The sequence below is a fragment of the Pseudomonadota bacterium genome (assembly GCA_026390555.1).
In the GTDB taxonomy this organism is placed as follows: domain Bacteria; phylum Bdellovibrionota_C; class UBA2361; order UBA2361; family OMII01; genus OMII01.
The window spans coordinates 1-57,671 of sequence record JAPLFS010000037.1 but is presented as its reverse complement, the minus strand read 5'-3'; the positions used below and the strand labels follow the sequence as shown (position 1 = coordinate 57,671).

Sequence of the window (57,671 nt, the reverse complement as noted above, 5' to 3'; positions counted from 1 at the left end):
CGATTCCAGGCAGGGAGCGCTGGGCTCGCTTTATGACCTAAGCTTGGATGAGCGTCTTGGTCCCGCTCCTAGAGTGATACGCAACGTCCGTGCAGAGGAATGTACGCAGCTACTTCAACGATTTTTTCAGAAGCTCAGAACATGAAGCGCCTCATTACCCTCAGTCACCCTATGGTTGACATCCTGGTGCGCTGCGAGCATGCGCTGCTTAGTAAATTTAACCTTACGCCAGGCACCTACGGCATGCTCGATAGAGCTGGGCAGGACACCCTTATAGCCGCCTGTGACCTAAGTATGCTAACGATTACGAGTGGCGGCTCAGCAGCTAATTCGGCTGCCTGTGCGGGATTATTGGGCGTTCCGACTACGTTCATGGGGCTTGCCGGCGAGGATCGCTACGGTCAACTCTTCCATGCAGAGTTCGAGAAGATCGGCGTCACCATATCAAATGCTCCAGTCGCCCAGGGCCGCACAGGTACCTGCGTCTCCCTTATCACCCCCGATAGTGAACGCACGATGCGAACGCACCTCGGTATTGGCAGTCAGTTCTCGCCGCAAGATCTCGACAACGAGGCGATCGCTCAGAGCGAGTGGCTACTCCTTGAGGGCTACTTTTTGACCGGTAGTGAGGAGAATCGCTTAGCGCTTCATAGGGCAATTGAAATAGCCCGAACAACTTCAACAAAGATCGCCCTGAGCGCCTCGGCTGAGTTTGTAATTAGCGCAAAAAAACAGGAGCTACTAGAGGAGATCCTGCCAAAGATAGATCTACTTTTTGCAAATGAGCGCGAAGCGCTGCTAATCACGGACAGCTCCAGCTCAGATAGCGCCTTTTTAAAGCTCTCGCAGCTAGTCTCTGGTCTTGTTATGACGGTCGGTCAAAGGGGTGCTGTGGTGACATTTCAGGGTGAGCGCTTTCATCAACCGGCCTTCGTCTCTGAAATTACAGCGATCGATTCAACCGGTGCGGGGGATGCCTTTGCGGGTGCGTTTCTGGCGGGGCTGGCGCAGGATTTACCAGCCAAAGCCGCTGCGCGTGGTGCTGCAAGGCTAGCTGCTGCGGTGGTATCGCAATTAAATTCACGCGTGCCGCATAATGCCAAAGAGCTGTTCATTGAAGCTGTTAAAGGTATCTAAGGGGCGCAGACTAAATAACGCCTAACCGTGCGCTCTCTTTTAGCCCATGCCTCCGCATCAACTCCCACTTGAGCTTTGGATCTCGCATCCGCTCCTGTATCTCCGGAGTGAATAGATTAAAAGCCAAATTAGGCGCTGCAAGGACGAGCTGCGCCTGAATCTTAGAGATATGCACATCATTATCCGATGATTCGAGCTGGCTCTCGATCGATCTTCGTAATTCTTCTATGGCTTTTTCCGGAAGAACAGATCTGGCGAACACGTGCCGATCGTAGCTGTCGAGGCACCCTTTCTTAAGGTACGCGCGGTCTCGACAGAACTGCTCAACCAGCTTCTGGGCGTAGCCCAACTTGATCGGACGCCCCTCTTCATCTATGGCGCGCGCCGCAACGATAACCTTAATCGCCTTGTAAGAAGATTGAACCACGAGGAAGGTCCTCTTGCCATAAGTACCGTCGGACTCACTCGTATTATAATGCAGGTCCTTCTCGAAATCGTTGGTAATAACTACTAATAGCTCAGCGGTTGATTTGCGTTCTCGCATGTACGTCAGCAGTTCATGCTCAAAAATCGTCATGTCGCTACGAGCAGCTCCAGAAATATTCAAGGCCTGTTCTCGTGAGACATGAGTCAATTTAGTTAGATCACTAAAATCCTCCTTGGTGATCGTTACAAGGGGCGCGTCCACATCATCTACGGCAAGCAGCGAATCATCCTGTGTGGCAACTGTTAGCTGCTGTAAGGCGTCACGGCCAAAAGCCTCTTCGTATCGCCCATGCAGGATATGATTTCTGAAGTTCTCATACGTTGCTACATCGATCCGAGTAGTTGAAAATCCGTTGTTCGGCTGCCTTGCGCAGGCCTGAAACAAGGAGACATCGACGTGACAACTCGCCGCATTTGCGGCAATAATTTCACGAAAAAACTGTCTGCACGACAGGTAATCATTGAGATCTGACTCGCTAATCCAACTTGCCCTATGCTCCTCTGAAGGTACACCCTTATAAACACGAACTCGCAGCGTTCCATCGCGGATCTCTAAGGCGTTTTCGAACTTGCTAATGAGCTCGTGCACCTGCTTGACATATCCGCCAGCGAGCCCCCCACGCATGTAGTCGAGTTCGAGACATGAGTTTCTATCTAGCACCTTGTCAACCAGCTCAGCTAGTAACGCTAGGCGAGCTTCACTGAGTGTCGGCTCGAACTTTCCAAAGTCCTTCTCGAACGATTCCGACAACTTCGCGGAGCCTTCCCCATTCTCATTTTTGCAATTTCTTCTATTATCGGAGTGACACAACACGGCAAGCACGTTTGCGTGTAGAGGACCAAGCGCGGTTATCAACTCTGGATACGTTGCGACCATCTTTGCGGTATGAAACTCGTGAAATTCGCGTCCCCACCCATACGCCTGAATGTCCGGCGCTGCTGGGTGCGCGGCAAAAACCCGATCAAGTGCATGCGAACCCAGGCGATGCCCCAAATCATGGAGCAACGCGGCCATCTCAAGCACCGACAGCTCCTCGTTGGACAGATTGCTCGCTACATCAGAGCTCAGATCACGAACCTTCGCAGCCGCATGAATGCTATGGTCGTAACGACTGAGATCGACGTGCGAGAGGAATCGCGTCATCGCGGCAGCGCTGTTCGGCACCTCCTTAAGCATCTGTATCACTTTAAGCTGTGCCAATTCCTGGGCCCTTGGGCTCAGTCTTGAGAAGCAGGTGCTCATAAGGGCATCGAACTCTTCCCGATGCGGCGCTGCTGGGTGATCGCCGTTGTGACGCTTAATGAAACCTTCACAAGATACACACGGTAATGTTCTGGAAGACAATTCGCTCGACGTTGCTATATAGTCGCTATGACTATCTGCTCCTACTACCGAGAGAGGCTGGTTGTTTGATTTTGTTGACGAGGTAGCCGCGGACGCATGGGTCCTGACATCGGGGAAGGTTTTGGCCTCGATTCCTTTAGGCATTTTTAGCACCGCTAGACAATTAAGAGTCAACGGAGGCGGGAATTAATATAGTCAGAACAATTAAGACCGACACTCCCCGTACCTAATCTACCGCTAGTTGATTGCAGAATCCCCCGGCGATTCGGTTGAATCGCTTAAATCCCACAAGACTATCGCTTAGAGTGACTAATTATTACAAAATGCCTCTCTCTTAGTCAACTACTTTAAACCTGTTAAACGTAACAATTCGCCCCCAGTATAAGTTTATTGCTGGTTAATACGAACTAGTCAGATCGGATAGAAGTGATCCAAGCTGCCATAGAGGCAGTCCAAGCTATACTGACCACAGGGCAGTTCAAGCTATAGTTCGGAGGGGCTCGGAGAGGAAGGGATTCGAACCCCCGCTACCGTTTCCAGTAGACCTGATTTCGAATCAGGCGCCTTCAGCCACTCGGCCACCTCTCCAGAGGGTGCAGGCTATTGAAATACCTGCGCTTAAAATTTATCGCCATCTTGATCCCTGCTTCAAACTAAGTCGTAGGGTTCAAATAGGGTGTATTTGGACAGGGGTATAAGTAGCTCAAGGGGTGCTGATTGTCCACCAGGGGGCAGAATCGCGGCACTCAAAAGACCATACCTAGCCCTACTCTACTACCAAGTCGCTCTGCCGCTCTGTCTGTGATTGATTCGATACTGCGACCGTAGTTGGTTGCATAGTCGGTTGCGTCGAAATGGGGCTATCTATAATCGGCGCCCTGTACACCACAGGGGACTCCTGAGCAGGCTTTTTGCGACGCTGCTTAAAATCTACTGACTCGAAGCCAACGTACTCATTAAGCCGCACCTTGTTGCGCCGCCACTGGTTCTCAAAAAGGCACATCCGCTCAACATCTACGTACTCGCCGTTTCTGAAGTATTCCTTTCTAAGGCGACACTCCTTTTTAAAGCCGGCAAACTTATAGATATTAAGCCCAGGTATATTATCCGGAAGGATCACCAGATAGATCTTATATAGGTTTAGAATATCAAAGGCGTACTTAATACCGAGCACGAACCCCTGTTTGCCAAGGCCTTTTCCCTGACTCTTCTCATCGATGATGATATCGATCTCACACTTGCGATTAATTTCGTCGATCTCTATTAGACTCAAGACTCCTATGCTGGCCCCCGTTGCTATCTCCTCAATAACGAAGCGCCGTTCAGTCGTGCTATGCACGTACTTCTCATACAGATCCTCTAGCTCCCGCAGGGTCTCGAAGGGCTCCTCGAAGAAGTAGTTCATGGTCTTGTAGTTGTTGTGCAAGCGATGCAGAAATATTAGATCTGCCTTCTCCAGCGCGCGCAGTTGAAGTGAGTGTCCCCTAATCATACGATGAATCTCTTGAAGATTGTTTTTACCCGGTATGGGTAGATTTGTTGCTGTAGTAGATCAACTCCAAGGATTATAGCTCATCTAATGACAAGGGGGCGGTTCTGGCGTCTCAAAACACGCTCAAGTATTTGTTTATACTAGGTTTTATTTTTATTTATGCTATCCGTGCGACATTTGTAAGGGTGCTACACCACGTTAAGCCGTATATTATCGGCTCTCAGCTGCCTCCGGCGTAATCTTAGAGATCTTCTCATGTCGTAGCTCGGGCGCTACGAACTTTTTGGGGCAACTTCTTAATAAATTATACTTTACGATCGCGTAGATCGCTCGGACCCCATCGCGCCATCCGATCTTCTTGCCCTCGTCGTACGTGCGCCCGTAATAAGAGATACCCACTTCGTAGATCCGACACCCCATCGCCGCCACCTTGGCGGTAATTTCAGGCTCGAAGCCGAAACGGGACTCCTCAATCTCAATGGATTGGATAACCTCGCGCCGAAAAAGCTTATAGCAGGTCTCCATATCGGTCAGGTTTAAATTGGTGCACATGTTCGAAAGTAGGGTCAGGAAGCGATTGCCCATCATGTGCCAAAAGTATACCACGCGGTGCGGCTGTGCTCCGATAAAACGGGAGCCAAAAACCACATCCGCGCGCCCCTTTTCAATCGGCTCCATAAGCATCGGGTACTCCTGTGGGTCGTACTCCATATCGGCGTCCTGGACTATCACAACATCGCCAGTAACGTGCTTGAATCCGGTACGCAGCGCCGCGCCCTTGCCCTGATTAACCTCGTGGAAAAGGATCTTATCAACCTGCGAGATGATCACGGTCCTTAAGATCTCTTGGGTACCATCGGTCGAGCAGTCGTCAACTATAACGATCTCCTTGTCCCTTACCGGTGAGCTCTTAACCGCATCTACGATCTGCTGAATCGTGGCGCACTCGTTGTAGCATGGAATGACTATCGAAAGTTTCATGGAAAGGCCTAGGGAATTATTATTCAAGCAATATTGGCTGGTATAGCAGGTTTTTTACAGTCCGCACAGTCACACAAGGCAGCCCCATTCAGAGCCTTTAATGAGCCGGCAAAACAGAGCAATTTTATGGTGTTTCCGGCCTTATAGACCCTTGAACTACCGCCCCCCATCACATATCCTTACGGGATGGAAAATCACTCACTTATTAGCCCCATAACGATTGAATCCGAGATGCGTCAGTCCTACCTGGACTACGCCATGAGCGTTATCGTCGGACGCGCCCTGCCAGACGTACGTGATGGCCTTAAGCCGGTACAACGGCGCGTGCTGTATGCGATGCTAAAAGAGGGCCTCGTCTCTAACCGCAAGCACTCAAAGTGCGCGGGAGTTGTGGGTGAGGTGCTCAAGCGCTATCACCCACACGGAGATATGCCCGTATACGAGGCGCTCGTTCGCCTAGCCCAGCGCTGGAACCTGCGCTATCCCCTGATCGATGGGCAGGGCAATTTCGGATCCGTCGATGGCGACCCACCTGCCGCCTACCGTTATACTGAGTGCCGCATGACCGCACTTGCAGAGCGCCTGCTTGAGGACATAGAGAAGGAGACGGTCGACTTTACACCCAACTTCGATGACTCTGTTATGGAGCCATCGGTCCTGCCCTCTGTCATTCCAAACCTACTCGTTAACGGCGCAAACGGTATCGCCGTTGGTATGGCGACCCATATTCCGCCACACAACCTCTCTGAGGTTATCGACGGGGCGCTGGCGTTCATACATAACCCGAACATCTCTCTGCAAGAGCTGCTGCAACTTATCCCTGGGCCAGACTTCCCGACCGGCGGATCGATCTACGGTCGTGGCCCTATCGTCAGCGCATACGCAACCGGTCGAGGCATTATTCAGGTTCGTGCCAAGGCACACTTTGAGAAGATCAAAACCAAGTCACGCGAAGCCGACATCATAGTAGTCACAGAGATTCCATACCAACTCAACAAGTCTCGCCTAATCGAGAAGATCGCAGAGCTGGTCAATGAGAAGCAGATTGAGGGGATCTCTAAGCTGCGCGACGAGAGCGACCGCTCAGGCATGCGCATCGTGATGGAGATTAAACGCGACGCAACCCCAGAGGTGGTGCTGAACCAGCTCTACAAGTTGACACAGATGCAGTCGAGCTTCGGCATCGTAAGCCTAGCGATCGTAGACGGAAAGCCGGTCGTATGTTCATTGGCCGATTTTCTGTTCCACTTTCTCAACCACCGCCGAGACGTTGTTACCCGCCGTACAGAGTTCGATCTCAAGAAGGCGCGTGAAAGGATGCACCTCTTAGATGGATTCCGCATAGCGCTCCTAAATCTCGATGAAGTTATTAAACTTATTCGAGCCGCCAGCACCCCGAAGGATGCGCGCGATGAGCTTATCAGTCGCTACAGGCTTTCAACGACTCAAGCCCAGGCGATCCTCGATCTAAGGCTCCAGAAGCTCACCGGCATGGAGCGCTTGTCTATCGAGCAGGAGCACGAAGCGCTTGCTCAGTTGATCGGAGAGCTACTTGCTATCCTGGCTGACGCAAAGATAGTTGATTCTATCATCGTTGCTGAACTGACCGAGATAAAAGAAAAGTTCGGCGATGCCCGCCGCACAGAGATCGTCGATGATGGTGGCGAGATCAACATGCACGAGCTGATCGAGGACGAAGAGATGGTCGTCACCGTCAGCCATAACGGCTACATCAAGCGCACATCCGTATCCGAGTACCGCGAGCAACGTCGTGGTGGTAAGGGCGTTATAGGCACCGCCGGCGATGGAGATGACTTTACACAGAATTTATTCGTTAGCTCAACGCTCGCGGATCTACTCGTCTTTACAAACCTCGGTCGGGTATATTGGCTCAAGGTTTGGGGAATTCCGGAGTCGGGACGCACCGCGCGTGGTAGAGCGTTAGTTAACCTGCTTGACCTCAAGGAGGACGAAAAGCTCTGCGCAATACTGCCGATCCGCGAATGGCGCGAAAATAGCTATGTTGTGCTCGCAACTCGTGGTGGTGTTATTAAGAAAACGGCGATTGATGAGTTCTCACGCTCGCGTCGTAACGGCATCATGGCCTGCACTCTCGACGAAGGGGACACCTTGATCGATGCTGCTATCACGCACGAAGGGGACGATATCCTCCTCGCTACCCGCGGTGGTATGGCGATCCGCTTTAATGAGGATAACGTACGCGCCATGGGTCGTGCGGCTCGCGGCGTAACGGGCATACGTTTTGAGGGTGATGATAAGGTTGTTAGCATGACCGTTATCTCCAAGAAACAGGCCGAAGCTTCTGAGCCTGCAGATCAGATCTCGCTTCTTACGGTGTGCGAGAACGGATTCGGCAAGCGTACCGTGATCTCAGAATATCGATCGCAAAATCGGGGTGGTAAGGGGCTAATCGATATCCAGACCGATGGCAGAAACGGTCCGGTCATCGAGGCTAGCGCCGTTTCGGCCGATAGTGGGCTGATGCTTATCACCTCAGGTGGTAAGATCATCCGCACCAGCGCCAAGAATATCTCACTAATCGGGCGAAACACCCGAGGTGTGAAGTTGATTGACCTAGACGCCGAAGAGAAGGTAGTCGCAGTCGCTCCGGCTCCATTAGATTCTAACGGCTCAGTAGATTCTAACGGCCCAGTAGATTCTAACGGCTCAGGGGAGCCGCCGACCGAGACAACTCCAGAAGCAGGCCCAGCAACTCCAAACGGAGAGACCGTTAACTAGGCATTAGTAGCCGATGCTCAAAAACCATACTGCACAACGCATAGCTGTAATCGGTCTTGGGGCGTGGGGTATGGCGCTTGCGCTCCATGCTGCGCGTAGGGGTCATGCGGTTACCGGCTGGTGTCGCTGTCCAGCCGCTGTTAAGAGGCTCTTAGATACTGGTGCTTTACCGCACGGAGAAACAAGCACCCCAATCCCAAAAAATCTAGCGCTTACTTCAGATCTAGCTGCTACACACGACGCTGATTTAACGATCATCGCCCTACCTGCCAAGGCCTGGTCCGAGGTTCTGCCACAGGTGCGCGCTTCGATCCTAGTCAGCGCCACAAAGGGCTTAGAAAGCAGCACCGGCACAACTCCCCTTAGCTATGCTGCCGCAAAGCTTGGCTACTCTAGTGCGGCCCTAGCCGTTATTTCTGGGCCAAGTTTTGCCTCAGATCTAGTAGCAGAGCGGCCGATCTCAATAGTTGCCGCCTCAAGCTCAGAGCAGACCGCAACCCTAGTGGCAGAGAGTCTCTCGGGTAACTCGCTCCGCATCTACACATCAACGGACCCTGTTGGCGTAGAGCTCGGTGGAATCTTAAAGAACGTTATCGCCGTCGCGGCCGGCGTTTCGGATGCCTTGGGCTACGGTCCCTCCGCTCGCGCAGCCCTTATCTCACGCGGACTAGCTGAGATGACCCGCCTTGCAACAGCTCTTGGAGCAGACCCTCGCACCCTCTCTGGACTCTCAGGACTCGGCGACCTCGTTATGACTGCCACCGAGGATCTGAGCCGTAACCGTACGGTCGGACTGCGCCTAGGAAGGGGCGAAAAGATTGATCAGATTATAGCCTCGCTGGGCTCGGTAGCCGAGGGGATCTCGACCGCTCCCCTTGTAGAGCAGCTAGCAGTAAAGGTTTCGGTCGATGTGCCATTAACTGCGCATATCGTTAAGCTACTTAAGGGTGAGATCGCCCCATTGCAGCTAGCCTCAGCCCTGCTGTCGCGCCCGTTGCAAAGTGAGTTTTAGGTAACTATTCAGGTAGCTATTCACCAGATCAGACCCGATGCGTTAGCCCGTATCAAGGGGCAAGTTTGCGGAGCAAGCTGTTGTGGATAGTTATCTAAAGAGATCTATCCCCAAGGATAAGGAGGAAGAACAACGGTAAGTAGATAATCGAGGCCCTCAGCAGCAACCTTGCATCCTGAACCGACCTGGTGCGCCAGAGATTAATACCGATACCGAGGAAAATAAGGCCGAGAATCCCGATACCACAGGCGTATAACTCCCCCGCCATTCCGGTAATAAACGGCAAAAGTGAGATCGGTATTAGCGCTATCGAGAATCCGATCACCTGCCTAAAGGTTCGTTTGCCATCTGGATAAACAACGGGGAGCATCTTAAATCCACCGCGAGCATAATCATCCCGATACATCCAAGCGATCGCGTAAAAATGGGGATGTTGCCATATAAAGAGGATTAGAAAGAGGATCCACGCGCCTAGATCTAGGCTACCGGTCGCTGCAACCCAGCCACCCATCGGAGGAATAGCTCCGGGGATAGCTCCCACAACCGTGTTCCACCAGGTAACCTTCTTAAGGGGTGTATAAACCAAAACGTACAGAAAAACGGTTAGCAACGAGAGAAATCCAGTTAGGAGGTTTACCTGCCATACCAGAAGGATAACTCCCATTAGAACAAGTTGCAGTCCGAAGGATAGCGCATCCTCTGGAGCAATCTCGCCTGTTGGAATTGCACGCTTGCAGGTGCGCTGCATCATCTGATCACAGTCGCGCTCAATGTAGCAATTAAGAACCGCTGCCCCAGCGGAACTTAGCGCTGTGCCTAGTAACATAATAATAAATGTATCGAGGGGCTGTAGACCCTTGGCACCAAGAAAGAATCCGGCCGCACTCATGACGAGAACCATCGTCAAGATACGGGGTTTGGTAAGGGAGAGGTAGGCGGAGGCTTTTCCGCGATAAGCGCCGAAGGCTTCTATCATATATGTGTAATGTTAGGGAGTTAAAGATGCCATGTCAACGTCAGGGCCTTACATAATTAGCCCTGATGCGCGCCTATCAGCGCTCGCCCAGTAAACTACGACAGCCTTTCCAATAACTTGCTCTAAGGCAACGAAAGGATCGCTCCAAAAGCGGGAATCAAAGGAGTCGTTACGGTTATCGCCGAGCACAAAAACTCGGCCCCGAGGAACACGAAACACCTCTTGAACGCCTGTAGCACCCCCCAAAAAACGAACGTAGGGCTCATTGAGTAACGCCCCGTTAATATGCACAGCCGCCCCATCTATCTCAACTAGGTCGCCCTCTAGCCCGATCACCCGCTTTACGAGGCTCTGCGCACCCTCATCCAACGTAGTAGCGGGATCATCGCTGCGCTTAAAGACAACAACCTCGCCACGCTTGGGCTTTGACCACGGAACAACGGTCCTCTCAACAAACGGCACACGTAATCCGTATAGAAATTTCTCAACCAGGATATAGTCCATCGCCTTAACGGTCGGACTCATCGAGGTGGATGGCACATAGAAGGCCTCGACAACTGCGCTTTTTACAAATAGGCCGCAACCGATCAACACAACGGCTATCTTAAGCAACACCGGCGCCCTGTGCTTAACCCGTCGCATACGCTTGTGCCAACGCCTGCGCGCCAAGCGCACTAGCTCGCTATCTTCAAATATAGGAATCATCGAGTATTGATCGTTAATCTTTGCGGCGTTCGACATCTAGCTCTCCCACAACCCTGCCTAAAATAGGCCTTATAAGGTCATCCGCAAGCAATCGTGCGGCAAAGCCTAGGACTAATCAAGTTTTGTTAGCTCCTGATTGATTCGATCCTGTAAGGCTGCGGAGATCTTTATCTGGGTTCTGCTATTAGATCCTAAATCGCCCTTTTTACGCCTTAAAACAACAATTATAGCTCCTATCAAACCGATCACAACAAATCCGAACGGGGCTATCCAAACCATGCGACCAAAGCCCTCAAAGACTGGGACGGCGCGATACTTATCACCAAATTGAGCAAAAACCCCCTCTAGGATAATCTCTGGCGCAGTCCCCTGCTCTAATTTTTGGCGCATCTCAGCCTTGAGCTCCTGGGCCTTAGATGATGGACAATCGTTAAGTGAGCGTCCGGGACAGAACGGACTAAATACCTGCTGATACATCTCGTAGGATTTGTTATCGAGAGCCTCGCTGCCTGGATCTGCATACGCAGTCGCAAGGCTCAGTGCACATAGAGCTAGTGATGATAAGAGACGGACTATGCCTCTATACATGGTGCTCCGAACATGGTGCCCCAAACTCTGCTCGGTACTGATCAATCCTGTACTGTAGATCCGTATCGATCTGAAAGCCTGATGAATTAGCTTTTGAGAGGTAGGTAATAATATCAAAGATAGTCACGATCGGATGGATCTTAATGTTGAGCTCCTGCTCTGCCTCCTGCACAGCGGAGAGCGCCCCCTTACCACGCTCAGCTCTATCTACTAGGATCACAACCCCAGCTACCTCAACGCCGAGCCGATTACGCAGCACCGGCACCATCTCCTGAAGCGTTGTACCAGCGGTTACTACGTCCTCAACCAACACTACCTTCATACCCTTTACTAGCGGCTTACCAACGAACTCGCCACCCTCGCCGCGGGTCTTGGCCTCCTTACGATTAAAGCAGAAACCTATATTCGTATCGAAGTTCTGAGCCAAGCTCATCGCCGTTGAAACACAGAGTGGAATCCCCTTATAGGCTGGTCCAAACACTGCATCCGCATCTTTTAACCCAAGAGACACTATAGCCTCGGCATAGAAGCGCGCAAGCTGCGCTATCTTTCGACCATCATCGAAACACCCGGTGTTAATAAAGTAGGGGGCCTTGCGTCCAGACTTAAGGAGAAACTCTCCAAACTTGAGCGCCTGACTATGAACTAGAAAGTCTATTACCTGGCCTTTGTTCATACCGTACACCCCTTTATTAGACGACCTGCTCGGCCTGCATAATTTCACCGGTATGCCCAGCACACGTTACGCTATCGCCCCTACCATATTTACCATTACGGAGAAGGGCAAATAGGAGAGTTGCATCTAAATCTAGCGCCGAAGAGAGCACCTTTCCGATCGGGTCTCCTGCTGCGTTAAGCACCTGCTCCCCTACTGAAATTAGCCCGCTACCTACAACGCGAATACGTTCAAGGGCGCGTGGCAGCCTTCCGATCGCATCGCTGCGCTCAATAACCTCCTGTCCAACATAACACCCCTTTGAAAACGATACTGCATCCAGTACTCCGCACTCGCTCAGAATAACATCTTCGTTAATCTCATCCGGATATACAGGCACCCCCTGTTTTATTCTGAGGAGGTTATAACTCTCCTCAGAAAGTGCTGGGCCAAATAGCTCCGTAAGCCTGTGCAGCCCATCAATCGGAACCTCTGTTACGAGAATAACATCACTCCCTACAGTAGAGACCCGCATCCGTGCACAGAGTAATTTGCGCTCTGTAGCAACCGACGAAACGCTCTCTCGCACCAGAGAGGACTCCATTGCAACATGCGCAAAGACTGCACACGCTGAGATATCAGTAACGTTAACGCGATCGGCAACTATAAACTTGGCGAGCGCCGCCTTAACGCCCTCTCGATTACCACCATCGCACACCAGCAGAAAACTCTCTGCGGACTCAACAAACACCGTGAAGAGACCCTCAACGCGCCCCTGGGATGTTAGCGCCGCTGCTCGCGCTGCTTCGTTAGGCTGCAGGGTACGAAGATCATTAGAGAGGCGATTATTTAGGTAACGCCTTGCATCCTTGCCGGTTACTGCAAGCACTATCGGCTCTGGAAATAGGTACCATGTTACGTTCATCGAATTAACGTTCCGATCCTTGTAAGACTCGCCCACGACCAGAAAACGATGACCGCCTTGCCCTTTACACGCTTAATATCGAGGAATGGCTCGGTCCAGAAACGCGAATCCTTGGAGTGATCGCGATTATCACCAAGGAGCATAATGCGCCCAGGGGGTATGATTGCGGGCCCGAACCGTCCATCAGGACTCCCACCATCCATCCAACGAGCATAGCGTTCTGCGAGCGCTTCTCCGTTTATAAAAACCAAAGCATCCCTGACCTCAATTGTATCGCCAGGTAATCCTATCACCCTTTTTATAATATGAATGGCGGAGTCATCCTCGTTCGGCGTATTCGGATCGTCTGGCCTGGTAAATACCACAACATCCCCGCGCTTCGGCTCATTCCATGCGGCTATAGTATCGGTCGAAAACGGCAGCCTTAGTCCGTACCAGAACTTTAGTACAAGAATATAGTCTCCGATCTGCAGGGTTGGGATCATCGATCCAGAGGGGATCTTAAAGGGCTCGATTACACAGGTTCGTAGCGAAAAAGCGATCGCTAAAATAACGATCAGGGTTTTAATAAAGGAAAACGCCTCTGCAATAAACCCGTTTTGTTGCTTACTCACTAAACACGCTCCAATAATACAGCGTTTTTAATGCGCTGCAGGGTATAGACATACCCTGGTATACGAGCAGTGCGTGGTGACGTCAATGTAGTGAGCGAAGTTTCGCTTTTTATTTCAAAACTGGGGTTATGCGCTAAAGCTCTGGCGCTTACCGAAAACGACGGTACTGCAGTCAACCTCGATCTTAGGTCCCTTATTGGTAACCGTTGAGACGAATATGCCAGGCTCGAATGCGCGCTCCTTCAAGAGCTCTATCTTCTGCACATCTGGAATCGTCATGGTGGCTGTAATCGAAAAATTAAGCTCTACGATCACATGCCCTGGAGTATCATCTAAGATCTTCGTAATCATTCCGTAGAGGGGATAGGTAGTGCCGACCTCAACGTCACCAAACTGAACTTCGCATTTTAACTTATCAAACAGATTTGGGGTTTTCTCGCTCTCCATTTCAGCACCTCTTAAAAACTGTATAACCTATATACCCCCTTATCCACAGCAGAAAGAAAATGCTTCAGAAAGAAACAGCTTAAAACTAAAACAACACTCAACTAGCTGATATTGCTGGATTGCAGGTACTATCCTAGGGCTTATGCACGCCCTTCCGCCAAGCCGCTAAAACTCGTATAAGACGTCGTGTTTATTACACTATATATTAAGGCCGGGGCACGCGATGCTACTCAGGAGTTTGCACCTACCATCTCGCCTAATAGCGATCCTTCTCGTTATTTCCACCTTACTCAGTGCATGTTTGCGCGATAAGCCGCCCGCCGGTCGGATCTTAGTCAAAAATGATTCTCAGGACTCTGAATACAACGTAATCTCCGTCTCTGGTGGTGGCGCACAGGTCTATCTAAAACCTGGGGAACGGTTTGTACTCCCTAAGGCAACTAGCTCGTTCTCAGTTCAGCGCCGCTATAAAAACTTCACCCGCTCTTACTCCGTAGTATGCCCAGCTCCAGGCTCAGGCGGTGTCTTTATCAAGTTAATCGATATTCACGTTAATAGGATCGCAGGTGGTTGTAAGACCGTCAGCGCTTCGAAACGATGATTGATCCGTGGTAACAGTCAGCATATTCCAGCTCAATAGCCCCTAAGGGGCCGATTTGCGGAGCAAATCGGGGGTGAAAACATTAACTGGTCACAAAATCTGCCGTCCCCGATCAGGGGACGACCAATCGAATTACCTATGAAACTTCGCCGTAATCTGAGTAGCTTGAATCGCGACATTAAACTACGGTGACCAGTTACGATCCGTGCAGCTATATCGTAAAGCTATTTACAAACAGTAAGAGCAACACTGCGGTGGCACCTCTTGGCCAACAACGATACGCCACAGCTCTCGTTGATCACATCCGTTGAGCTGCCTGCCCACGAAAAGGATGCCTCGCTAGTGCTTGGTCTGGCTGGAACGGAGCTCACCTCAGCCCGCCCTCGCAGCGTAAAAAATAACTTCTTTCCAACTTTGCGTAACTGCGCGACATGCAGCCCCTGCGTTGCTTGGTAAGAACAGGATGGATCATACTCGAAGTCGTTACGATAGCTCCACTGTCCCTTAGCTAGCTTGGTCCATCCATCGGTCGGAAAACATCCAGATCCAACTGCGCCACTAGGTAGGGAGACGTTACTGAATACGTTATTGTTATCGAGGGAGAGATTAATAGTGAAGCCATCCTTAGTGGGATTAAAGCTCTTAAGCACCGCGGGCGAGCCATACTCAATAACGCCTGAGATAGTTATCGGACGCTTAGTGGGATACTGCGCTGTTGGTAGCCCTATCTTGACCTGTAACGTTGAGAGACCACCCTGTTGTTTACAGATCTTAAAGTCAGAGGTAACTTCGTTATTGTCGTATGAAAGCTCTGTGATAGTACGGAGCGGATTTAACTCAACGTGTAACGTGTACTCCCCAGGTGATAATCCGGTGATATCAACGTACTGGCATCCGAGCCCATTATTATAGACATCGGCGCAGCCTGCGGTGAGGTTGTTACAGGTCCCGCTGGATCCCGGCACTATGCCAGGATTACAGAACGAATCAACCAAACAAAACCCCTCCTTATGACCACGCAGGATTACCGTTGGCGAGCCTTTCTTAGTGACGGTATAAGATGAGAAATTTTTTAGATGTGCGTGCCCATGCCCTCCAGCTACGCTGCACTCAAAGAGCGGATTGGTGCATATAGGTGGGGGTGTCGTGTCGCAATCAGGGCACCCCGGATCGCCCAGAGTTAGATCAGATGGACCATCGTTCCAGGCGTAATGATCAAATCCGATCAGGGTTCGTTTGGTTGTTGCTGCGGCGCAGCCCTCTGCGACATCAGCCTCTCCAACGGTTTCATTTGTCCGAATAGTAACGTTTGATATCTCTGGGCGTAGGTCCGGAACCTGCGCAACGCCCGTTATAACACCAAGGGCTAATTGCATAAGGGCGCTATAGGCCGTTACAGTTCGGATCGAGCTCCCGCTCATACACCATCGCTTGTTTTGCATCATTAGCATATTCGATTATCTTAGTAGTCCACGTCAAGATAAACCTAAGATGGGTGAATAGTGCCCGTTATTTCCCTACACAGAACTTAGAAAATATCCGCCCCAGAATATCCTCGGTGTAGGTCCGACCTACGATCTCATCAAGCGCTACTAGTGCCTCACGTATATCGGTTGCAAGGATAGAGAGCGGTGCTTGATTTGTCAGATCGATAAATGAGCTCAGTGCTTGGTCTGCCCGTTGCAAGCAGTCGCGGTGACGCTCGTTTGTAATAACCTCTCCTACCTCTCCTCGGTCCGGCATCCCCTTGGCGAGATCCTCAACTAGCGCTTCAAGCAGGGGCCCGATACCGGCTCCGGTCTTGGCTGAGATATAAAAGCTCTGCTCACATAGCGCGGAGTCACAGGAAAACTGCCCAAGCGCCTCAGGTTTAAGATCGATCTTGTTAACGATAGCCCAGACCTTTCTCCGTCCCGCGCTAAGCAGGGAGAGGGTCTCACGCCAATCCTCTGAGGTATCCGTTGCATCAACGATAAGCAACACAAGATCTGCCCACGGGATGCGCTCCTTTGCGAGCTCAATACCCAACCGCTCTACGACATCGGTCGTCTCACGTATCCCTGCTGAGTCACAGAATACAAACTTGTGCCCAGCTAGTGCGGACTCCTCCTCAATTAGATCGCGTGTTGTTCCTGAGATCTCAGACACTATAGCCTTTTGTTTACCGACCAGAAGGTTAAGCAGACTTGATTTGCCAGCATTAGGCCGACCACAGATAAGTACCCGCACCCCCTCCTTGACCAACGATCCGAAGGAGTAGGTTGCAATAAGCTGCGCTACCTTAACTTGCGCAATTTGCGCACGGGCCGCAATTGCATCGAGCTTATCGGGCTGAATGTCCTCCTCTGGGAAATCTATTGAGGCCTCAAGTTCCGCTAGCGCATCCCGAAGTGGCTCTCCAATCAACTGTATAGAGTGACTCAATCGCCCCTGTAGCTGCTCTTCAGCAAAACGGAGCTGCTCTTCGCTCTTTGCATTTACCACGTCGGCGATCGCCTCTGCTTGCGCTAAATCCATCTTGCCGTTAAGGAACGCGCGCTTGCTGAATTCACCCGCAGGAGCAGGAGTTATGCCATAAGCATAAAGTGAGCGGAGCACGCGCTGAACAAGCACCGGACTTCCATGAAATTGAAATTCAGCAACATCCTCACCGGTAAAGCTCGACGGTCCTGGCATAAAGACCACCAAACCTCGATCGATAGAGTTACTACTTTTAAAGTCGAGGATATCCCCAAATACTAGGGTACGGGGATGCTGAAGCGGATCGCGCTTGCCCTGGAACAACGCCTTGAGCACCGTGCGTGTACGCGGACCACTTACCCGCACAACTGCAACCCCAGCCGGAGCAGGTGCAGTTGCTAAGGCCGCTATAGTCGTTCCGTCCATGCTATATTAAAGTAAGAATATATCCCGTACCAAAGATTAGCAGACTGGCAATTAAGGTCCCCGTATATACGGAGCCGCGTTTCGTATTTCGCATGTACATCTGCTGCGTGATTGAGATTATATTATTTACCAACCAATAGAGCACAAGCCCGGCAGGCATCGGGTATATAATAAACATTCCAGCGAAGATAAGTGGCATAAACATCATCATCTTCTGCTGTGCTGGATCGGCTGAAGGATTAGGGGTCGTCCACTGCTGAATTATCATCGAGGCGGCCATAAGAAGCACCATGACCGGCACTCCGACACCGAATAGCTCCAACTTTTCAGGGGCGGAGAGATCCGTAATCCAGAGTGCAAAGGGTGCGTGGCGAAGCTCAAGAGCGTTAAGGAGCGCCTGATACAAACCAAGGAAAACAGGGATCTGAATCGCGATTGGAAAACAGCCCCCCATTGGGTTAATACCCCTTCTCTTATAAAGCGCGAAGGTTTCCTGGTTAAGCTGTGTGGCGTCCTTGATGCGTTCACGCAACGCCTTAATCTCAGGCTGAACCTCCTGCATCTTTCTCATCGAATCAAAGCTCGCCTTAGAGAGCGGGAGCATGACGGTCTTAACGATTAATGTTAGCGCGATAATTGCGAGCCCGTAGTTATCCACAAAGAGGTAGAGATAGTGCAGCAACCAGAGTAGCGGCAAAGCAAGGAACGAGAACCACCCCAAATCAATCGAGCGCTCTAGCCGATAATCGCCAATAAACTGCAGAGTTTTATAATCCTTCGGTCCAGCATACACATCAAAGCGCCCACTTTCCGATCCACCTGCAACTCGGTCGAGGTAGACATCCCCCTCACGACCGATCATGGTACTGCTGCCTGTGGCCGGAACCCCTGTTACCGGAGCCCCTACAACGTTTGTCGCTGGGATCAAAGTTGCCATAAAGTAGATATCACCAAGCGAGGTCCACTTGCTTAGCCCGAAACCTCTCACCCCCTCCATAATATCTGTGAGCGGAAGCTGGTGAATCTTATCTGCGCCATCAAGATAGGTAATGTGCGTCATCTTAAGGCGTGGGTTCAGATCGGCTTGAGGAAAATAGTGTGTCCACTCTAGCCACACGTTCTGACCTTCCGGCAGCTTTCTTGCAAGCGATACATCAACTGAGAAGAGGTAGGAATCGGACTTAAAGGTGATGCGCTTTGTGATCCCATTTCCATTTGGAAGGGTGCCCTTAAACTCAAGCGCAATTGATGAGTTGGGTGCTGTTGCTAGATTCACCGCAGGTGGAGCAACCTGCGCGCCGTTGACCGACGTGAGGGTATAGCTGACCCTCTCATCACTCTCACTGCCCGCATATACGCCGAGCGGGAAGGTAGCCCCATCCGGATTATCGATTAGATCTAAGGATACTTTTCCGCCCTGCTCTACCTTGTGATCGTTTAATTTTAAACTAACGATGCGCGCGCCGAGGTGAGAAATCGTAACGGTAGCAACGTCGGTCTTGATAAATGAGCTCTGCCCACCCTCTATCTCAACCTTATTCGGATGAACTGGCAGCGAAACCGGTGCTGCCGCAACGACCTGACTTTGACGCCCCGGCTCTATATTTACCGGAGAAACACCTTTAACGTGCTGTGCTTCCTGCTGACCTGTCTGCGTCTCCTGAGATTTTTTCGGAGCCTGCGTTACCTGGGACCAAATGACCGCAACTAGGATGCAGAGAATTATGGCGCGCAGGGTTCGTTGGTTCTGTTCCTTAGAGTTATCTAGCACAGCTATTCCTTATTTAAAGATCTTGGAATTTGCGTTCCATTTCATCGGGTACTCCATTTGTAGGTAATGAACCCTTCAAGGTCAAGGAGCAGGAGCATAAAGGGCTAAAAAGAAAGCGGTTTTCTCTCTTCAGGGCAGCGTCGCCCCCCTATGGTACAGCATCCCTCCCGCCAGGACACCATGGATGGCAACGCACAAAGCGTTTGAGTGCCAACACCACCCCGCGCATCCAGCCATATCGTTCAATTGCCTCGAGTGCATAGTCAGAGCAGCTTGGATCGAAGCGACAGGCGTTTCCGATTAGCTTTGAGATGGTTGCCTTGTAGATGCCGTGAACTGCGCGTGCAACGACGCTTTGCCCCCGTTTTAGAATAGTCTTCTGATCCTGCTTGCAAAAAAAGCCACACATCTCAGTGCTTCCTATAATCTAGGGTGCTTTTACAGTGAGGTCTATTAGGGCCTTTGATTTAAACGCTCCGTAAAGCTCCCGTTTGTAGTCATCAAAGTGACAGGATTGCACATCACGACGTGCAACGATCACTAGATCTATGGGCTTTACAAACGAGCCACGCAGAGCACGAAAGACCTCGCGCACACGCCGTTTAATAAGATTTCTTACCGTTGCTCTCTTTTCAAGCTTAGTTGTAACGGCGATAGCTAGACGACTGGTGCTCGCCTCGGATGGAATAAAGAGTATTAGAAAATGCTTGCAGTGGATCTTGGTGCCTTTATTTTGGCACCTTGCTATGTCGAATTTTCTTCGTAAACGCGCCTGCGGCCCGTGAGTATATCGGGCCAAGGGCCCGTTAGTACATGGCCCATTAGTACAGCTGCTCTCGCCCACGGCTACCTATAGTGCCCCTTGCGCGGAGAGGTTACTGAGATCCTCTTGCGACCACGAGCCCTGCGGGCAGCAAGAACTTTCTTACCCCCGACTGTGGAGCTTCTCTTTCTAAAGCCGTGCGTTGTTTGTCGGCTCTTTTTACTTGGTTTGTACGTGCGTTTCATAGAAAACTACCTATCAATAGGGTGGGAAGTTTAGAGACTTTACAGCTTCGCGTCAACCGTATGGAGGAGAAGAAGCGTAACTATTCAGCAGGGCGTGGCTTCAGAGCTTACTTCAGAAACACTAGCGGTCCCTATATTCTTCTAGGTTTCACGCTCTAAACGTGTGAATATACTGCCGTTTACAGTTGACTCTTTAAAGGGCTCATATGCTTCGCTTTTTACCCTGCACACTACTATTAGTAATCACCTCCTTGCTGACTAGCGCATGTAATACGAGTGATCTTAAGGAGGCCGCGAACATAGCTGACGGCGTTCCTAGAAAAACCATAGATACTGACACCTTAGGCATGAATGCCTTTGCTAACGATGCCAGATTCGGCTCTCCGAGTAGCCAATTTCAAGAGGTTAGCTCAACCTTAGGGCTAAGGTTCGTAAGAATCCTGGTGCGTTGGGACTCCTTGGTTCAACCTAGCAAGGGATCTGCTCTTAACCTCTCCTTTGCTGACACACTACTCGCAAGCATCCCGGCCGATCTAGACGCACTGATCGTTATGACGGGAACCCCAACATGGATGAGCAATCCAGCGAACTGGAGTGCGGGCGACCCGCGCGCTACCTTCGTCGAAGAACTGTTAAGCCCTGTAGTCGCTCGCTACGGTAATCATCCGCGCGTGATCGGATTCCAGGTATGGAACGAGCCAAACCAAGACAACACCGAGAACCAGATCCTTGGTCTAACGAACAGCGCCGCACTCTATGTTGACATGCTTAAACGATCCTCTGAGGTTATTAGAGCACGGGCACCCTCAAAGCTTGTTGTAGGTGCAGCCACAACTGCCATAAACCAAAACTACCCTACTTCTCTTAACTACAACCGCGCGATGCAGGATGCCGGCGCTCAATCGCACGCCGATATATGGGCTATTCACTACTACGGGCGACAGTTTGAAAACGTGATTAGGCCGGGCGGAATCGCAGATTTTACAGGGGGGCTATCGCTACCGATCTGGATTACAGAGAGCGGGGCGCAGGGGGTCAATCAGCAACTGGCATACGGCGAGCAGGTCTGGCCATTTCTACGTGAAAAGATCCCAACTATTCAGAGGATTTATGTGTATCAATTTACCGAAGCTACCCCACCCGATAGCACCTATGGATTAAAGAACCTTTCAGCCGACCTCCCCGTCTCAGATCTTTATGTGTGGCTGCGAGACCGCGCTAACAATTGATATCTTGCCTGGAAATTACTTATGAGAAGAAACATTCTGCACCGAACCATTTATCTGTACGGCACTCTTGGCGCTATCTTGCTTACAACACTTCTTGGTGGCTGCGCTGGAATGCCCATAACTCTCGCACCATCGAGCAGTCCTGTTGCACCTGGTGTGAGGGGGACTATTCCGGCCTATGGCAGCAATTGCCAATTTGACTTATTTGGGATTATCCCGGTTACCCACTCCCTCAACACCCAGGCGGCCCTTGACCGCGCCAAAGAATCCGCAGATGCGGATGTCCTTACGGATGTTACCGTAGATTTTGGTGCCTCATACTACGTGCTGTTCTCTAATAATTGTGTGCGGGTACGTGGCAAGGGGGTGCCGCGAACTCCATCGACTAGTGCTGCTACAGCTACTCCAGCGGCTACAGTTACTCCTACGGCTACTCCAGTGGCTACAGCTACTCCAGTGGCTACGACTACTCCAGCGGCTACGACTCCAAAGCGCTAGATGCCCCGAAGAGCGGTGAGCTCTGCTCCTCTGAGCGAATCTTGCCCCATCTTGCGCGCTCGGCTGCGGCATCAGCGCTCCGTCCAGCGCCTTCAAGCGCCTGCGCAAAGTAATAGTGCGCTGGGCCAAATTCGGGGTAGCGTTCTACAATCTCTTGTAGTTGCGCTATGGAGGCTCCCTTTCCTTCAAATGAAAACTGCTCAGGAATCTGATTAAGCACGCGCTGCGCCGAGTGCCAGAGCTCGTCGGGCAGAACGAGCCCAAAGCCGTTCCTTGCTCTAAGCACAGAGAAGGGATTGCACCGTAATTCACGAGCGATCTCGTCCACAACCGATGAATTAACGTACAATCTAAATGGCTCCTCATCAACGCTCTGTGCCCGTAAAAGGGTGCACGGAAGAAGCGTTTCGCTCGTAAGTCTCCAGGCCTTGTGCGCCATCATAACAAGCAGGCGCTTAAAGCTAAAATCACTCTGACTCATCCTTGCGCTTGCGCTCAATCCACCGCAATCAAGCCAGGCAAGTTTTCTCACAACGCAATCAAGTTCGGCCAGAGAGAGGTTAAACGGTCCAGCAGGATTAAACATAAGCCCGTTACGCACCGGGCTAAAAAGGGTTGTCTTTACATCCTCAGAAAGATTCGGAAACACCAATCCAACATCGTCACGCGCAAAGCACCCCAGAGCATTTAATGCAAAATCTCTCGGCAACGCATTATGCATATTCATACACGCAACGACGTGCGATCTTGCAGCACGCACGCCCGTATCAAGCGCCACACTCCTAGTTAGTGGCGCGCCCTCTGCACTGAGAACGAGCTGAAAAGCAACCTGCGGTAACCGCACCCCAAGCTCAGAGACCTGCTTGCGAATAGCACTGGAGAGCTGCTTCGTTCCTGAGTAGTCAACAACAACCACCTCTAGCGATGTAAGGCTCTGTTGTGCAACCGCTTCAGTAAATGCATTAAGCCGCAGATCAACAGCATCAACTGGCACAACGAACGAAACGTTCTGCTCCTGATGAATGCGTCTTGAAGCGTGGCGTCGATAGACGCGCGACATCTCTCGATAGGCGCCGGCCATATCAGCTCCGGTTTTATTGGTGTCGTAGTTTCTTAAATATGACAGCACCTGCGGCACTCGACAGGAAAACGGATAACGCTCAAGCATCCTAAGCCAGAGGTCATAATCCATCGTAAAGAAAAGCCCCTCATCGAAGCACTCGCCCTGCTCAATCGAGAGCTCTTTGAGTAAGCTGCGCGTAAAGAAAACTCCAGGCTGCGCGGGTACTGAATTAAATACCCAATACTTCATGGCATCGAACCAGGTGCGTTCTATATTATCAACCTGTTCGGTCGGCTGACCATCTTTGTCGGTAACGCAGGTGGCGCCCATCACGATAGGATGTTTATCGATATGCTGTGCCACAGTATGAAAGGCGTTAGGTGCATACCAATCGTCGGAGTTAATCCAGGCGATAATATCCCCGCTAGCCTGGGCGAAGCCCCTATTAAGGGCATGCGATTGTCCGCGGTCGGGCTCAGAGCTCCAACGCAGATGCGGATACTCCTTCAGGATAGAGATCGTATCATCGGTGGAGCCCCCATCGACAATGATATGCTCAAAGTTCGGATAGTCCTGCTGCAGAACCGATTCGATCGTCTGGCGGATAAACTGCCCATGATTATACGAAACAGTAATGACCGAGAATTTTGGTAGCGCCATGGAATGCTCGTGGATAGAGGTATCTAAAGTTAATCGGATACGGCGTGAGTAACAGCGGGGTAATAACAGCGGGGTAATAACGACGGAGTGTTAAAGCAAGAAAGTAAAGCTTCCAGAGTTAGATGTGGGGGCCTTGGGCTAGGCTTCTTAAGATTTCACTATCTTAAAAAGCTACTGCTAGCATAACCATATGATTTCACTGCTTATTAACTTGATGGCCGTCATAAATAAAAACTTTGCAACCTCAGCTCCTAGTGCTATAAATGCATCTGAATTCTAACAGTGTGATATTTCGTTATGGCATTAATGGTCGAGAACAATAGGTCAACTCAAACCAAACTACCTGCTGTAGTAGACGAGCTAAGAGAGCTTGCCATGCCCTTACGCCCTACCGACATTAATCTCCTTACACCAGAAAGCTCAAAGCTGCGTGGTATCGCTGATAATACTAGCATTGAAGAGCTTCGTTACTTCAAGTATCAGGTTGAGAAGGGTTCTGCAGATCTAGATATAAGCTCTATTAAGAGCTATCAGGAAGGAACACTTCCCTCTGCTAGATCTCTTGTTCTGGCCGCCTAGCTCTATTACCTATCTAGCCTACTCTGGTATTTAGCCTACTCTGGTATTTAGCCTACTCTGGTATTTAGCCACTCTGGTCAGCCTGACACCTCTCGTGTATGGGATTAATATCCGATACTATCCTGCATCATGCCGCGATCTTTTTTTCAGTCACGATCTCTTTTTCAGCTACCCTCTCTTCTAATTTTAATGGCGCTGCTCCCCTTTGTAGGATGCAAGGATCACTCGCTCGGCGAGGGCTCTCACATCTCTATTCAACTCGTAGCAGATCAGGAATCTGTAGCACCGGGTTCAACCTTTACGCTCGGCGTAAAGTTTATGCCCGATCCGGGTTGGCATCTGTACTGGAAGAATCCTGGCGACTCAGGATTGCCTCCACGCTTTGAGTGGCGCACACCAACGGGCGTTACCATTAAGCCCAATCTATGGCCCTATCCAGAACGCATCACCATCGGGCCCCTCGTTAACTACGGCTACGGAGAGGTGCTACTCCCCTTTCCCGCTACCCTCTCCGCCAGCGCACCATCTGCTGGCGTATTACCCTTTGAGGTGCATGTAAAATGGCTCGTCTGTAAGGATGAATGCTTACCTGGCGAGGCGACCCTAACGCTCTCAATTCCGATCTCAGAGCGCGCTGGAGAGCCCTCAAGATACACCGGCATCTTTTCTGATACCTATGCCGCAGTGCCGGCGCCACTCTCGCGGGTCTCTATCGCTGTTGAGGAGCAACAGGACCAGCTCGTTGTGGCGCTGATTCCCCTTGAGCCCCGCTTCTTTCCTCAATCAATGATATTTTTTCCAGAGGACCCGCGCATAATTGCAAACGCAGCGGCGCAGATAATTAAGCGTGAGGGCGCAGCCCTCACGATAGCCCTTAAGCGCGACCCGAGTCGCAAGGAGCCGGTCGAGCGCATCCGCGGCGTAATTTACTCCCCTGAGGGGTGGTCCCAAAAGGGCACACCGAAGGCAGTCTCTATCGATACCCGAGCGGAGGAGCTGCCTAACGGTACCTCCAAGCCCCTAATAACCGTTCAGTATAAAAATGCTTTAACTGAAACGACCGGTTTCTGGTCGGCACTTCTACTGGCTCTACTGGGAGGAATGCTCCTTAACCTAATGCCGTGCGTATTTCCGGTGCTCTCGATTAAGATCCTGGGATTTATTGAACACGCTAAGGATGACGCCAAAACGATCCGACTGCACGGCATTAGCTTCTGTCTCGGAGTGCTCGTATCATTCTGGGTTCTGGCAGGGCTTCTGTTATCTCTGCGCGCCGGTGGTGAGCAGCTCGGCTGGGGATTTCAACTGCAGTCCCCTACCTTTATAGTGGCGATGATCTTCGTTTTTCTCGGACTGGCGCTAACGTTCCTGAGCGATATCGTTCTCGGACGTTATATTCAGTCCCTGGCAGGCGGTACACGCCTTTCAAGCTCGGCAACGGGGGCTTTCTTTAGCGGCGTGCTAGCGACAGCGGTTGCAACGCCGTGTACCGGGCCATTTATGGGCTCAGCGCTCGCAGCAACCCTTACTCTGCCACCCGTGCTCAGCCTGCTCGTGTTTACGAGCCTCGGACTCGGCATGAGTCTGCCTTATCTAGCGCTATCGTTTAATCCACGGCTCCTAAGGTTCCTTCCTCGCCCCGGTGCCTGGATGGAGCTCTTCAAGGAGTTTATGGCGTTTCCACTCTTTGCAACCGTACTGTGGTTAGTGCGCGTGTTCGCTCGTCAGATGGGGATGGATCCATATGGGCTCGGCGTGCTGATGGATGTCTTATGGGGCACACTCCTAGCTGGATTTGGATTCTGGCTCTTTATCGGCGCCTCCGCTCTGCGTTCAAAGATAATTCGTCGTACCCTAACAGCCGTTACGCTGCTCTGTTTTGCGCTCGGCGTTATGATAGCCGTTCCAACCAGAGCTGAGATCGACGCTAGTCGCGTACGGGCCTGTGATATTAACGGCGAGAGCACGCCGCAACCTGACAGACATGGACTAATTTGGGAGCCGTACTCGGAGCGGCGCGTTAGCGAACTCGTTGCGAGCGGACGCCCGGTCTATCTCGATTTTACCGCAGAGTGGTGCATTACTTGTCAGGTAAACGAAGCGCGCGTCTTTGGCTCCGAGGAGGTTCGAGAGCTCATAAAGAAAAAAAATGTGGCGCTTATCAAGGGTGACTGGACCTCGTCTAATCCGGTTATCACGGAAGCTCTGCGCGGCTTTGGAAGGAACGGAGTGCCCCTTAACGTTATCCTGCTAGGCGATCAAAAGCCGATTATCCTGCCAAATCTCCTAACCCCAGGCGCTGTACTTGAGGCGCTCGGCGCTCTTTAGTATCGTAGACGGAGCTTGACTAATAATGCGCCCCATGAAAAAAATAACGCTAGCGTTTCTTTTTGTCGCACTAATAATCTTACCCCTGCGTACAACCTGCGCTGATAGCTCTGCTATTGTTGGCACTCAAGCTCCTGATTTTCATCTACAGGATGCTAGCGGAGCTGAGATCTCGCTAAGCCAATTCAGAGGAAAGCCGGTAGTGCTTGAGTGGTTTAATGCGCGCTGTCCATTCGTGCAGAAGTTCTACCGCGGCGGTGATATGCCACACTTTCAGAAGCAGGCCACAGAGAACGGTGCTATCTGGCTAACTATTAACTCCTCCTCTCAAGGAAAGCTTGGGCACCTCACACCCGAACACGCTCTCGAGATAACAAAGAGCCTGAGGATGAACTCAACTGCACTACTGTTGGATCCTACTAGCACCGTCGCTCGCCTCTACGGCGCACGCATTACCCCACACCTCTTTGTCATAGACGCCGTGGGTATCCTCGCCTACCAGGGGGCTATTGATAACGTGCCCTCAACCGATAGCTCCGATATAGCCGGTGCAACTAACTATGTACTTGCAGCCCTGGCTGCCCTGGCAGCAAATAAACCGGTGCAGCCATCCTCTACCGAGCCGTACGGGTGTTCGGTCAAATACTAAGCGGTATTCAAACGCTGTTTGTTATTTATGGCGTTAAATAACACCACTTAGGGTTGCGCTATAGCCCTAAATCTTTGTAATCATGACGCAGTTAAAAAAGATGCTGAAACGACTTGTTATAGTAGAATCACCAACTAAGGCTAAGACCATCGAGAAGTTCCTCTCTAAGGATTTCGAGGTGTTGGCCTCCTATGGCCATATTCGGGACCTTCCGAACAACGCCGCCGAGATCCCGGCCGAGATTAAGAAGCAGAAGTGGTCACGGCTCGGAGTGAACGTAGATGATAACTTTGCACCATTATATATAGTCCCCGATTCCAAAGAGAAGCGGGTTAACGAGCTAAAGAGAGCTGTCAAAAACGCCTCAGAGGTATACCTCGCAACCGACGAAGATAGGGAGGGGGAGTCCATTAGTTGGCACCTGCTCGCCGTGCTTAATCCTAAAGTTCCGGTTAAACGGTTGGTCTTTCACGAAATTACCAAGAAAGCTATTGAAGAGAGCCTCAATAACGCCCGCGAGATAGATGAGAACCTCGTTAAGGCACAGGAAACCCGCCGTATTATCGACCGTCTCTACGGCTACTCAGTAAGTCCGCTACTCTGGAAGAAGATGGTTCCTCGCCTAAGCGCCGGACGGGTGCAGAGCGTAGCAATCAGGCTCCTTGTTCAAAGGGAGCGTGATCGTGCCCGTTTTAGATCGGCTGACTACTGGGATCTTAAAGCTACCTTTCTGGCCGCATCCGACCCAACGCTACCCTTTGAAGCTGAGCTTACGCACATCGCCTCAAAGCGGGTTGCGAGCGGCAGGGATTTCGACTCCGATACCGGCAATCTGTTTAAAAAAGATGAAGTTACCCTGCTCGATCAAGCAGCAGCAGAGCGGCTCGCCGCGCGACTCGCTAAAGCAACACCGACCGTTACCGAGATCGAAAGCAAACCCTTTACTCAGAGACCGTACGCGCCATTTACAACCAGCACCCTCCAACAAGAGGGCAACCGCAAGCTCAACTTCGGCGCAAAGAGAACCATGGCAGTTGCGCAGACTCTGTACGAGAACGGTTTTATTACCTACATGCGTACCGATTCTACGACGCTTTCAGAGGAGGCTCTCTCAGCATCACGTTCTCTAATCGCACGTGAGTTTGGCAGTGAATATCTAAGCCCCGCTCCACGCATCTACAAGACCAAGGTCAGGAACGCTCAGGAGGCGCATGAGGCTATTCGCCCTGCAGGGATTGAGTTTACACATCCCATAGCGGTCAAGGAGCGCCTAGGTCTAGAAGCCTTCAGGCTCTATGAGTTGATCTGGAAGAGAACGCTCGCGTGTCAGATGCGCGATGCAGAGGGCACGCGCGTCGCTGTATCGATAATCGTAGATGATGCAACATTTCGGGCCTCTGGAAAGACGATCTCGTTTCCTGGATTCCTGCGCGCCTACGTTGAGGGCTCTGATGATCCAGAGGGCGACCTAGCCGAGCAGGAGCGCAACTTGCCGCCCCTTAAGCAGGGCGACACAGTCAGCACAAATAACTACGATGTTCTTAAACATACCACACAACCCCCAGCGCGCTTTACCGAGGGGAGTTTAATTAAGGAGCTCGAGAAGCTCGGCATCGGACGACCTAGCACCTGGGCAACTATAGTTGATGTCGTACTCTCGCGTGAGTACGCCTTTAAGAAGGGCTCCGCTCTTGTTCCTAGCTTTCTCGCTATCGGCGTAACGGGTCTGCTTGAGGGGCACTTCTTACACCTCGTTGATTACGAATTCACCGCTAAACTTGAAGATGATCTCGATGCTATCGCACGTGGCGAGAAGGATAACATTGAAAAGCTAAGGTCCTTCTACTTCGGACAGGAGTCAGAGCACGCCACCCCTTCGGGAATGGGTCTTAAAGATCTCGTCACTAAGGGTGAAGAGCAGATCGACCCACGCCTGGTGTGTGGAATTCCGCTCGGTAAAGATTCGCAGGATCGTGCGGTTGAGGTTCGTATCGGCCGCTACGGGCCATTCCTATCAAACGGTGAACACCGCGCCTCTATTCCAGACACAGTTGCCTTTGACGAGCTCACTCCCGAAAAAGCAGAGCTACTTTTAGCTGAGGCTGCCAAGGGTCCTGCAGCACTTGGTAACGATCCAGAGACGAATCTCCCCGTTTATTTAAAGAAGGGGCGCTTCGGTCCATACGTTCAACGGGGCGATATGGTTGCGGGTGGTGATAAGCCAAAGATGGCCTCACTTCTGTCTGGAATGTCAGCGGAGTCGCTAGATCTAGCCACCGCCTTGGTGCTTTTATCCCTCCCTAAAAATATCGGCAAGAACCCTGAGAACAGCGAAGATATATTAATAGCGAGTGGTCGCTTTGGGCCCTACGTAAAGTGCGGGTCGGAGAGTCGCTCAATTCCAGTCGAGGAGTCGCCGTTCTCAGTTACTATTGAGCGTGCGCTTGAGCTACTTAAACAACCCCGCACTAGTGGCCGCGCGTCGAATCAACCAAAGACATTAAAGGAGGTTGGAAAGCATCCGACCTCCGGTGATGCGATCGTTATTAAGAGCGGTCGGTACGGCCCCTACGTAACCGATGGAACAACTAACGCTTCACTTACGCAGGGCTCAGATCCAGAGTCTCTGACAATAGTTGAGGCGGTCGGATTACTTGAAGCTCGTGCTGCCAAGGGTCCAGCCAAGGGTCGCCGCAAGCGTGCTCCTGCAAAGGCAGAGACTAAGGTAAAGGCACCAGCTAAGGCTAAGGCAGCTACGACGAAGCCCACTAAGGCTCAGCCCGCAAAGAAGAGAGCAAGCCCAGCCAAGAAACAGAAGGTCGCGCCAGCCGATACGGCTGAACCTACAGAGTAGGCGCCTCGTAACTATCTCCGTTTGCACATTGCTATTCCACATTGTGGACCACGAGTAGCATCGTACCAGACACTAGCCTAGCACTAGCGCGATTACTCTCGTGCGCGCCCAGTCGTGACTCAGTCTATTTTCTTCCAGTGATCAACAAACACGCCCGGCATCGTAGCGGTAAAGCCATCCTTTTCTAACTCGCACGCCGGCTCGCCGTGCAAGGGGAATTGAAACTGCGTCTTTCCGCCCTTACTCGTTACAGTAGAGGTCCCGTGCGCCGGGGTGATATCGTAGACAATCGCCTTCTGATTGAAATCGGCTGCGTAGAAGATGGAATCCTCGGTGTACGTCTTGTCTGTGAGCGTGTACTTGGCGATCAGGGAGATGGAATTGCCCTTACCGTTTTCGTTCCAGTAAACATTAAAATTTCTGTAGCTCTCGGTGTATGTCATAATGCCGATGATATTGGGCGAGGCGACCTTCTTCCCGTCAGGAAGCACTCGATACTCGAGCACGTAACTGCCTTTGATACTCAGCTTTTCCTCGTTAGCATTAGCGTCGTTTAATCCACCCGAAAAAAATCCGAGAGGGCTAACGAACGCGAGGACCCAGGCAATCACTTTGTTTGTTTTCATACTTTTACCGTCCCATATGCACTCGGGGGTAGTCAAGTGGGTACACATTGGTACGGTGTTACTTTGCAGGCACAAAACTAGGGCAATAGATTTAATTGTGGTGGGGCATCGCTCTCGTGTTGCGTGAGGCGAAGCCCTGCTAGAGCATCGTTATAGTGTTGGGTAAGGCGTGTGCCCCTGGGACCGCCGGTATCTAACCGGCCATGAAAGAGATCGTCCACCTGAGCATTTATACCTAGCCGTTCTGGAGAACGGCGGTCCCAGGGCTTCGCTGAGGCGTAAGCTCCTGGGAGCACCTTAGTAGGAGGTTGCTTTTAGACACAAAATTCCTACTACCCCTCCCCGCTCCCCCTCCCCGCAAAAAGAACCACTATGCAAAATCTTTAGACCGTATTACCTATTTGCGGAATCGTATCTCCTGGGGGCCATATGCTTTCGATTAGCGCAATTACAATCCTTTGTTTTATTTTCGGCTCTATCATCGGGAGCTTCCTTGGGGTCTGCGCCTACCGCATCCCGATGGGTCGCTATGAGCCGGTACACGCTGGAGTAAAGGAGCTCGCTCATCAGATCTCGATAACTAATCCACGCCGATCTTTTTGTCCGCAGTGTGAAAAGCAGCTCCTCTGGTGGCACAATATCCCGCTCCTATCGTGGTTATTTCTAAGGGGGCGGTCTGCCTGCTGTGGAAAGCAAATTCCTTTTAGATATCTATTTATCGAGCTCTTAACTGGAGCACTATGCGCTGCGTGCTACCTTAAGTTTGGCTTAAATATAAGCGCAGGAGTCGCATTTATCGTGATCTGCGCCCTGATCGTAATCCTCTATATCGATCTCGATTATATGATTATCCCCGATCTGATCACCTATCCGGGGACCTTTCTGGCGTTGTGTCTCGCCGCCACCAACTCGTGGAGCTTTTCTCAAGGCGAGCTACTTCTTACCGCACCCTTCGTTTCAAGCCTGACTGAAGCCGGACTAGGGCTCCTAATGGGGCCGGGGGTGCTGCTGTTCGTATGGGGCTTATATTGGCTAGTTAGACGACGCGAGGGGCTCGGGCTCGGAGACGTAAAGCTACTCGCTCTACTTGGAGCTACCTTCGGCGCAAAGTGCGCCTGGTTTACGATCTTTATCGGATCGGTGCTGGGCTCCATCTTTGGCATCACCGCTATCGTTCTTAAGCGCCGTAAGATGACGAACTATATCCCCTTTGGCCCATACCTGGTCGTCGCTGCGCTAATCTATATCTTAGAGCTAGATCAGCTCGTGCACTACCTTATTTATCACCAGGGGCTCTCGCCGTGGAGGATGCTCAATGGTAACAGCTAGCGCAGTGGCGGAGGCCGCAGCGTGGAACATCTTAGTCGTTGAGGATGACGCGCCAGTGCGCGATTCGCTGCGCGCGGTGCTTGAAACATCCGGCTATAACGTTAGCACGGCCGCAACGGGCGAGGAGGCCCTAAGCCTCATAAATAAAAACAGCTACGATATCGTACTGTGCGATCTTAGATTGCCGGGAATCTCTGGGCTAAATGTAATCAACTCAAGCGGGGGTCAGGTGCCCTGTATCCTCATGACCGCCTACGGCACCCCAGATATCGCAATGGAGGCCTTCGCCGCAGGGGTCTTTGATTATATCTCAAAGCCGATCTCTCCGGATAAACTGCTCTTTACCCTAACAAAATTTCAGGAGTTTGAGGGACTCAGGCGCGAGAACACAACACTGAGAGCAAAGCTCTCAGAGCGTTACTCGTTTAATAATATTATCGCACAAAGTGAGAGCTTTCGCGCCGTATTCGACACTATTAGACGTCTCTCGCCCTTTACTACAACGGTTATAATTACCGGTGAATCCGGTACCGGTAAGGAGCTAATAGCGCGCGCCATTCATGAGAGCTCAACAAGGCGCGGCAAGCCATTTATCGCTATTAACTGCGGAGCCATTCCTGAGAACCTAATGGAGTCCGAGCTTTTCGGACACAGAAAGGGCGCCTTTACCGATGCCAGCCGCGACAAGCGTGGACTCTTTGAAGAGGCGCACGGTGGAACTTTATTTCTAGACGAGATCGGAGAGCTTCCGCTGCACCTGCAGGTGAAGTTATTACGCGCCTTGCAGGAGCGCACTATTAGACGAGTTGGCGACGAGGAGGTTATCCAGATCGATGTTCGGATTCTCTCCGCTACGCTCAGAAACTTAGAGGAGGATGTAAAGATCGGGCGCTTTAGGGAGGATCTGCTCTACCGACTTAACGTTATCGCCATAAACCTCCCTCCCCTGCGTGAGCGGCCCGAGGATATTCCGGTGCTCGCTCTTCATTTCCTTAAAAAGCATGCAAAGCGTCTCGGTCTTGCGCCCAAGGAGATTCCTATCGATGTTATGCAGACGCTGCTCGATTACCTTTGGCCAGGCAATGCGCGCGAGCTTGAGAACGCTCTCGAACGCGCCCTGGTGCTCTCTAGCGGCGAGGAGCTTGAGCTTTGCTCACTCCCCGAGAGAATACTTGCTCAGAAATTAACTAGCGCCATTGGCCAGGAGAGGCCCGAGAGCGCCATTGATAATAACAACCTCTCTATCAAGCAACGCTCCAGAACGCTTGAGGTCGATCTGATCCAGCGCGCCCTTAAGCACACCAAGGGCAACCGCACCCACGCCGCCAAGATCCTTGAAATTAGTCACCGTGCCCTGCTCTACAAGTTAAAGGAGTACGGGGTAACCTAGCCGCTACGAGCTTCCCCTACCCTCTACTGAGGGATACCTCTAATCAGGCACTTACAGGCTAGTCTCTATATGACTTCAAGCTCTGTAAAAAAGCTAACGTTCTAATTACATTAGCATCCTGTAACTAGCTGATTACAGGCCTGCAAAAAAATTAAAAAAATACCTACTTCTAAGTGCCATTAGATAGCCCAAGCATCCTAAAATACACAACATTTTGGTGATTAATTGAATTTGAGAATTACCCCAGAACTGCTTTAATCTATAGATATGCTCACTCGCTCGACCGTTGATAAATTGATCCCGATACTACGCAGGGATGCTCGGCGCGCGCTCTCTATGAGTGTGGCTGGTTTTCCTGCGCCCTACTACTGCTCCTTCCTCTTAAAAGACATCGACTCCTTTAATACCTGGGCGAGTAGCGGCTCTACCTGCCGCTCTCAAACGGATCGTACGAGAACCGTGTACTGCGATCTCCGTGTTGGCTCATACGACTACGACCAGGTTACAGAGGGGGGGACAAGGGAGCTGGACGAGGACCTTGAGTCTAGCTCGCACTGCTCCGTTCCGATCGATGACAAGGATTACGACGGCCTGCGCATCACCCTCTGGAAGCTCCTTGAGAGTAAGTTTAGAGAGGCGCTAACGGATTACAACCACAAGGAAGCGAGCCGCATCTCAACCCTCGACCCCAATAATGGCCTGCGCTCCTTTACCCGCGCCAATCGTGCCTCATACAAGCACCACGCTAGGCGTGGTAATGTCGACTGCAACAAGTGGAGTAGGTTCTGTAAGCGCGCCTCGCTCTGGATGTCATTTCTGCCCCGTCTTTCAGGTAGCTGGGTAGAGTTCGATATGTCGCAGGAGACCAGGATCTTTGTAAGCACCGAAGGAAGCCTCTTCGTTCAGAACTCTCAGGTATTCTCCCTAAGCGCTAACTTTCATAAGTTAACCAAGGAGGGCTCGCGACTAGAGCAGGAGCTAGTGATTAACGTTGGCTCCGAAGATGAGCTTCCAGATCTCGCCACATTTAAAAAGCTGGCTACGCAGAAATATGATCAGCTGATGCGCATCTCTCGCGCAAAAAAAATCCACGCATTTTCCGGTCCGGTGCTGCTCTATCCCGGACCTGCTGGCCTACTCTTTCACGAAGCGGTCGGGCACCGACTCGAGGGTAGCCGACTCCTTTCACCCGGTGAGGGACAGACCTTCAAGGGCCAAGAGGGCAAGCAGATCTTTAAACTTCCGATTACTATCCGCGATAATCCAAACTTGAAGGAGCATAACGGAGGTCGGTGCATCGGATCATACGCCTACGATGATGAGGGCACACGCGCGCAGGATACCGTGCTGATTGAAGATGGCGTTCTCAAGAGCTTCCTCTCAACACGCGCCGCTCTCAATAAAGGTCGCTACCATTCGAATGGGCACGCCCGTACCAACAGACATCAACGACCGATCAGCCGTATGGCGGTAACAATTGTGGAGGCCAAGAACGGTGTGCCACTTGATCGACTCAAAGAGAAACTAATTTACGAGATTAAGCGCCAGAAGAAACCGTTCGGTATGATCGTCTACGAAACTAATGGTGGAGAGACCGATACAACGAACTATGACTTTCAAGCCTTCTCAGGTGATATCGCCTACGCCACATTAATCTACCCCAACGGTCGTGAGGTCTGCGTACGGGGGGTAAACTTCGTCGGAACTCCGTTGCAATCGCTCAGCAACATAATAGCGGTTGGCGATAGCTCTGAGCTGGATAACGGCTTCTGTGGGGCCGAATCAGGCCTGATCCCAATTAGCACCATTAGCCCACCTGTACTGGTCAGCACCCTTGAGCTACAGGGCAAGGATGAAGAGCTCGTGACCCCTAGCATCCTGCAACGTCCAAAGACTCTAAAACGCAAGCGCAAGCCGAAACAACTTAGGCGTAAGCGCTCCTCTTAGCCGCCAGCAAAACAACATCTCACCTTTAAGTAATATTCTGTGAAACGCTTTGCGAGCTCCCTACATCCTAACTTACGGATGTCTTAGAGGATGTGTATGTCTCAGAGTGAAAATCAACCCCGCGTTACTCGTCGCACCGTTACCCTTGACCACGATAAGGTCGTAAAGGAGGTTGCTACGGGCTCTGATGTGCGAATTATTCGAACACAGAAAGAACAGAAAGAACAGAGTGAGATCCAATACCAGGATCCATTTTTGGGAACAATTCAAACACACTCAGTTGCCCCAACCCCTATCATACCCCCCACCCTTTTGCCTCCCTCAACGGGAGTACTCCGCGAGCTAAGCACCGTACTAGTTATTAACGCTAGTCAGAGCCTGGCGCAGGAGATCACAGTCGAGCTATCTCGAACTCTTCCTGGTGCGACGATCCTCTTCGCTCCAACTTTGCACCTTGCGCTCTGGATCTTACAGAGACGAAGCATCGATATTATCCTCTCAAGTTCAGCTCTTCCTGATGGTCCACTTGCAGAGTTACATGATTTTCTTGAACTAATGTCCCCACCCCCTGAGCTAGTTGTACTAAGCGACCTGACAACAACTCGCTCAGAGATAGGCTCACATCCAGGCTACCGCTTCGTTGAGCTACGACGCATCTCAAGCCGCCAACAACAGCATCAGCATGCGGCTCAACTACACCTCCTAAAACCAGCGGCGCACGAAAGGATCTCTGATCTCGGCGCCGATATCAGAAACGATCTTAACAATCCGTTACAGGAGATAGTTGCGATGGCCTTCGTTGCACACGCAAGTCAGGGGCTCTCTCCATCTGCAGAGCATGCGCTCTCTGCCATTCAGCGCGCCGCTGCTAATATGGCGCGCGTTGTAAACAAGCTCGAGGATAAGATCCGCTCGGTGGTTTCTGTGCGCTAATTATCAGTATGATCACTTGTCTGTGCTACAGCATGCGCCGCCCGTGACCAGACCGCCGCTCCAGGGCTAGATTTGCTCCGAAGACCCTTACGTTGACGAAAGATGCGGCTTGGCAAAACGGTCTCCGGTAGATAACGCCTATCTGCAAGTACCGCTAATAGCCGCTCGGCTGCAATACGGTGCGCGATCTCATTTGGATGATTATCAATCCCGGGAATTACCTGTAGCCTTTCGGGTGGAATGTTCTTATAGGCCATTAAGAGGTCGACCTCAGTAATGGCGTGCGCTGCTAAGCTCTTTTGAATAACGGTATGGACCTCATGAAATGGATAGTTGTTATTCACCGGAAAATCAAAGAGAGGAAATACCATTGCAAGAATGGGCACCTGCGCCCCTTTAGCTAAAATTGCAATCCTAGAAAGTGCGGTATCAAATTGCTGCAGGGTCTGGGGGTTTTTAAAGAGCTGATTGTAGTATTCAATATGGCGCCCAACGGTTTGATAGTTATGTAACCGCTGTGCCACAAAACCAAGCGATCGCCAGATCGTAAAGATCCTCCACTTCATCCAGGGAGCGTCAAAAAGCTCCGCGCGCTTAGCCTTTGTAAGTGGCAGAGTTTCAGCATCATTGAGGGTTATCTCTAGCACTAGAAGATCCGGCTGCTCCTTGAGCGCTTCGCGCACAAGCTCAACCTCAACCTCTGTTGATACCCCACATACGCCACGATTTATAACTTCAACCCTTGGCGCTGCAGGATTGAGGTTTAACATCTGCTCAAGTTTTTTGGGGAATGTATCATTAAGCTGCAGATGTGGGCCGAAGGTAAAGGAGTCTCCAACAACAAGGATCCGAAAGGTGCCCGGCTCCTTAGGATGTGGAGAGCGATCCTGTAGCGTCCTGGAATCTGATGGAATGAAATATGCGTACGGCCTATCGCTCCACCGTTTTGGCTTTAGCCCTGGCGCAAGCACCCGAAACGCCACCTCAAGCATCAGAGCGCTTATGACTAAGCCAAAGAGCGCCAGAAATAGCTTGGTCTTAAACGATAGCCGGGCTGGTTGAGTTGTGTAATCCATATAATCAGTGGAAGTTTAGTGTAGCCCTGCATAACAGCGCAAGCTATCCATCCGAGCTATCCCTCCGAACTCTCCACCGCCTGAATATTGGCCTGTAGCTCGGTCGTTCCGTTAAAGCTACTGACCTCTGGGCGGCAAACGATATCGACCTGCCCGTTCAGTCGCAGTGCAGGGTGCGAGCTTTGCCGCCACATCACGCCTGAGATAAAACGGTGTCCATCGCTCAACAACACCTTAAGGTGCGCCTCCTTAAGAACCCGAACCTCTACAACTCGTAGCTTTTTTAATAGAATTAGGGGCGCCGGATTTCCCATCCCAAATGGTGCTAACTTCGAGAGCTCGTGAACCAACCCTATAGATATCTCCGGTAAAGTGCTCTCCGTATCGGCATCCACGAATGGAACGACCTCAATCCCAGCGAGACGCTCCTTGCATTCAGCAACGAAGGCCCGTTTAAACTCCTCAATCTTCTCCTCAGCCACGGAAAACCCACCAGCTCCATCGTGCCCACCAAACTTGAGCAGGTGCTCACCTACCGCCGCAAGGGCTGCGATAACGCTAAAACCCTTAATACCACGCACAGATCCCTTATAGACGCCGGGGATGTCCATCCCCATAACCACCGCGGGGCGATAGAAATGCTCTACCAGCCGTTGCGCTACAATACCGATTACGCCGGTGTGAAACTCAGGACTCCAGACAACCAGCCCCCAACCTAGCTCGCCGCTCTTTTCAACCTGCGCTATCGCCGCCTGCTTAACGATGCCCTCGACCTCCTGTCGCTCTATGTTTAGATCATTAAGCTGCCGAGCTAATTTGTCGGCCCTGGCTGAATCCTTAGTGGTCAGGAGCTCTATGACCAACTCACCGTGCACGATACGACCAGCAGCATTAAGTCGCGGGCCGATACCGAACGAAACATCGCTACATCCAACGTTACCCTTAATGCCGATAACGTTCCTGAGCGCTCGTAGCCCCGGGCGCTTCGTTTCTGAGAGTAGCTCTAAGCCACGCTTAGCAATTACGCGATTAACCCCAATTAAAGGCACCATATCGCAGATCGTGCCAAGGCAGGCCAGATCAAGAAAGCTCTTTGCATCTATGGCATCACTCTTTAGCTCATTTTTAAGTCCTAGTACGAGATACCACGCCAGCCCGGCCGCACACGCGATGCCCTTAGCAAATCCACACCCCTCTTGGTGCGGATTGATAAAAACATCCGCCGGTGGTGGCTCTGCGCTGATATGGTGATGATCGACCACTATAGTTTTGAGTCCAAGCTCGCGCGCAACCGTAAGCTCGTTAACGTTCGTTGTTCCAAAATCGATCGTTAGTAGCAATCCGAACCCGCGCTGTGCTATCTTGCGCACGGTATTTTCATTAAGCCCATAACCATCGACGAATCTGTTCGGAACAAAGACCTCCGAGCGAATTCCGACTGTGTTAAAAAAGTCGTGAACTACAGAGCCGCCTGATAGTCCATCAACATCGAAGTCGCAACAGATTGCGATCGTAATTCCCTGTGCATGACACTCAGCGATAAGCTTTGAGGCTAGATCGAGGTTCTTAAGGCAGGCTGGATCGGGAAGTCCGTTACGCAGGGTTGGCGAGATGTAATTGGCGAGCTCCTCTCCGGGCGAGAATCCGCGCGCCGCAAGCACCCGCGCTACAACCGAACTGGTGCCCATCTCGCGTGAGATCGCCTCAGCTACAACGAGATCCTGCGGCCTAAGCCGGATCTTTTTAAGTACGCGGGCGGTTGTTCCAGATTCGTTTTTAAATGCAGGGATAGCCATATATAAAGCCTCGTAACTGGTCACCGTAGTTTAACGTCGAGATTCAAGCTACTCAGATTACGGCGAAGTTTTATAGATAATTCGATTGTTCGTCCCCTGATCGGGGACGACAGATTTTGTGACCAGTTAATGTTTTCACCCCCGATTTGCTCCGCAAATCGGCCCCTTAGGGGCTATTGAGTGTCATTACCGTATGCGAATATTTCTGGAATATGCCGACTAGTTACAAAGCCTCTATCTATACCACACTACCCCAGTATCATGCTGGTAATAAAGGGGCTTACGTGCAGGCTTGCTTTAGCTTTAGGTTACTTAAAGCTAAAGCTTAAGATGCCGTAGCTAACCTAATGTTTCCCCTTAAATAGCAGAAACTCCTTCAGAGCCGCCTCATACCCAACAAGACGGCGTGCGTCGGCTAGTCGACGCACCGTAGTAACGGAGGCCCACCTCCAGCTACGAAACTCAGCCTCTCCGAACAGCTCTAGATCGATCTCGCTATCAATCCCCTTAAACTCGACAAGCCAAAAGGTCTGCGCCTGTCCCCGCCACTTACCACGCGCATAGAGTGGAATCTCGCTCCAGTCGTATTCATGGGTAGCTTTAAGTTTTTTTATGGCTCCCAGCGCGGTTTTTTTAATACCTAGCTCCTCACTAAGCTCACGCACTACGTTCGCTCTCAAAGAATACTGCGGCTCAGCACCCCCTTGAGGGAACTGCCAGTGGCCCTTTCTGTTACAACGCTCGCCTAAAAAGAGCTGCCCCTTTTTGTTATAGAGCAACATGCAGACGTTCGGACGTAGGGGGAGTTTTTTCTTTGGCATCAAGGGCTAGAATATGGATGAAGTGGCTTTCCATCAAGGGGGTCTTTAAAGTTCCAGCATCTCAAGATCAATAAAGTTCTGAAACTGCTCCGCTGAGATCTCACCACAAGAGATCAGGTGCTCAAGCGATTCGGTCCAGGGAATAAAGGCCCCCTTTGGTATATGATCTAACAGCTCCCGCACTGAACGATAACGGATTGCGGCATCCTTTGCGCCCTGCGTTTGAAGATCTAAGAGCTCTGTTACAACAACCCTCCCTGAAAATCCTGAATTGTTACAGGCTGCGCACCCAAGCGGTGAAAACACTGTGCAACCAAAAAGTGTGCTGGAGCCCGGGTCTTGAATCTTACACCGCACACACAACTTAGCTATTAAACGCTGCGTCAGAATAAGCGATACCGTTGAAACGCTCCGTTCGTGCGGAATACCGAGCGCCGCTAGGCGTTCGAGCGCCAGGAGCGCAGAGCCAACGTGCAGCGATGATAAGGTCAGATGCCCCGTTGATGCGACCTCAAGCCCGATACGGGCAGAAGCTGAGTCTCGCATCTCACCTATCAGTAGAACATCGGGATCGTGCCGCAAGACGGAGCGGATTGCGCGGGGATAATCGAGCCCCTGCGCTTCGTTGACCTGCACCTGTACCATATTGGCCAAAGGAGCCTCTACAGGGTCCTCGACGGTTACTACGTTTAACCCGCGCCGTTCGAGCTCTACTATAGCGGCGTACATGGTCGTTGTCTTACCACTACCAGTTGGGCCCGTAAGCAGGATAATCCCGTGCGTTTTGTCGAGCGCTTTGCGCAATACAGCAAGGGTAGTAGCTCCTAATCCTAAAGTAGAGATGCGCGGAGTAGTGTGCGTATGTAGGAAGCGGATAACTGCGCTCTCGCCTTGCACAGCAGGTAATGTGCTAATACGTGCCGAACGCTCTGACCCTCCAACCAGAAATGCAATCGCGCCGTCCTGTGGCAACCTTTTGCACGCTACATCAAGTCCAGCTAAGACTTTAAGCCGATTCATTACCTGCTCATGCAGCGCCTGCGGATAGGGCTTACTATCCTGGCTCAGAAGCTCTCCATCTATCCTAATCTTTACAACTGCTCCGTGCGCTACGGGGCAGAGATGCAGATCGGAAGCCCCCCTCACTGCGCCAAATTCAAGGAGTGCGGTAAGAAACTTGGCCGCATCCCCCTGTGGCTCCGGGTGTTGTATAACGGTGCTGCTCCTACCTTTCTGGCGCTCACGACCAACCGTTAGCTTCTCAAGATAGCTCGCAAGCCGTTGATCTGAGCCGAGGTACGCTCGCACGATAGCCTCTTCGAGTAACTCAGCGGGAACTACCGTAACGGTAACATCCATTCCACAAGCAAAGCGCATACGTTGGCGGAGATCCTCGCTATCAGATAAACAGGCGCAGTGAAGCGTAAGGGTATGCGCCCCGCGCATAACGCCTAGAGGTAGGGTCTTTATGGCGCTGGCCTGCTCGAAGGTCAAAAAGGAGCGCGCCTCATCAGATGAACAGAGCACCAGATCGCCTGCATGGTAGCTAACCTTTCCTACGGAGGGCGCACTACTCTGCTGTAACGGGCTAGTATCTGAGAAACTCATACAGCTCTATCGGGCAAAGGGCGCAGGAGTTGTGGTGAAGATGCCGCGCAGAGATGAGAGAGCCTACGCAACTTTATTAGTTTAGCTTCGAACACCGCTTTATCATTTACGGTAATTATTCACCCGGTCAGATCCGTGCGCGTTAGCCCATATTACAGGGCTAGTTTGTGGCGAGGGATAAGCGCAGGTTGCAATGAAGAAAAAAAAGTCGCTCAGAAGGATAAAGACTCGGTTGCCGGAGAGTTCGCGAATTCTCAAGGCATCTCAAGAGCAAGCTTTTTCAGAAGTAGCTGCTATGATTGCAGCTGCGAAGCAGCAGGCGTTTCAGGCGGTTAATAAAACACTAATCAGTCTTTATTGGAACGTTGGTAAATACCTTCGCCAAAAACTGGAATCGGCAGAATGGGGTGATGGTGTTGTCGATAAATTGGCTAAACATCTTGCAAAAGTTCAGCCAGGCATTAGAGGCTTTACGCGGCGAAATCTGTTTCGGATGAGGCTATTTTTCGATACCTACAAGGACGATAAGAAAATGTCACCACTGGTGTCACAATTGTCGTGGACTCACAACTTGATCATACTTTCACAGAGCAAACGACCAGAAGAACGCGAATTTTATCTACGGATGGCGATCCGTGAAAAATGGGGTAAGCGCGAACTAGAAAGGCAATTTCGTGGAGCCTTATTCGAGCGGGCCGTCCTCAGTCCTCCAAAAGTGTCACCAGTGGTGACACAATTGCATCCGACTGCGACGGAGGTCTTAAAAGACTCGTATTTACTGGAATTTATTGATTTACCATCGACACACGCTGAATCTGACTTGCAGCATGAGCTGGTGCAAAAACTTCGAGATTTTCTGATTGAACTAGGACGAGACTTCTGCTTCATTGGCACCGAATTCCCGGTTCAAGTGGGAAACAGAGACTTCGCTATAGACCTCCTGTTTTTTCATCGTGGCTTAAACTGCTTGGTGGCGTTTGATTTAAAAGTTGGGCGTTTTGAGCCGGAGCATCTTGGCAAATTAAACTTTTATTTAGAAGCCCTAGATCGCGACGATAGAAAGTCGCACGAGCAACCTGCAATCGGCATTCTGCTATGTGCCAACAAGGATAAGGAAGTCGTCGAATATGCGCTTAGTCGGTCTTTGTCGCCGACGTTAATTGCCGAATACAAAACCAAACTACCTGATAAGAAGCTTCTGCAGGCAAAGTTACATGAGCTTTATGCTCAGACTGAAAAGAGTAGTGTAGATAAGCCAAATCGAAAGCCAAAGGCAAAGAAAAAAACGGAGCGGAAGACATGAAGGCCGAGCTTGAAAAGCTTCACGCTGAAAATGGGGCTCTTAAAGAAACGAGGAAAAGGGCCTGGCCATGAAAATTGGTGAAAAGCGCGGGCTTTCTGTTTATGGGATTGGACGCGTTCCGGTAACGCTATACAAAGAGCAGTGGGTAAGGCTTCGCAATGGCCGATGAGATTCATGCTTTCATTAAGGCGAATGATAACAAGCTAAAGAGCAAGGATACTTGGTTCCTCACCGATAAGTGTGAGTACATTAGATGGAAAACCCCTGCGCGGGAACGTGAACCGCTTCCCGTTACCTGCTCCCGCTCCGATACCGGTTAACCCTTAAAAACCAGCTTGGACAGCATGGCCGCCAAGCTGCTCAAAAGACTCGTAGGAGTTTTAGTAGCGCTTTTTGTCGGCAACGCCTGTTTTGCCTGCGCCTTCTGCAATATTTAATGAAATGGAAGTGGCGGCGCGACGCAACTGGTTGACAATATCGCTGTTTCCGTTCGGGAGGCGGCGAATAACACTAATAACCTCTTTCAGGAATTCAACCGACTCTTGATAGACTTAGAGCTTTTCATGACAAAACATATCTTCTATTAATCGGTTCTTTTCGAAATAAGTTTCCGCTATCGGAGCGGGAGCAGGTAACTGGAAGCGGTTCACGTTCCCGCGCAGGGGTTTTCCATCTAATGCACCTACACTTATTGGTAAGGGATGAGAAATCCTACACAACTTTCTTAGCGCACCTTCGAACACTACTTTGTAATACTTGCGACTATCTATCTCTTGCGGAGAAACAGTACTATGAAACCGGAACCTCAGAGCGATTACTGCGCATATCCAAACTTTTTCTCATCAGTTGTAACACCGGCCGTTGAGAAGCGCCTGCCTGAGCCTGGCTCCATTGCGGCCATAGCGCTCAACCATACCACAAAGGTTGGCCCGTTTTTTCAGAACGTTTCAAAAGATCTATGCGATGATGGAAAGATGGGCGCGGAGAGCGCTGGCAGCGCCCTTGGTTTTATTACCCGTTCTGCCACAACAACAGCCCTAATCGGTGGAACCGTCATGCTAGCTGGTATAGGGGCGGCCGTTGCTGGCTCCCCGTTAGTAGCGATCGGCCTAGGTATCGCCGGCTTAATTGCCCTACCTCCCGCAGCTGAATGGGCCGCTCGTGGGGTAGCTGGATTCTTCGGTGAGATACTAGCAGGTGTAAAGCGGGAGTAGCTTAAAGCTACTTCTGATCCAGCTTTACCTCGATACGACGATTCTTGGCGAAGGCCTCAGAGCTAGCGCCAGAATCAAGGGGTTGATACTCTCCGTAACCGATAGCGGCGAGTCGCTGCGGCGGAATACCGGCCTCACTCAGAAACTTAACCACGGATATAGCACGGGCTGATGAGAGCTCCCAGTTAGATGGAAACGCTGCGTTACTAATTGGAAGCTTATCGGTGTGCCCAACCACACTTAATACCCAATCAACATCCTTAGGTATTGCGCGTGACATCTCCTTAAGGGCCTCAGCGAACTTTAAGAGCTCCTGCTTGCCGGACTCCTCAAGGCTAGCAGCTGCGGACTGAAAGAATACCTCTGAGGAGAATACGAAACGGTCCCCAACGATCCTAATATCTGGACGGTTACTAAGCACCTTCTTTAATCTTCCGAAGAACTCTGAGCGATACTCAGCTAGCTCCTCGACCTTTTTAATATAGGCTTTATTGAGCTTCTTATTAAGCTCCTCGATATTGTGCTCCTTCTCCTTAACCTTAGTGCGGGTGGTATCGAGATCAATAGTCAGAATAGAGAGCTTGGCGTTAAGCTCCTCTACCTGCTTGCCGATCAGAGCCAACTGTACGGCGAGCTCGCCCTTAGCAAGTTCACTGGCATCCAGGCTATGCGCAAGCTTTTCGCGCTCGCTCTGAGTCTCATTAAAGGAGCGCTCCTTATCAAGCAGCGAGGTTCTAATCAACGCCATCTCGGCCGTGTTCCTCTTCATCTCGTCCTCAAGCTGCGCACTACGAGATTTAATGCCTGTTGAGGTATCTTTTTCAAGGCTAAGAGCGGCCGCAAGCTGCCGTAACTTCTCGCCTAGCTCGCCAAGCGCCAGATCCTTATTCACAACGGCGCTTGATAGGTAAAACTGCGCCGCAGCCATGATCATCAACACCAAGACGACCATCATAAGCATAGAGGAGAGTGCGTCCACAAACCCCGGCCAAACGTCAAAAGCTCTCCGTTTTGCTCTGCGTGCTAGGTAGCTCATCTTAGTTCACCTGTGTTGAGCTATCTTTCGTCGTATCGCTGGCAAGAAGGCGCGCAATAATACGAAGTTCATCGCGCAGCTCGCTGGTATGGTTCGAAGAGGATTGCGCCAATTGCAGAGCGATATCCCTAAGACTTAGATCAACGTTACGCACATGCTCCTCAACGTGCGCCGCATTGGATCTCTGCACCACATCTGTTAATTGCAGCAAAGCCGGAGTTGTTTCGTTTTGAAGCTGCGTTAACTTAGCAAGTAATACGTTATGCGACTTTAAATTATCGCTGAGCGCAAAAACCGTCTCAGACAATGCTCGTATGTTGCCCTGTTCAACGCTCTGCAGATCAAACTGCTGCCGCATAGTGCGCTGTAGCCGTTCAAGTTGTTCGGTAAGGGTTACAACAATCGCCTCCTGATAGCTAGCTGGAGGTGCTGTATGTGAGAACGTACTCTCTGAAATCGCGCTTCTTCGACCGAGCCACTCTTCAAGCTCACAGCAGAAAACATTCTGTGCGCGACCGGTCTGAAGATCAAGAAAGCCAAGAACAAGCGAGCTAGCTAGGCCAAATAACGACGCGCTAAAGGAGATCCCCATACCAACTAGGGGCTTCTGTAAGCCATCCTTAAAACGGTCGAATACTAATTTAAGATCTCCTTCACCAAGGCTTAAGCTACCTATCACACTTCCGATACCACCGACGGTCTGTAGCAGGCCCCAGAACGTTCCGAGCAGTCCCAACAGGATTAGCACGTTCATTAGGTAACGGGAGAGATCTCGACTCTCATCAACGCGGGTAAATACCCCATCAAGCATAGCGCGTAGCGATGTCGCTCCGATGTATGGCATCGAATCGTTTTTTTGCAGTACAGATGCGATCGGTACCAGCAAAAAAGGTGGCTCAGATGGCGCTCCTTGCGAGCCCTTAAAACCATGAATCCACTTTACCGAGCTATCGATCCTCCCAATCTGTCGGTAAGCTGCAACCATACCTAACAGCAGGGTAACTAGTATGCCCGTGTTAAAGATCGGATTTGAGCTAAAGGCTTGATAGATCCCGTTATGAACCAAGATGCAAAGCAGCAGCATTGCTACGGAAAATATGGTCATCGTCATTCGTGCGGCTTGAGGTCTGGTCATAAGGGCTTCCGTATAAAAATATGGCCTGCTGTAAACACCGCACAGCCTGGTTTTATTCCAAAAGTTCAGATGCTTGGAAAAGTGTTTTGGTTGCAAAAAAACGCTCCTAAAAAGAAGCTGGAAACAGGGTATTACTTGGCATAACTAGCAGGAAGCTTACTCTGGGGTAAGTGCTTACGTATCAGGCAATCTAACCAGTACAAACTTGTCGGTGATTGAAGCTATGCCGGCTTTCCTCTACCTCTAGTGGATGCTTTCTCTGGAGCTTGTATGGGCCGCACAAATGGAAAATCAAAGGAGAGTTTTAGTGAGCCCTCGTTTAGCTTTCCGAGGGATCCCCGACCCTTGATCCACTCCTGCTGAGATTTAAAATGGTCGCTTCCATCATGCTTAGGAACCCTTCCCTTTCGCAACTCCTGAATCATAACCATAAACGCCTCATGCGGCTCATTATAACAAACAAGGGCCGCAACGAACCACGGCGTATCATGCATAACTGCATTATATATCACCCTGATAGGCTGCCCATAATCAGGAAACAGTTTAAAAACATCGTCACAGGATACCTTATATTTATCTAGCATCCGATGGGCAAGTAGCGAGATTCGCGCTTCGAAATCAAGGGCTATCATCTGGGGAGATATCTCCCAGCTCGCAGCTTTCTGCATGTCTATGCTTTGCTGCTGTTTGACAGCTGCTCGCTCTTCTTGCTCCTGGCGCTCCTGCTGCGCATATTCATCAGCAGCATTTAATAGCTCTATACGGGTAACTCCACAAAGCGCCAGCGCAGCCAGTCGTAGCGCTCCAGAATTTGCTCCTGCTGGTTTAATCACGCCTGCTCGCATCTCTACCAGAGCAGCTACCGATGCATTTACAATGGGTGCAGGGTGCTCCTCGTTCCTACTTGGTTCTGTTTTACGTACGTGATCGACCAATGCGTGAAACCCCTGCACAACATCTCTCTTCGTTGCGCACAGTTTGCGCCACCGTACTATCGCTTCAACCATGTTGGGACTATCAGCACAACACTCAAAGAAGATCTTCTCAGGAGAGCCCGCCTTATAGCCGAACCCCTCTAGCAGAGCCTTTTTATGCTCCTTTGTTATCCTTCCCGTCTCACGCGCATGTTTAACCGCTCGTCTGTATACGATCTGAGACAGTCCGGAGCCCCGCAGAAATGTGCTTAGTAATCGTTCCTCGGTTGTAATCGTCGATTTTTTGGTTGAAACATCAGGGGATAGTTTCTGCGCCGCAATGCTCGTAAAGAGATGCCTGGTAAAAAGCGTGTGCCCGGATTTAGCTAACTTATCACCGTAAGCCCATAGCCACTCCGTTAGAAACTCTTGGCGCTGATTCAGGCTACTGAGCGGTTGTACCGTACGCAGCTCCCCTAGGCGCCGAACCTCTTGGACAATAGCGGCCTCAGATACCGCAGCCGATTTGCCCCACTCAAGCCTCTGAATATCCTCTTTAGAAAATGACAGATCTGCGTAGCCAACGCTCCATATCTCGCGCTCAATAGCTATGGGTGAGGTTATGGCACTTCCATTTCGTCTCAAGGATGCTGCTACCTCTGATCGCTTCTGCTCCAAGAGAGTGCTCAGCTCATTGTCACTGCGCGCTATCAGATGCGCCAGAACTCCGCTCGTTACAAGACTACTATATTCGCCGTATTTTAAAGCCCTAAAGACGGGGTGAACTGGCTTAAGGGGATAACTCTCACGCAATCCAAGGGCGTCTGCAAGTTGTGCATTAGAAAGCCCCCGCTCTTTTGCTATGGTTTGCAACCGATCCTCAAAGCTTTCCGGGCGATTTCTATACGCCGCCTGCCAGCGCTGCTTCGATTCTGCGAGATCTTCCTCAGTAAGGCTTCCAAGCTTACGAAGTGCGGCAAAAGCAGGGGCGATCTTTTTCCAGGGAACTAGATTAAAATGAGCCAAGGAGCACACAACGATCGACTGCAGCTTAAATTCAGTACCCCTACCGAGCGTTTCTACATCCACTTTAAGTCCGCTCGCACTAAGTAGAAGATGCAACTTCACTACCTCAATGGGCCTCCCACGCGCCTTTGAATCGCTTAACCAAGCGTTGCGTAATTCGATAACACTTGGATTACTCCAAAGTTTAGCTGAACATTGCGGCGTCCGCTCAGAGCTCGAGATAAAGCCTATCTTCTCGGCAAAGCCGAGTAGCTCCGAGAAGTCTGTCACCGAGAGGCTTTTACCTCTACTCCAAAAGGTCTTATACTGGAGTCCTGTAGCGGACTCAAAGCGTTCAGGGCCAACCTCATAGCGCCAGCGACAAAGCGTTCCATAGAGGGTATTTCCGTGCTTAGTCGTAAGAAGTTTGAGCAGCTCGTGCTTTGCCTCCCCTAGTGCCAAAGAGATTCCAGCATCCCCCCTTTCACCTGAGATCCTCTCCCACCCCTGCAAAATACGGTGTATAACCTCGGGATTATATTTGGCCCTGCCAAACTCCCGCTCATGCTCTAAACTCGCCAGGGTAGATTTTGTGAGATCTCGCATCTGCCTGGCATACTCCTGCGGCGAGAGGTGTAAAATTTCACACCGTACGCGTGCCATAATCCATGAGATCGGATTACTTTGGTTCCAAGCTCGCAGCAACCCCTGATTAAGCGCCTCATGGGTACGCTCATAACCAGAGAACTCCTCCCTTAGGATCTCACGAAGCCCACCCCAGAAACCGCTCTTTTGCGTTGTTCTTGCAGGGAGAACCAGCTCCGTCAGGCCGTCAGGTGAGTCTATCGGGGAATATACTTGATCGATCCCCTCTCCCCTCTTTTCTGGGGACATCTCTCTGAAAGCTTGAATACTCACTACCTATGCACCTGATTACAAAACTATACAGCCATCGGAGTAGGAGAGTAGTACAAAATTCTCATAACACAACTGCTTTTTTGAACTGTTACTATGAACAGAAAGGACCTCATAGCACCTAAAACCTGCTGCCTCTGCGGATCTGGATTGATTATTATTAACCCAATTTGTGAACTATTTACCCTAATATAAGCTTGTCGCTGGTTAAATGGATTCGATCTTACGAATGGATCGTTACTATAAGCGCGCCACTAGATAAATCGCAGCGATAGATTCCTATCTCTTACATAGCAGTACGATAAACCTGCCCGATATCATCTGGGCCCTCAACGCAGACATCTAAATTTTTAAGCAATCCATCGTTTAATCCGTAGATCCAACCATGCACCGCTAACGGATGCCCTGTCCTCCATGCTTGCTGCACTATGGTTGTCTGGCAGACGTTATGAACCTGTTCAATAACATTAAACTCGCACAACTTATTAACTCGCTCATCCTCGTCTGCAATTGCTATCAGCTCCTGCTGATGGTGGCTATAAACGTCCCTGATATGCCTTAACCAGTTGTCGATCAGCCCAAGCTCCGTATCGCGCATAGCAGTTCGTACTCCACCACACCCGTGATGGCCACAGACTATGATGTGCTCAACCTTCAGGATCTCTACTGCGTATTGAATTACGGAGAGGCAGTTAAAGTCGGTATGAACAACTAAGTTTGCAACGTTGCGATGAACAAAGAGCTCTCCCGGGGAGAGAGCTACGATCTCACTCGCTGGAACCCTGCTATCGGAGCATCCGATCCATAAATATTTAGGGGCCTGTAGCTTAGAAAGGTTCTTAAAAAAGTTTACATCTTGAGCCGTCTTACTAGCTGCCCAGTTCCTGTTGCTCTCAAAAAGCTTCTTTAACGTTCGCATCTGCTATGATCCTTAATCATAAATATGGAGGGGCTCTCACAAGGGCTCCATCTTACTTTATCAAGACCCATAAGTCACAATAATTGCAACTATTCACCCTAAAATGAGCGTCCCCGATCAGGGGACATCAAGAAAGAATGTTTCACCAGCAACAAGCTAATACTGGGGTGAATAGTTACCAACAATACCTCCCCCGACCGTTGGCAGACATGCTATAAACCATGAATGAGCCGATCTTACAGCATATTCTCGCGACTCTTTTTTTCTTGGGTCGGTCCCTTTATTGATCGCAACACTAAGACCCCGCTTGTAATAGAGACCCTGCTTGAGCTTCCTGCTGGCACAGCATCACGCCGAGATGCAGATCTGCTGTTAGCCGCACTAAAAGAGCAGCACGCCGGTCGCTTTGCCTTACATCTCGCCGTTGCACACTGTTTTAGGTGGCAGTTTCTGCAAATATTTGGCATCTCCATGCTGATGCTTGTGGCGGGGCTCGCCACTCCACTTATCCTAAAGGAGCTAATTACTGCTCTTGAGCATAGGGTTATAGTGGCTCCAGGCTGGCTGGCTAACTGCTCACATGCGCTGGGGATTCCCCTTGCCTCAATCTATCCGATCCTGTGCTCCCTTGGCCTATTCCTTGTTACCCTAATCTCACTCCTCTCGGTTCACCACCTCTTCTATACACAGATTATGCTCTCAGTACGGGCCCTACAGGCACTACGAACGATCATATATGAGAAGTCCTCGCGGCTGGCACGCAGCGAGCGCTCTGCGGCACCTAGCGGTTTTATTATAAATCTGGTCGGCACCGATGCTACGAAGGTGCAGTGGTTTCTGCAGTTCGTACACGCCACCTGGTATCATCCAATGCAGATAGTATGCGCGTTTTATCTGCTCTATAGATTTGTTGGTATCTGTGCGCTTTATGGAGCTAGTGCACTATTGCTCTTTATGCTTGCTGCTGCCGCAATTCTTAAGTACCAGACCGGCATCAAGCGCCGCATAATGAAGATCTCTGATCAGCGGGTGAGCTTGACCAATGAGGTCTTGACGCACATTAAGGCCGTAAAGTTTCAGGCCTGGGAACGCCAACTCTCTGCTCGTATCTCTGCTCTGCGCGCACAGGAGATAGAACTTCTTAAGCTCTCTAACCTACTCTCCTCTCTTGGCGGCCTCCTATCAAACCTGGCACCGACGATAGCGCTATTGATTACCCTCGGCTCCTACTCCTCACTTGGTGGAACATTAGATGCTTCGTTGGTGTTCCCTACCATGTCGCTATTTATGCTACTGCGCTTCGCCCTTAATACCCTGCCGGACACGGTCCTTAACCTACTAGAGGCCCTTATTGCGCTGGCACGTATGCGCTCTTTTTTAGCTCGTAAAGAGTTCACCAAGCGCCTAATAACAAAGGATGCCCGTACCGCTCTCCGGATACATAACGCTACCTTTGAGTGGGCGCCGGGGGAGGTGGCCATTAAGGTTCCTGAGTTGACGATTCAAAAGGGTGAGCTAATAGCGATAGTAGGGGGTGTAGGGAGCGGAAAGTCGGCAATGTGCTTAGGGCTACTAAATGAGATCGCGTGCGCGCAGGGAATAGTTGAGGTCGCAGGAACTCTCGGCTACGTAGCGCAGCAGCCCTGGATAGTGAGCGATTCAATCAGATCTAATATTGTGTGCGGGCTGCCCTTTAATGATCTTCTCTATCAACGAGCTTTACAGGCAAGCTGCCTCGGCCCTGACCTAAAGCTTCTTCCACATGGAGATTCCACCGAGATAGGCGAGCGCGGAATAAACCTTTCCGGGGGGCAGCGTCAACGGATTGCACTAGCTCGTGCCCTCTACGGAGTAGCTGATATCTATCTGCTCGATGATCCATTAAGCGCGCTTGATTCAGGGGTCGCGAATCAGGTCTTTGATCTCCTAATCTGTGGCGAGATGCTGGGCACAACACGCATCCTCGTTACGCATAGGATCGAATACGCACTGCGCGCGGACCGCATCGTTGTTATAGAAGAGGGCTGCATTGTTGAGTGTGGCTCACCAAAAGAGCTTCAGGTTGAAGGAACCCGCTTTCATAAGCTACTCTCATTTCATAGCGAGCTCACCAAGGAGGCTTCAAGCACCCTGCGTGAACATGGTACAAGCCATATAAGCGAGGAGCCTTCTTTCACGGAGGCGCCCGAGGAGCATAAGTATGAATCAGATGCGCCGTCTCGCTCAATTATTGAACAAGAGGAGCATCAGGTCGGAGCGGTCAATTGGGCGCTAGTACGGGAGTATCTGAGGCGTTTTGCTCCCGGTTTTGTCGCTCTTAGCGTGTTATCATTCGTCATTGGACGACACCTCGCATCGCTTGGAACCGACCTCTGGCTTGCTAAATTCTCAAATGAAGGGGTGTCCTCGCTTGCTCTTTTCCTGGGCGGCTATTGCGGCTTCGTGATCGTTTTTAGCTTGCTTCATTTTATGCGCACCTTTCTCTTTCTTCATCGAGGGCTTGTCGCCGGACGGGACTCACACGATCGCCTTATCTCTGGCATACTCGCAGCACCGCTCCGCTTTTTTGAGGCAACCCCAGTAGGGCGTATCCTTAACCGCTTTAGCCGTGATCTCGATACGATTGAGTCTCGACTTCCTCGATCGATCCTCGAGGCTATTCACTGCTTCCTTGATGTTTTGGTGGTAATCGGTATCCTAGTTGTGCTGCAGCCAATAGCCTTAGTGATTATTCTTCCCATCTTCTATGCCTATAACAAACTGCTACGACTCTTTCGCCCGAGCGCGCGTGAGGCGCAGCGACTCGATTCTATTTCAAATTCACCCATATTTGCGCTCGTATCTGAATCCCTAAACGGCATCGAAACTCTCCGTACTGGTTCCCTTGCCACGATCTTCCTGCACCGTTTTGCAGGATATCTCGATATAAACACCCGTGCAGCGCGCTCTATCACCGCAGCGAACCGATGGCTTGGTATTAGGCTTGAATTTCTGGCGGCCGTAGTCATCCTTGCTGCTGGTATCTCAGTATCACTACAGGTTAACTCAGGACTCTCTTCAGCTATCGCTGGGCTGCTTCTCACCTACGCTATCAGTATAACTACGAGCATGAACTGGTTTGTGCGCTCCCTCGCAGGGTTTGAAAGTAACCTGACATCGTTCGAACGGATTAATACCTACTCTCACACCCCCTCTGAAAGGGTGCAGGGAGATTTAGCGCCCCCTGGATGGCCTAGTAAAGGAGAGCTTCGGTTCGTTAACCTCTCGGTTAAATACCGGGAAGAGCTTCTACCTGCTCTCTCTAAAGTTACCTGCCATATACCGGGTGGACTGCGCGTAGGGATCGTAGGGCGCACCGGCTCTGGGAAAAGCACCCTAATACTCGCCCTAGCACGGCTGATTGAGCCAAGCGGCGGGCAGATAGAGATCGATGGAGTTAATCTCTCGACACTCTCGCTTGAGGCTTTGAGGAGCGCTATTACAGTTGTTCCACAAGAGCCGGTACTATTTTCCGGAACGCTGCGTGATGCGCTAGATCCATTTCAGAGAAGCTCTGAAGGCGCTATTATGGAGGCCCTTGCACGTGTTGAGCTTACGGGATTTATAGCTGAACTTTCAAAGGGGCTAGGAACTGAGGTTCACGAAAACGGGGCTAATTTTAGTAGTGGGCAACGGCAGCTTATCTGCCTTGCGCGCGCGCTACTACGAAATAGTAGGGTCATCATCCTCGATGAGGCGACAGCCAACATCGATCTAGAAACAGACTACGCCATCCAACGTACTATTCGGCGCGAGTTCTCTGGAGCAACGGTCCTAGTTGTGGCGCATCGGCTTGGGACAGTTCTCGATTCAGATCTTATGCTGGTCTTAGATGCTGGACGGCTTGGGGAGATCGGTGCACCCGCAGACCTGCTGACTAAGAGGGGCTCACTCTTAGCTGCTTTGGTTAATGAGATGCGGCAATGCTTATAGAAGGCGTTCGTGGCATCGCAACGCAACATATCGCTGCTTGGCGCAGTCCAATGGATTCCCCTTTACCTTGCTGGTCAACTTCACCGCAGGAGCTAATTCTTAAAGCTACGTAACTACTTAGCCGCTAGCTCTCGTATAGCCTCAATTCGCGCAACTCGGTGTGAAAGCAACTCCCACTCCGGGTCAAACTGGCTGAGAGATTTAAGCTGCGTTCTTAGTAGCTCAACATCATCTGAGAGCGGGCCCTTATCCAACGATGCTGGGAGATCGACGAAATCTGCCAGAAGGGTTAGTACGTTATTACTAAAGGTACAGATACCACCTGAGGCGATAAATCTCTGCGGCGCTGCATCCGTAGCATCAACGTACTGAGCTATGCCGGTCGAGATAAGACCTACGTATTCGCAGTGCTTAGCAAGAAACCCGAGCTCACCGGTCTCAGAGGGTACATTCACAGAACGCACCTCGGCCTCGACCTCAAGTCCCCGACCAGAAAATACCTTTAACTGAAACGTTCCCTCTGACATCCCCTACCCTTCTTTTGCCCTTATGCGGCCTGTGCAAACTCAGCAGCCAACTTCTCTGCCTTAGCGCGAACTGAATCAAGCGTACCAGCGTATAAGAATGCCTGCTCAGGCAGATCGTCCAACTTACCGTCGACCAGCTCGCCGAAGCCCTTAATGGTATCCTCAAGCTTGCAGTACACGCCCGGAACTCCGGTGAAGGCCTCTGCTACGTGGAACGGCTGGGAGAAGAATCGCTCGATCTTTCTAGCGCGTGCCACGGTGAGCTTATCCTCTTCAGACAACTCATCCATTCCGAGAATGGCGATAATATCCTGAAGATCCTTGTAGCGTTGTAAGGTCTGTTGAACCTTACGGGCTACGCGGTAGTGCTCCTCACCAACAACGCCCGGCTCAAGCGCCGTAGAGCCAGAGGTAAGTGGATCAACCGCTGGATAGATACCCTTCTCGGTGATGGAACGCTCAAGGGCGATCGTTGCATCGAGATGCGCGAAGGTCGTCGCCGGAGCTGGATCGGTGTAATCGTCCGCAGGTACGTATACAGCCTGAATCGAGGTGATTGAACCCTTCTTTGTGGAGGTAATACGCTCCTGCAGCTGCCCCATGTCGGTTGCCAAGGTTGGCTGATATCCTACCGCGCTCGGCATACGTCCAAGTAGCGACGATACCTCTGAACCTGCTTGCAGGAATCGGAAGATATTATCAACGAAGAGCAGAACGTCTCGGCCCTCCTCGTCACGGAAATACTCAGCGGCTGTAAGCGCCGAAAGTGCAACGCGGAAACGTGCCCCTGGTGGCTCGCTCATCTGACCGTACACAAGGCAGGCCTTATCGATAACGCCCGAGTCCTTCATCTCATGCCAGAGATCATTTCCCTCACGAGTACGCTCACCAACACCTGCAAACACAGAGAATCCTCCGTGCGCCTTAGCGATGTTGTTAATAAGCTCCATGATGATAACGGTCTTGCCCACTCCAGCACCGCCGAAAAGTCCGACCTTGCCACCCTTAAGGAACGGCGCAACCAGATCTACGACCTTAATGCCGGTCTCAAGAATTTGCTTCGATGTCGACTGATCCTCAAATGATGGCGTTGGACGATGAATCGGCCAGCGAGTATCTGTATCAATTGGACCGAGCTCATCGATTGGACGACCAGTTACGTCGATGATTCGACCAAGGGTCTTCTGCCCTACTGGAACCGATATCGGCGCGCCGGTATCGACAACCTCCTGACCACGCACAAGACCCTCAGAGGAGTCCATCGCGATGCAACGGACAACATTATCACCAAGATGCTGCGCAACTTCGAGCACCAGGTTGTTCTGCTGGTCATCGATATTGGGGTTTGTTGTAACGACAGCATTATAGATGTTTGGAATGCCGCCACCCTGCGGAAACTCAACGTCGATTACGGCGCCAAGAACCTGTAGAATTTTTCCCTTTCGTCCCATTGTCTCTTTCATATCATCTCCCATTCTTACTTGAGTGCCTCAGCTCCACCGACGATATCGAGCAGTTGGCTCGTAATACCTGTCTGGCGCAACTTGTTACGCGTTAGCGTGAGGCTGTGAATCAGATCTTTTGCATTCTTGGTGGCGCTATCCATGGCGGTCATGCGATTAGCATGCTCACTCGCCCGCGTATCAAACGAAGCCTGGCGTACAATGGCGCGCATAATACGGGGCACAACCGCATCAAAGACACGTTGCGGATTAGGCTCAAAGAGCGTTATGCCGGTGGCCACGCTAGCGCCTACCGTTGTGGTCGTTGCAAGCAGCTCCCGGTTGAGTGGCATTAACCTTTCAGCCGTCGGTATCGTCAACATAGCCGAACGAAAGCGGGTGTAAACAAGATGGAGCTCGTCGAATTCACCTTTTAAGAACTCAACCTCAAGGCGTTGACAGATCTCTTGCGTTGGCCAGTTATTAGGATCGTCTGACAAAACCTCGATCGCCTCGATATAACTCTTATTGGTGCGGCGGTAATACTCAGCGGGCTTCTTGCCGAGGATTACACTTGAAATCTCAACCCCTGGATACTTGGCTCGCAGCTCGCCGTAAAGCGCCTCTACCCGACGATTAGTGTTGGTATTAAACCCTCCGCACAGGCCACGACCAGCACCAAGAACAAATATACGCACACGCTTTACAGGGGTCCTAGCCTCAAGCAACGGGTGCGAGAACTCGCTTCCAGCCTGAAGCTGCGCCAAAACCCCGCGCAGTGCCTCCGTATAAGCGCGCGAGCGGACAACAGCATCCTGCGTCTTGCGTAATTTAGCCGCAGAGACGAGCTTCATCGCGTACGTGATCTTTTTTGTGTTGTTCACCGACTTTAGTCGTCGGCGAATCTCTTTAAGACCTGCCATGAGGTTTTATCCCTTATCCCCTAAGCTGCGTTTGCGTGCGCCTGTGCGTTTTTGGTCTTAGTAGCGGCACCGTGTGCGCCGTTGGACGACCCGTTAAGTGACGTTGCGGTACCAGCGATAAACTGTTCGACAAACGTGCTGATCGCTTTCTTAAGGCGCTCAGTAATATCCTTATCAAGCTCTGCCTTGCTGCGCAGATCGTTCATAAGATCCGTTTGATTTGAGAGCATGTAACGATGTAACGCCTCTTCAAATGGACGAATCTGCGCTATCTCTAGCTTGTCGGTATAACCATTTGATACAGCAAATATCGAGAGTACCTGCAGCTCAACCGGCATCGGCACGTTCTGTCCCTGCTTTAATATCTCAACTAAACGTGAGCCCTTTGCGAGCTGCGCACGGGTCGCTGGATCTAGGTCCGATCCGAACTGCGCGAAGGCCTGCTTCTCTCGGTACTGGGCCAGATCAAGACGTAGCGTTCCTGCCACCTTCTTCATCGACTTTACCTGTGCAGCTCCACCCACTCGCGACACCGAGAGACCAACGTTCACCGCCGGACGAACACCGGAGTTAAAGAGGTCGGCCTCAAGG

Annotated in this window: 48 protein-coding genes and 1 tRNA gene (1 of these 49 running past the window's edge); 18 read left to right on the top strand and 31 right to left on the bottom strand. The window is 51.1% G+C overall.

Going from position 1 to position 57,671, the window contains the following annotated elements:
• Positions 1–145: the 3' end of a nucleoside deaminase gene (locus tag NTV65_05805; protein ID MCX6114716.1), read on the top strand. It extends 317 nt beyond the left edge of the window; only the last 145 of its 462 coding nucleotides appear in the window; the start codon falls outside the window, past its left edge; its stop codon occupies positions 143–145.
• On the top strand, positions 142–1,137 hold the full coding sequence (locus tag NTV65_05800; protein ID MCX6114715.1) for an adenosine kinase: 996 nt from the start codon (positions 142–144) through the stop codon (positions 1,135–1,137). Before NTV65_05805 ends, NTV65_05800 begins: the two co-directional genes overlap by 4 nt.
• Before the next feature lie 10 nt (positions 1,138–1,147).
• Here the strand turns inward: NTV65_05800 and NTV65_05795 are convergent, their stop codons facing one another.
• From NTV65_05795 to NTV65_05780, 4 genes are all read right to left on the bottom strand, one after another.
• Complete coding sequence (locus NTV65_05795; protein MCX6114714.1) at positions 1,148–3,112, bottom strand: HD domain-containing protein; 1,965 nt, start codon at positions 3,110–3,112, stop codon at positions 1,148–1,150.
• Positions 3,113–3,469: 357 nt separating this feature from the next.
• A tRNA-Ser gene (locus NTV65_05790) sits at positions 3,470–3,556 on the bottom strand.
• Positions 3,557–3,734: 178 nt separating this feature from the next.
• Entirely contained in the window at positions 3,735–4,460 is a 726-nt protein-coding gene (locus NTV65_05785) for a GNAT family N-acetyltransferase (protein MCX6114713.1), read from the bottom strand.
• A gap of 210 nt (positions 4,461–4,670) precedes the next feature.
• Positions 4,671–5,441, bottom strand: a complete 771-nt coding sequence (locus tag NTV65_05780; protein MCX6114712.1) for a glycosyltransferase family 2 protein — start codon at positions 5,439–5,441, stop codon at positions 4,671–4,673.
• Positions 5,442–5,627: 186 nt separating this feature from the next.
• Here NTV65_05780 and gyrA point away from each other — a divergent pair, with 186 nt between their 5' ends.
• Positions 5,628–8,201 carry a DNA gyrase subunit A gene (gyrA, locus tag NTV65_05775; protein ID MCX6114711.1) on the top strand — a complete coding sequence of 858 codons (2,574 nt, stop codon included), beginning with the start codon at positions 5,628–5,630 and terminating at the stop codon, positions 8,199–8,201.
• Between the two features lie 13 nt (positions 8,202–8,214).
• Entirely contained in the window at positions 8,215–9,213 is a 999-nt protein-coding gene (locus NTV65_05770) for an NAD(P)-dependent glycerol-3-phosphate dehydrogenase (GenBank protein ID MCX6114710.1), read from the top strand.
• Positions 9,214–9,307: 94 nt separating this feature from the next.
• On the opposite strand, the gene cyoE is transcribed toward NTV65_05770, so the two are convergent.
• From cyoE to NTV65_05735, 7 genes are all read right to left on the bottom strand, one after another.
• Positions 9,308–10,189, bottom strand: a complete 882-nt coding sequence (gene cyoE, locus NTV65_05765) for a heme o synthase (protein ID MCX6114709.1) — start codon at positions 10,187–10,189, stop codon at positions 9,308–9,310.
• Positions 10,190–10,237: 48 nt separating this feature from the next.
• On the bottom strand, positions 10,238–10,930 hold the full coding sequence (lepB, locus tag NTV65_05760) for a signal peptidase I (GenBank protein MCX6114708.1): 693 nt from the start codon (positions 10,928–10,930) through the stop codon (positions 10,238–10,240).
• Positions 10,931–11,005: 75 nt separating this feature from the next.
• Positions 11,006–11,482: a cytochrome c-type biogenesis protein CcmH gene (locus tag NTV65_05755; GenBank protein ID MCX6114707.1), complete on the bottom strand. Its 477-nt coding sequence runs from the start codon at positions 11,480–11,482 to the stop codon at positions 11,006–11,008.
• A complete protein-coding gene (pyrE, locus tag NTV65_05750) occupies positions 11,475–12,158 on the bottom strand; it encodes an orotate phosphoribosyltransferase (GenBank protein MCX6114706.1) in 684 nt (227 codons plus the stop codon). The genes NTV65_05755 and pyrE overlap by 8 nt, the downstream gene beginning before the upstream one ends.
• Before the next feature lie 16 nt (positions 12,159–12,174).
• A complete protein-coding gene (locus tag NTV65_05745) occupies positions 12,175–13,062 on the bottom strand; it encodes a hypothetical protein (protein MCX6114705.1) in 888 nt (295 codons plus the stop codon).
• A complete protein-coding gene (gene lepB / locus NTV65_05740; GenBank protein MCX6114704.1) occupies positions 13,059–13,676 on the bottom strand; it encodes a signal peptidase I in 618 nt (205 codons plus the stop codon). Before lepB (NTV65_05740) ends, NTV65_05745 begins: the two co-directional genes overlap by 4 nt.
• 126 nt (positions 13,677–13,802) lie before the next feature.
• The gene (locus NTV65_05735) at positions 13,803–14,123 is read right to left on the bottom strand and encodes a hypothetical protein (protein MCX6114703.1); all 321 of its coding nucleotides are present in this window, start codon (positions 14,121–14,123) and stop codon (positions 13,803–13,805) included.
• 223 nt (positions 14,124–14,346) lie between these two features.
• On the opposite strand from NTV65_05735, the gene NTV65_05730 reads away from it, so the two are divergent.
• Positions 14,347–14,724, top strand: coding sequence for a hypothetical protein (locus tag NTV65_05730; protein MCX6114702.1), 378 nt, complete (start codon positions 14,347–14,349; stop codon positions 14,722–14,724).
• A gap of 224 nt (positions 14,725–14,948) precedes the next feature.
• Here NTV65_05730 and NTV65_05725 read toward each other — a convergent pair whose 3' ends face one another.
• The 6 genes from NTV65_05725 to rpmH all read right to left on the bottom strand — a co-directional run bounded on the left by NTV65_05725 (position 14,949) and on the right by rpmH (position 20,389).
• Positions 14,949–16,145: a lysyl oxidase family protein gene (locus NTV65_05725; GenBank protein ID MCX6114701.1), complete on the bottom strand. Its 1,197-nt coding sequence runs from the start codon at positions 16,143–16,145 to the stop codon at positions 14,949–14,951.
• An 88-nt stretch (positions 16,146–16,233) separates the two neighbouring features.
• Entirely contained in the window at positions 16,234–17,610 is a 1,377-nt protein-coding gene (gene mnmE, locus NTV65_05720) for a tRNA uridine-5-carboxymethylaminomethyl(34) synthesis GTPase MnmE (protein MCX6114700.1), read from the bottom strand.
• 1 nt (position 17,611) lies between these two features.
• A complete protein-coding gene (yidC, locus tag NTV65_05715) occupies positions 17,612–19,381 on the bottom strand; it encodes a membrane protein insertase YidC (protein MCX6114699.1) in 1,770 nt (589 codons plus the stop codon).
• Positions 19,382–19,529: 148 nt separating this feature from the next.
• The gene (yidD, locus tag NTV65_05710; protein MCX6114698.1) at positions 19,530–19,790 is read right to left on the bottom strand and encodes a membrane protein insertion efficiency factor YidD; all 261 of its coding nucleotides are present in this window, start codon (positions 19,788–19,790) and stop codon (positions 19,530–19,532) included.
• A gap of 18 nt (positions 19,791–19,808) precedes the next feature.
• The gene (gene rnpA, locus NTV65_05705; protein ID MCX6114697.1) at positions 19,809–20,180 is read right to left on the bottom strand and encodes a ribonuclease P protein component; all 372 of its coding nucleotides are present in this window, start codon (positions 20,178–20,180) and stop codon (positions 19,809–19,811) included.
• 47 nt (positions 20,181–20,227) lie between these two features.
• Positions 20,228–20,389 (bottom strand): 50S ribosomal protein L34, encoded by a 162-nt coding sequence (rpmH, locus tag NTV65_05700; GenBank protein ID MCX6114696.1) that lies wholly within the window; start codon positions 20,387–20,389, stop codon positions 20,228–20,230.
• A gap of 206 nt (positions 20,390–20,595) precedes the next feature.
• Here rpmH and NTV65_05695 point away from each other — a divergent pair, with 206 nt between their 5' ends.
• On the top strand, positions 20,596–21,618 hold the full coding sequence (locus NTV65_05695) for a cellulase family glycosylhydrolase (GenBank protein ID MCX6114695.1): 1,023 nt from the start codon (positions 20,596–20,598) through the stop codon (positions 21,616–21,618).
• Positions 21,619–21,639: 21 nt separating this feature from the next.
• On the top strand, positions 21,640–22,116 hold the full coding sequence (locus NTV65_05690) for a hypothetical protein (GenBank protein ID MCX6114694.1): 477 nt from the start codon (positions 21,640–21,642) through the stop codon (positions 22,114–22,116).
• On the opposite strand, the gene NTV65_05685 is transcribed toward NTV65_05690, so the two are convergent.
• A complete protein-coding gene (locus NTV65_05685; GenBank protein ID MCX6114693.1) occupies positions 22,097–23,839 on the bottom strand; it encodes a glycosyltransferase in 1,743 nt (580 codons plus the stop codon). The two genes, NTV65_05690 and NTV65_05685, sit on opposite strands and share 20 nt — an antisense overlap.
• Positions 23,840–24,145: 306 nt before the next feature.
• Between NTV65_05685 and NTV65_05680 the strand changes: the two genes are divergently transcribed.
• The 4 genes from NTV65_05680 to topA all read left to right on the top strand — a co-directional run bounded on the left by NTV65_05680 (position 24,146) and on the right by topA (position 30,249).
• Positions 24,146–24,418: a hypothetical protein gene (locus NTV65_05680; protein MCX6114692.1), complete on the top strand. Its 273-nt coding sequence runs from the start codon at positions 24,146–24,148 to the stop codon at positions 24,416–24,418.
• 129 nt (positions 24,419–24,547) lie between these two features.
• Entirely contained in the window at positions 24,548–26,746 is a 2,199-nt protein-coding gene (locus tag NTV65_05675; GenBank protein ID MCX6114691.1) for a protein-disulfide reductase DsbD family protein, read from the top strand.
• A 34-nt stretch (positions 26,747–26,780) separates the two neighbouring features.
• The gene (locus NTV65_05670) at positions 26,781–27,395 is read left to right on the top strand and encodes a redoxin domain-containing protein (protein ID MCX6114690.1); all 615 of its coding nucleotides are present in this window, start codon (positions 26,781–26,783) and stop codon (positions 27,393–27,395) included.
• 82 nt (positions 27,396–27,477) lie between these two features.
• On the top strand, positions 27,478–30,249 hold the full coding sequence (gene topA, locus NTV65_05665) for a type I DNA topoisomerase (protein MCX6114689.1): 2,772 nt from the start codon (positions 27,478–27,480) through the stop codon (positions 30,247–30,249).
• Between the two features lie 119 nt (positions 30,250–30,368).
• Here the strand turns inward: topA and NTV65_05660 are convergent, their stop codons facing one another.
• Positions 30,369–30,875: a hypothetical protein gene (locus NTV65_05660; protein MCX6114688.1), complete on the bottom strand. Its 507-nt coding sequence runs from the start codon at positions 30,873–30,875 to the stop codon at positions 30,369–30,371.
• 429 nt (positions 30,876–31,304) lie between these two features.
• Between NTV65_05660 and NTV65_05655 the strand changes: the two genes are divergently transcribed.
• From NTV65_05655 to NTV65_05640, 4 genes are all read left to right on the top strand, one after another.
• Positions 31,305–32,204, top strand: a complete 900-nt coding sequence (locus NTV65_05655) for a prepilin peptidase (protein ID MCX6114687.1) — start codon at positions 31,305–31,307, stop codon at positions 32,202–32,204.
• Positions 32,191–33,594 (top strand): sigma-54 dependent transcriptional regulator, encoded by a 1,404-nt coding sequence (locus NTV65_05650; GenBank protein MCX6114686.1) that lies wholly within the window; start codon positions 32,191–32,193, stop codon positions 33,592–33,594. The genes NTV65_05655 and NTV65_05650 overlap by 14 nt, the downstream gene beginning before the upstream one ends.
• A 267-nt stretch (positions 33,595–33,861) precedes the next feature.
• Positions 33,862–35,541 carry a TldD/PmbA family protein gene (locus NTV65_05645; GenBank protein ID MCX6114685.1) on the top strand — a complete coding sequence of 560 codons (1,680 nt, stop codon included), beginning with the start codon at positions 33,862–33,864 and terminating at the stop codon, positions 35,539–35,541.
• Positions 35,542–35,637: 96 nt separating this feature from the next.
• Positions 35,638–36,474: a hypothetical protein gene (locus NTV65_05640; protein MCX6114684.1), complete on the top strand. Its 837-nt coding sequence runs from the start codon at positions 35,638–35,640 to the stop codon at positions 36,472–36,474.
• On the opposite strand, the gene NTV65_05635 is transcribed toward NTV65_05640, so the two are convergent.
• The 4 genes from NTV65_05635 to NTV65_05620 all read right to left on the bottom strand — a co-directional run bounded on the left by NTV65_05635 (position 36,471) and on the right by NTV65_05620 (position 41,775).
• Positions 36,471–37,550, bottom strand: coding sequence for an SGNH/GDSL hydrolase family protein (locus NTV65_05635; protein ID MCX6114683.1), 1,080 nt, complete (start codon positions 37,548–37,550; stop codon positions 36,471–36,473). The two genes, NTV65_05640 and NTV65_05635, sit on opposite strands and share 4 nt — an antisense overlap.
• A 56-nt stretch (positions 37,551–37,606) precedes the next feature.
• Positions 37,607–39,346 (bottom strand): single-stranded-DNA-specific exonuclease RecJ, encoded by a 1,740-nt coding sequence (gene recJ / locus NTV65_05630; protein ID MCX6114682.1) that lies wholly within the window; start codon positions 39,344–39,346, stop codon positions 37,607–37,609.
• A 344-nt stretch (positions 39,347–39,690) separates the two neighbouring features.
• A complete protein-coding gene (locus NTV65_05625; GenBank protein ID MCX6114681.1) occupies positions 39,691–40,167 on the bottom strand; it encodes an NUDIX domain-containing protein in 477 nt (158 codons plus the stop codon).
• A gap of 45 nt (positions 40,168–40,212) precedes the next feature.
• Positions 40,213–41,775 (bottom strand): ATPase, T2SS/T4P/T4SS family, encoded by a 1,563-nt coding sequence (locus NTV65_05620; GenBank protein MCX6114680.1) that lies wholly within the window; start codon positions 41,773–41,775, stop codon positions 40,213–40,215.
• 295 nt (positions 41,776–42,070) lie between these two features.
• Here NTV65_05620 and NTV65_05615 point away from each other — a divergent pair, with 295 nt between their 5' ends.
• Positions 42,071–43,078 carry a PDDEXK nuclease domain-containing protein gene (locus NTV65_05615; GenBank protein MCX6114679.1) on the top strand — a complete coding sequence of 336 codons (1,008 nt, stop codon included), beginning with the start codon at positions 42,071–42,073 and terminating at the stop codon, positions 43,076–43,078.
• Positions 43,079–43,869: 791 nt separating this feature from the next.
• Positions 43,870–44,292, top strand: a complete 423-nt coding sequence (locus NTV65_05610) for a hypothetical protein (GenBank protein MCX6114678.1) — start codon at positions 43,870–43,872, stop codon at positions 44,290–44,292.
• Between the two features lie 7 nt (positions 44,293–44,299).
• Here the strand turns inward: NTV65_05610 and NTV65_05605 are convergent, their stop codons facing one another.
• From NTV65_05605 to can, 4 genes are all read right to left on the bottom strand, one after another.
• Entirely contained in the window at positions 44,300–45,328 is a 1,029-nt protein-coding gene (locus NTV65_05605; GenBank protein MCX6114677.1) for a peptidoglycan -binding protein, read from the bottom strand.
• 1 nt (position 45,329) lies between these two features.
• Complete coding sequence (locus NTV65_05600; GenBank protein MCX6114676.1) at positions 45,330–46,463, bottom strand: flagellar motor protein MotA; 1,134 nt, start codon at positions 46,461–46,463, stop codon at positions 45,330–45,332.
• 221 nt (positions 46,464–46,684) lie between these two features.
• On the bottom strand, positions 46,685–49,300 hold the full coding sequence (locus tag NTV65_05595; protein MCX6114675.1) for a hypothetical protein: 2,616 nt from the start codon (positions 49,298–49,300) through the stop codon (positions 46,685–46,687).
• A gap of 283 nt (positions 49,301–49,583) precedes the next feature.
• A complete protein-coding gene (gene can / locus NTV65_05590) occupies positions 49,584–50,216 on the bottom strand; it encodes a carbonate dehydratase (GenBank protein ID MCX6114674.1) in 633 nt (210 codons plus the stop codon).
• Between the two features lie 225 nt (positions 50,217–50,441).
• On the opposite strand from can, the gene NTV65_05585 reads away from it, so the two are divergent.
• Positions 50,442–54,188: an ABC transporter transmembrane domain-containing protein gene (locus tag NTV65_05585; protein ID MCX6114673.1), complete on the top strand. Its 3,747-nt coding sequence runs from the start codon at positions 50,442–50,444 to the stop codon at positions 54,186–54,188.
• 113 nt (positions 54,189–54,301) lie between these two features.
• On the opposite strand, the gene NTV65_05580 is transcribed toward NTV65_05585, so the two are convergent.
• The 4 genes from NTV65_05580 to NTV65_05565 all read right to left on the bottom strand — a co-directional run.
• The gene (locus NTV65_05580) at positions 54,302–54,715 is read right to left on the bottom strand and encodes a F0F1 ATP synthase subunit epsilon (protein MCX6114672.1); all 414 of its coding nucleotides are present in this window, start codon (positions 54,713–54,715) and stop codon (positions 54,302–54,304) included.
• 20 nt (positions 54,716–54,735) lie between these two features.
• Positions 54,736–56,178, bottom strand: coding sequence for a F0F1 ATP synthase subunit beta (gene atpD, locus NTV65_05575; GenBank protein MCX6114671.1), 1,443 nt, complete (start codon positions 56,176–56,178; stop codon positions 54,736–54,738).
• A gap of 14 nt (positions 56,179–56,192) precedes the next feature.
• Positions 56,193–57,080, bottom strand: a complete 888-nt coding sequence (gene atpG, locus NTV65_05570) for an ATP synthase F1 subunit gamma (GenBank protein MCX6114670.1) — start codon at positions 57,078–57,080, stop codon at positions 56,193–56,195.
• Between the two features lie 20 nt (positions 57,081–57,100).
• A partial coding sequence (locus NTV65_05565; GenBank protein MCX6114669.1) for a F0F1 ATP synthase subunit alpha occupies positions 57,101–57,671 on the bottom strand: 571 nt, incomplete at its 5' end.

Excerpts from the sequence above, each read along its gene's own strand:
- NTV65_05755 (MCX6114707.1), bottom strand. The coding sequence starts at position 11,482 with ATGTATAGAGGCATAGTCCGTCTCTTATCATCACTAGCTCTATGTGCA.
- NTV65_05580 (MCX6114672.1), bottom strand. The coding sequence starts at position 54,715 with ATGTCAGAGGGAACGTTTCAGTTAAAGGTATTTTCTGGTCGGGGACTT.
- NTV65_05690 (MCX6114694.1), top strand. The coding sequence starts at position 21,640 with ATGAGAAGAAACATTCTGCACCGAACCATTTATCTGTACGGCACTCTT.
- NTV65_05650 (MCX6114686.1), top strand. The coding sequence starts at position 32,191 with ATGGTAACAGCTAGCGCAGTGGCGGAGGCCGCAGCGTGGAACATCTTA.
- NTV65_05645 (MCX6114685.1), top strand. The coding sequence starts at position 33,862 with ATGCTCACTCGCTCGACCGTTGATAAATTGATCCCGATACTACGCAGG.
- NTV65_05675 (MCX6114691.1), top strand. The coding sequence starts at position 24,548 with ATGCCGCGATCTTTTTTTCAGTCACGATCTCTTTTTCAGCTACCCTCT.
- mnmE (MCX6114700.1), bottom strand. The coding sequence starts at position 17,610 with ATGGACGGAACGACTATAGCGGCCTTAGCAACTGCACCTGCTCCGGCT.
- yidD (MCX6114698.1), bottom strand. The coding sequence starts at position 19,790 with ATGTGTGGCTTTTTTTGCAAGCAGGATCAGAAGACTATTCTAAAACGG.
- atpG (MCX6114670.1), bottom strand. The coding sequence starts at position 57,080 with ATGGCAGGTCTTAAAGAGATTCGCCGACGACTAAAGTCGGTGAACAAC.
- NTV65_05615 (MCX6114679.1), top strand. The coding sequence starts at position 42,071 with ATGATTGCAGCTGCGAAGCAGCAGGCGTTTCAGGCGGTTAATAAAACA.
- NTV65_05680 (MCX6114692.1), top strand. The coding sequence starts at position 24,146 with ATGGTCGAGAACAATAGGTCAACTCAAACCAAACTACCTGCTGTAGTA.
- NTV65_05685 (MCX6114693.1), bottom strand. The coding sequence starts at position 23,839 with ATGGCGCTACCAAAATTCTCGGTCATTACTGTTTCGTATAATCATGGG.
- NTV65_05640 (MCX6114684.1), top strand. The coding sequence starts at position 35,638 with ATGTCTCAGAGTGAAAATCAACCCCGCGTTACTCGTCGCACCGTTACC.
- lepB (MCX6114708.1), bottom strand. The coding sequence starts at position 10,930 with ATGTCGAACGCCGCAAAGATTAACGATCAATACTCGATGATTCCTATA.
- NTV65_05655 (MCX6114687.1), top strand. The coding sequence starts at position 31,305 with ATGCTTTCGATTAGCGCAATTACAATCCTTTGTTTTATTTTCGGCTCT.
- NTV65_05725 (MCX6114701.1), bottom strand. The coding sequence starts at position 16,145 with ATGAGCGGGAGCTCGATCCGAACTGTAACGGCCTATAGCGCCCTTATG.
- NTV65_05785 (MCX6114713.1), bottom strand. The coding sequence starts at position 4,460 with ATGATTAGGGGACACTCACTTCAACTGCGCGCGCTGGAGAAGGCAGAT.
- NTV65_05735 (MCX6114703.1), bottom strand. The coding sequence starts at position 14,123 with ATGGAGAGCGAGAAAACCCCAAATCTGTTTGATAAGTTAAAATGCGAA.
- NTV65_05800 (MCX6114715.1), top strand. The coding sequence starts at position 142 with ATGAAGCGCCTCATTACCCTCAGTCACCCTATGGTTGACATCCTGGTG.
- NTV65_05670 (MCX6114690.1), top strand. The coding sequence starts at position 26,781 with ATGAAAAAAATAACGCTAGCGTTTCTTTTTGTCGCACTAATAATCTTA.
- NTV65_05745 (MCX6114705.1), bottom strand. The coding sequence starts at position 13,062 with ATGAACGTAACATGGTACCTATTTCCAGAGCCGATAGTGCTTGCAGTA.
- NTV65_05780 (MCX6114712.1), bottom strand. The coding sequence starts at position 5,441 with ATGAAACTTTCGATAGTCATTCCATGCTACAACGAGTGCGCCACGATT.
- atpD (MCX6114671.1), bottom strand. The coding sequence starts at position 56,178 with ATGAAAGAGACAATGGGACGAAAGGGAAAAATTCTACAGGTTCTTGGC.
- cyoE (MCX6114709.1), bottom strand. The coding sequence starts at position 10,189 with ATGATAGAAGCCTTCGGCGCTTATCGCGGAAAAGCCTCCGCCTACCTC.
- NTV65_05605 (MCX6114677.1), bottom strand. The coding sequence starts at position 45,328 with ATGAGCTACCTAGCACGCAGAGCAAAACGGAGAGCTTTTGACGTTTGG.
- topA (MCX6114689.1), top strand. The coding sequence starts at position 27,478 with ATGACGCAGTTAAAAAAGATGCTGAAACGACTTGTTATAGTAGAATCA.
- NTV65_05770 (MCX6114710.1), top strand. The coding sequence starts at position 8,215 with ATGCTCAAAAACCATACTGCACAACGCATAGCTGTAATCGGTCTTGGG.
- rpmH (MCX6114696.1), bottom strand. The coding sequence starts at position 20,389 with ATGAAACGCACGTACAAACCAAGTAAAAAGAGCCGACAAACAACGCAC.
- NTV65_05610 (MCX6114678.1), top strand. The coding sequence starts at position 43,870 with ATGAAACCGGAACCTCAGAGCGATTACTGCGCATATCCAAACTTTTTC.
- NTV65_05795 (MCX6114714.1), bottom strand. The coding sequence starts at position 3,112 with ATGCCTAAAGGAATCGAGGCCAAAACCTTCCCCGATGTCAGGACCCAT.
- NTV65_05600 (MCX6114676.1), bottom strand. The coding sequence starts at position 46,463 with ATGACCAGACCTCAAGCCGCACGAATGACGATGACCATATTTTCCGTA.
- pyrE (MCX6114706.1), bottom strand. The coding sequence starts at position 12,158 with ATGAACAAAGGCCAGGTAATAGACTTTCTAGTTCATAGTCAGGCGCTC.
- NTV65_05620 (MCX6114680.1), bottom strand. The coding sequence starts at position 41,775 with ATGAGTTTCTCAGATACTAGCCCGTTACAGCAGAGTAGTGCGCCCTCC.
- can (MCX6114674.1), bottom strand. The coding sequence starts at position 50,216 with ATGCGAACGTTAAAGAAGCTTTTTGAGAGCAACAGGAACTGGGCAGCT.
- NTV65_05730 (MCX6114702.1), top strand. The coding sequence starts at position 14,347 with ATGCTACTCAGGAGTTTGCACCTACCATCTCGCCTAATAGCGATCCTT.
- NTV65_05635 (MCX6114683.1), bottom strand. The coding sequence starts at position 37,550 with ATGGATTACACAACTCAACCAGCCCGGCTATCGTTTAAGACCAAGCTA.
- recJ (MCX6114682.1), bottom strand. The coding sequence starts at position 39,346 with ATGGCTATCCCTGCATTTAAAAACGAATCTGGAACAACCGCCCGCGTA.
- NTV65_05695 (MCX6114695.1), top strand. The coding sequence starts at position 20,596 with ATGCTTCGCTTTTTACCCTGCACACTACTATTAGTAATCACCTCCTTG.
- NTV65_05660 (MCX6114688.1), bottom strand. The coding sequence starts at position 30,875 with ATGAAAACAAACAAAGTGATTGCCTGGGTCCTCGCGTTCGTTAGCCCT.
- NTV65_05625 (MCX6114681.1), bottom strand. The coding sequence starts at position 40,167 with ATGCCAAAGAAAAAACTCCCCCTACGTCCGAACGTCTGCATGTTGCTC.
- NTV65_05585 (MCX6114673.1), top strand. The coding sequence starts at position 50,442 with ATGAGCCGATCTTACAGCATATTCTCGCGACTCTTTTTTTCTTGGGTC.
- gyrA (MCX6114711.1), top strand. The coding sequence starts at position 5,628 with ATGGAAAATCACTCACTTATTAGCCCCATAACGATTGAATCCGAGATG.